Annotated in this window: 46 protein-coding genes and 1 pseudogene (2 of these 47 only partly in view); 15 read left to right on the top strand and 32 right to left on the bottom strand. The window is 66.2% G+C overall.

Going from position 1 to position 57,671, the window contains the following annotated elements:
• Both fadD6 and G6N13_RS13715 read right to left on the bottom strand, forming a co-directional pair.
• On the bottom strand, positions 1-1,557 hold the 5' portion of the coding sequence (gene fadD6 / locus G6N13_RS13720) for a long-chain-acyl-CoA synthetase FadD6 (RefSeq protein ID WP_163697809.1). Its footprint begins 243 nt before the window's first position; only the first 1,557 of its 1,800 coding nucleotides appear in the window; the start codon lies at positions 1,555-1,557; its stop codon lies beyond the left edge, outside the window.
• Between the two features lie 54 nt (positions 1,558-1,611).
• On the bottom strand, positions 1,612-2,181 hold the full coding sequence (locus G6N13_RS13715) for a cytokinin riboside 5'-monophosphate phosphoribohydrolase (RefSeq protein ID WP_163697807.1): 570 nt from the start codon (positions 2,179-2,181) through the stop codon (positions 1,612-1,614).
• A gap of 73 nt (positions 2,182-2,254) precedes the next feature.
• Between G6N13_RS13715 and G6N13_RS13710 the strand changes: the two genes are divergently transcribed.
• On the top strand, positions 2,255-4,318 hold the full coding sequence (locus tag G6N13_RS13710; protein WP_163697805.1) for an ATP-binding protein: 2,064 nt from the start codon (positions 2,255-2,257) through the stop codon (positions 4,316-4,318).
• On the opposite strand, the gene dapE is transcribed toward G6N13_RS13710, so the two are convergent.
• Entirely contained in the window at positions 4,303-5,379 is a 1,077-nt protein-coding gene (dapE, locus tag G6N13_RS13705; protein WP_163697803.1) for a succinyl-diaminopimelate desuccinylase, read from the bottom strand. The genes G6N13_RS13710 and dapE overlap by 16 nt on opposite strands.
• Before the next feature lie 98 nt (positions 5,380-5,477).
• Between dapE and dapD the strand changes: the two genes are divergently transcribed.
• Entirely contained in the window at positions 5,478-6,422 is a 945-nt protein-coding gene (dapD, locus tag G6N13_RS13700; RefSeq protein ID WP_163697801.1) for a 2,3,4,5-tetrahydropyridine-2,6-dicarboxylate N-succinyltransferase, read from the top strand.
• Positions 6,423-6,493: 71 nt separating this feature from the next.
• Here the strand turns inward: dapD and G6N13_RS13695 are convergent, their stop codons facing one another.
• The 13 genes from G6N13_RS13695 to G6N13_RS13635 form a co-directional block, all read right to left on the bottom strand.
• On the bottom strand, positions 6,494-7,954 hold the full coding sequence (locus tag G6N13_RS13695; protein ID WP_163697799.1) for a PE family protein: 1,461 nt from the start codon (positions 7,952-7,954) through the stop codon (positions 6,494-6,496).
• Between the two features lie 783 nt (positions 7,955-8,737).
• Positions 8,738-9,967, bottom strand: coding sequence for a GH39 family glycosyl hydrolase (locus tag G6N13_RS13690; RefSeq protein ID WP_197746795.1), 1,230 nt, complete (start codon positions 9,965-9,967; stop codon positions 8,738-8,740).
• Positions 9,968-10,044: 77 nt separating this feature from the next.
• The gene (locus G6N13_RS13685; protein ID WP_235677755.1) at positions 10,045-11,013 is read right to left on the bottom strand and encodes an ATP-grasp domain-containing protein; all 969 of its coding nucleotides are present in this window, start codon (positions 11,011-11,013) and stop codon (positions 10,045-10,047) included.
• 398 nt (positions 11,014-11,411) lie between these two features.
• Positions 11,412-13,526, bottom strand: a complete 2,115-nt coding sequence (locus tag G6N13_RS13680; RefSeq protein WP_163697795.1) for a hypothetical protein — start codon at positions 13,524-13,526, stop codon at positions 11,412-11,414.
• A gap of 22 nt (positions 13,527-13,548) precedes the next feature.
• Positions 13,549-14,934: a lipopolysaccharide biosynthesis protein gene (locus G6N13_RS13675; RefSeq protein WP_163697794.1), complete on the bottom strand. Its 1,386-nt coding sequence runs from the start codon at positions 14,932-14,934 to the stop codon at positions 13,549-13,551.
• A gap of 4 nt (positions 14,935-14,938) precedes the next feature.
• Positions 14,939-15,724, bottom strand: coding sequence for a polysaccharide deacetylase family protein (locus G6N13_RS13670; protein ID WP_163697792.1), 786 nt, complete (start codon positions 15,722-15,724; stop codon positions 14,939-14,941).
• Positions 15,721-16,689 (bottom strand): glycosyltransferase family 2 protein, encoded by a 969-nt coding sequence (locus G6N13_RS13665; RefSeq protein ID WP_163697790.1) that lies wholly within the window; start codon positions 16,687-16,689, stop codon positions 15,721-15,723. Before G6N13_RS13665 ends, G6N13_RS13670 begins: the two co-directional genes overlap by 4 nt.
• 28 nt (positions 16,690-16,717) lie before the next feature.
• On the bottom strand, positions 16,718-17,953 hold the full coding sequence (locus G6N13_RS13660) for an FAD-dependent oxidoreductase (RefSeq protein WP_163697788.1): 1,236 nt from the start codon (positions 17,951-17,953) through the stop codon (positions 16,718-16,720).
• Positions 17,950-18,402 (bottom strand): hypothetical protein, encoded by a 453-nt coding sequence (locus tag G6N13_RS13655; RefSeq protein ID WP_163697786.1) that lies wholly within the window; start codon positions 18,400-18,402, stop codon positions 17,950-17,952. The genes G6N13_RS13660 and G6N13_RS13655 overlap by 4 nt, the downstream gene beginning before the upstream one ends.
• Entirely contained in the window at positions 18,392-19,384 is a 993-nt protein-coding gene (locus G6N13_RS13650; RefSeq protein ID WP_163697784.1) for an NAD-dependent epimerase/dehydratase family protein, read from the bottom strand. Before G6N13_RS13650 ends, G6N13_RS13655 begins: the two co-directional genes overlap by 11 nt.
• Positions 19,385-19,515: 131 nt before the next feature.
• On the bottom strand, positions 19,516-20,364 hold the full coding sequence (locus tag G6N13_RS13645; RefSeq protein ID WP_163702089.1) for a glycosyltransferase family 2 protein: 849 nt from the start codon (positions 20,362-20,364) through the stop codon (positions 19,516-19,518).
• A 50-nt stretch (positions 20,365-20,414) separates the two neighbouring features.
• The gene (locus tag G6N13_RS13640) at positions 20,415-20,708 is read right to left on the bottom strand and encodes a hypothetical protein (protein ID WP_163697782.1); all 294 of its coding nucleotides are present in this window, start codon (positions 20,706-20,708) and stop codon (positions 20,415-20,417) included.
• Between the two features lie 432 nt (positions 20,709-21,140).
• On the bottom strand, positions 21,141-22,079 hold the full coding sequence (locus tag G6N13_RS13635; protein WP_163697780.1) for a LuxR C-terminal-related transcriptional regulator: 939 nt from the start codon (positions 22,077-22,079) through the stop codon (positions 21,141-21,143).
• A 1,178-nt stretch (positions 22,080-23,257) separates the two neighbouring features.
• On the opposite strand from G6N13_RS13635, the gene G6N13_RS13630 reads away from it, so the two are divergent.
• The gene (locus tag G6N13_RS13630; protein WP_163697778.1) at positions 23,258-23,950 is read left to right on the top strand and encodes a LuxR C-terminal-related transcriptional regulator; all 693 of its coding nucleotides are present in this window, start codon (positions 23,258-23,260) and stop codon (positions 23,948-23,950) included.
• Positions 23,951-23,962: 12 nt separating this feature from the next.
• Here the strand turns inward: G6N13_RS13630 and G6N13_RS13625 are convergent, their stop codons facing one another.
• Positions 23,963-24,304: a VOC family protein gene (locus tag G6N13_RS13625; RefSeq protein ID WP_163697776.1), complete on the bottom strand. Its 342-nt coding sequence runs from the start codon at positions 24,302-24,304 to the stop codon at positions 23,963-23,965.
• The gene (locus G6N13_RS13620; RefSeq protein WP_163697774.1) at positions 24,301-25,701 is read right to left on the bottom strand and encodes an acyl-CoA synthetase; all 1,401 of its coding nucleotides are present in this window, start codon (positions 25,699-25,701) and stop codon (positions 24,301-24,303) included. The genes G6N13_RS13625 and G6N13_RS13620 overlap by 4 nt, the downstream gene beginning before the upstream one ends.
• An 80-nt stretch (positions 25,702-25,781) precedes the next feature.
• Between G6N13_RS13620 and G6N13_RS13615 the strand changes: the two genes are divergently transcribed.
• From G6N13_RS13615 to G6N13_RS13605, 3 genes are all read left to right on the top strand, one after another.
• Complete coding sequence (locus tag G6N13_RS13615; RefSeq protein ID WP_407663928.1) at positions 25,782-26,276, top strand: NUDIX domain-containing protein; 495 nt, start codon at positions 25,782-25,784, stop codon at positions 26,274-26,276.
• Between the two features lie 81 nt (positions 26,277-26,357).
• Positions 26,358-26,861: an Rv2253 family sensor-like surface protein gene (locus G6N13_RS13610; protein ID WP_163697770.1), complete on the top strand. Its 504-nt coding sequence runs from the start codon at positions 26,358-26,360 to the stop codon at positions 26,859-26,861.
• A gap of 415 nt (positions 26,862-27,276) precedes the next feature.
• The gene (locus G6N13_RS13605) at positions 27,277-28,578 is read left to right on the top strand and encodes an acyltransferase family protein (protein WP_163702087.1); all 1,302 of its coding nucleotides are present in this window, start codon (positions 27,277-27,279) and stop codon (positions 28,576-28,578) included.
• Between the two features lie 215 nt (positions 28,579-28,793).
• Here G6N13_RS13605 and G6N13_RS13600 read toward each other — a convergent pair whose 3' ends face one another.
• Together G6N13_RS13600 and pruA are read right to left on the bottom strand one after the other, a co-directional pair.
• Positions 28,794-29,753 (bottom strand): proline dehydrogenase family protein, encoded by a 960-nt coding sequence (locus tag G6N13_RS13600; protein ID WP_163697768.1) that lies wholly within the window; start codon positions 29,751-29,753, stop codon positions 28,794-28,796.
• Positions 29,750-31,384, bottom strand: coding sequence for an L-glutamate gamma-semialdehyde dehydrogenase (pruA, locus tag G6N13_RS13595; RefSeq protein WP_163697766.1), 1,635 nt, complete (start codon positions 31,382-31,384; stop codon positions 29,750-29,752). The genes G6N13_RS13600 and pruA overlap by 4 nt, the downstream gene beginning before the upstream one ends.
• Before the next feature lie 84 nt (positions 31,385-31,468).
• Between pruA and G6N13_RS13590 the strand changes: the two genes are divergently transcribed.
• Together G6N13_RS13590 and G6N13_RS13585 are read left to right on the top strand one after the other, a co-directional pair.
• On the top strand, positions 31,469-33,028 hold the full coding sequence (locus G6N13_RS13590; protein WP_163697764.1) for a PucR family transcriptional regulator: 1,560 nt from the start codon (positions 31,469-31,471) through the stop codon (positions 33,026-33,028).
• A gap of 195 nt (positions 33,029-33,223) precedes the next feature.
• Positions 33,224-33,862, top strand: coding sequence for a porin MspA (locus tag G6N13_RS13585; RefSeq protein ID WP_163697762.1), 639 nt, complete (start codon positions 33,224-33,226; stop codon positions 33,860-33,862).
• 43 nt (positions 33,863-33,905) lie between these two features.
• On the opposite strand, the gene dapC is transcribed toward G6N13_RS13585, so the two are convergent.
• The 4 genes from dapC to G6N13_RS13565 form a co-directional block, all read right to left on the bottom strand.
• On the bottom strand, positions 33,906-35,012 hold the full coding sequence (gene dapC, locus G6N13_RS13580) for a succinyldiaminopimelate transaminase (RefSeq protein WP_322789266.1): 1,107 nt from the start codon (positions 35,010-35,012) through the stop codon (positions 33,906-33,908).
• A gap of 14 nt (positions 35,013-35,026) precedes the next feature.
• Positions 35,027-35,350, bottom strand: a complete 324-nt coding sequence (gene fdxA, locus G6N13_RS13575) for a ferredoxin (RefSeq protein ID WP_163697760.1) — start codon at positions 35,348-35,350, stop codon at positions 35,027-35,029.
• A 246-nt stretch (positions 35,351-35,596) separates the two neighbouring features.
• On the bottom strand, positions 35,597-36,424 hold the full coding sequence (locus G6N13_RS13570) for a Fic/DOC family protein (protein WP_235677753.1): 828 nt from the start codon (positions 36,422-36,424) through the stop codon (positions 35,597-35,599).
• On the bottom strand, positions 36,421-37,473 hold the full coding sequence (locus tag G6N13_RS13565; protein ID WP_163697759.1) for a putative nucleotidyltransferase substrate binding domain-containing protein: 1,053 nt from the start codon (positions 37,471-37,473) through the stop codon (positions 36,421-36,423). Before G6N13_RS13565 ends, G6N13_RS13570 begins: the two co-directional genes overlap by 4 nt.
• A 115-nt stretch (positions 37,474-37,588) precedes the next feature.
• Here G6N13_RS13565 and G6N13_RS13560 point away from each other — a divergent pair, with 115 nt between their 5' ends.
• A complete protein-coding gene (locus G6N13_RS13560) occupies positions 37,589-39,121 on the top strand; it encodes an amino acid permease (protein WP_163697757.1) in 1,533 nt (510 codons plus the stop codon).
• A gap of 111 nt (positions 39,122-39,232) precedes the next feature.
• On the opposite strand, the gene G6N13_RS13555 is transcribed toward G6N13_RS13560, so the two are convergent.
• Positions 39,233-41,731 carry a bifunctional FO biosynthesis protein CofGH gene (locus G6N13_RS13555; RefSeq protein WP_407663728.1) on the bottom strand — a complete coding sequence of 833 codons (2,499 nt, stop codon included), beginning with the start codon at positions 41,729-41,731 and terminating at the stop codon, positions 39,233-39,235.
• Between the two features lie 301 nt (positions 41,732-42,032).
• Here G6N13_RS13555 and G6N13_RS13550 point away from each other — a divergent pair, with 301 nt between their 5' ends.
• A complete protein-coding gene (locus G6N13_RS13550; RefSeq protein WP_163697753.1) occupies positions 42,033-42,992 on the top strand; it encodes a hypothetical protein in 960 nt (319 codons plus the stop codon).
• A 6-nt stretch (positions 42,993-42,998) separates the two neighbouring features.
• Here G6N13_RS13550 and G6N13_RS13545 read toward each other — a convergent pair whose 3' ends face one another.
• Both G6N13_RS13545 and mshB read right to left on the bottom strand, forming a co-directional pair.
• Entirely contained in the window at positions 42,999-43,427 is a 429-nt protein-coding gene (locus G6N13_RS13545; RefSeq protein WP_163697751.1) for a hypothetical protein, read from the bottom strand.
• A gap of 6 nt (positions 43,428-43,433) precedes the next feature.
• Entirely contained in the window at positions 43,434-44,312 is an 879-nt protein-coding gene (gene mshB / locus G6N13_RS13540; protein ID WP_170310449.1) for an N-acetyl-1-D-myo-inositol-2-amino-2-deoxy-alpha-D-glucopyranoside deacetylase, read from the bottom strand.
• A gap of 28 nt (positions 44,313-44,340) precedes the next feature.
• Here mshB and G6N13_RS13535 point away from each other — a divergent pair, with 28 nt between their 5' ends.
• The 4 genes from G6N13_RS13535 to G6N13_RS13520 all read left to right on the top strand — a co-directional run bounded on the left by G6N13_RS13535 (position 44,341) and on the right by G6N13_RS13520 (position 49,068).
• Complete coding sequence (locus tag G6N13_RS13535; protein ID WP_163697747.1) at positions 44,341-45,693, top strand: chloride channel protein; 1,353 nt, start codon at positions 44,341-44,343, stop codon at positions 45,691-45,693.
• A 32-nt stretch (positions 45,694-45,725) separates the two neighbouring features.
• On the top strand, positions 45,726-46,742 hold the full coding sequence (locus tag G6N13_RS13530) for a methyltransferase domain-containing protein (RefSeq protein ID WP_407663727.1): 1,017 nt from the start codon (positions 45,726-45,728) through the stop codon (positions 46,740-46,742).
• A gap of 209 nt (positions 46,743-46,951) precedes the next feature.
• A complete protein-coding gene (locus G6N13_RS13525) occupies positions 46,952-47,992 on the top strand; it encodes a hypothetical protein (protein ID WP_163697746.1) in 1,041 nt (346 codons plus the stop codon).
• A 128-nt stretch (positions 47,993-48,120) separates the two neighbouring features.
• Complete coding sequence (locus G6N13_RS13520) at positions 48,121-49,068, top strand: hypothetical protein (RefSeq protein WP_163697744.1); 948 nt, start codon at positions 48,121-48,123, stop codon at positions 49,066-49,068.
• Positions 49,069-49,085: 17 nt separating this feature from the next.
• On the opposite strand, the gene G6N13_RS13515 is transcribed toward G6N13_RS13520, so the two are convergent.
• From G6N13_RS13515 to G6N13_RS25720, 4 genes and pseudogenes are all read right to left on the bottom strand, one after another.
• Positions 49,086-50,999: an ABC transporter family substrate-binding protein gene (locus G6N13_RS13515; RefSeq protein ID WP_163697741.1), complete on the bottom strand. Its 1,914-nt coding sequence runs from the start codon at positions 50,997-50,999 to the stop codon at positions 49,086-49,088.
• Positions 51,000-51,030: 31 nt separating this feature from the next.
• Positions 51,031-52,935: a translational GTPase TypA gene (gene typA, locus G6N13_RS13510; RefSeq protein WP_163697739.1), complete on the bottom strand. Its 1,905-nt coding sequence runs from the start codon at positions 52,933-52,935 to the stop codon at positions 51,031-51,033.
• Positions 52,932-53,453: pseudogene (locus G6N13_RS13505) on the bottom strand (hypothetical protein). The gene typA and the pseudogene G6N13_RS13505 overlap by 4 nt, the downstream one beginning before the upstream one ends.
• Before the next feature lie 59 nt (positions 53,454-53,512).
• Positions 53,513-56,368: a hypothetical protein gene (locus tag G6N13_RS25720; RefSeq protein WP_163697737.1), complete on the bottom strand. Its 2,856-nt coding sequence runs from the start codon at positions 56,366-56,368 to the stop codon at positions 53,513-53,515.
• Between G6N13_RS25720 and G6N13_RS13495 the strand changes: the two genes are divergently transcribed.
• Positions 56,361-56,864, top strand: coding sequence for a hypothetical protein (locus G6N13_RS13495; protein WP_163697735.1), 504 nt, complete (start codon positions 56,361-56,363; stop codon positions 56,862-56,864). The genes G6N13_RS25720 and G6N13_RS13495 overlap by 8 nt on opposite strands.
• A gap of 121 nt (positions 56,865-56,985) precedes the next feature.
• Here G6N13_RS13495 and G6N13_RS13490 read toward each other — a convergent pair whose 3' ends face one another.
• Positions 56,986-57,671: the 3' portion of a cytochrome P450 gene (locus G6N13_RS13490; RefSeq protein WP_163697733.1), read on the bottom strand. It continues 529 nt past the right edge of the window; only the last 686 of its 1,215 coding nucleotides appear in the window; the start codon falls outside the window, past its right edge; its stop codon occupies positions 56,986-56,988.

The following is a 57,671-nucleotide window of genomic DNA, read 5'->3' as shown; positions in this document are numbered from 1 at the left end:
AGCCAGCGCCTTACCGTCGAACTCCGCGCCGTCGCGCAACTTGATCGCGGCCATCCCGGCCCGCCCGCCCGTGTCGGGTACCTCCACGCCGAACACCGTCGACTCCTCAATGTTCTTGTCCTCGCCAAGTGCGCCTTCGACCTGCGTAGTGGCGACGTTCTCACCCTTCCACCGGAAGGTGTCGCCGAGCCGGTCGGCGAACGCGGCGTGGGCCATGCCCTGCGGGTTCATCACGTCACCGGTGTTGAACCAGACATCGCCCTCTTTGAAGACGTTGCGCACCAGCTTCTTCTCGCTGGCTTCCTTATCGGTGTAGCCGTCGAAGGGCGATAACTTGTTCACCGGGCTGATCAGCAGACCAGGCTGGCCCGGCGGCACCTTGCGAACCCGGCCGTTCTCATCGCGCACCGGCTCGCCGGTCTCGGCGTCGTATTCCACGTAGGCCAGCGGTGTCGGGCTCACACCCGTGCTCTTGGGGATGTTGAAGATATTGATGAACGCGGCGTTGCCCTCACTGGCGGCGTAGAACTCCGCAACCCGGCCGATACCGAACCGGCGGGTGAACTCGTCCCAGATCTCCGGGCGCAGCCCGTTGCCGGCGATGACCCGGATCTTGTGCGCGGTGTCGGTGGCCTTGGCCGGCTGGTTGAGCAGGTAGCGACATACCTCGCCGATGTAGATGAAGGCGGTGGCCTGCATCTGGATGACTTCGTCCCAGAACCGCGACGCCGAGAACGACTTGCCCAGCGCCAGTGTGCCGCCCGCGTTGATCACCGAGGACAACGCGACCGTGAGCGCGTTGTTGTGGTAGAGCGGCAGCGGGCAGTACAGGGTGTCGCTGCTCTTGAGCCGAAGACCCAGCCCGCCGAACGCGGCCAGGGCGCGCAGCCAGCGGTGGTGGGTCATCACGCTGGCCTTGGGATGGCCGGTGGTGCCGGAGGTGAAGATGTAGAACGCGGTGTCCTTGGCCCGGACCTCCGAGGCCGAGGCGGGGTTGCCGATGGGCTTCCCCTCGGCCTGCTCGACGAGCTCTTCGATCGTCATCAGCTGGCCCGGCTCGGCGCCGCTCTCCTTGATCGGGTCGATCAGGTCGGACTCGGCGACCACGACCGTTGCCTTGAGCAGACCGATGCTGTGCGACAACACATCTGAGCGCTGGTGATAGTTCAGCATGCCCGCGACGGCACCGCATTTGACGGCGGCGAGCATCATCAGCACCGCGTTGGGCGAGTTGCGCAACATGATGCCGACGACGTCGCCGCGGCCAACTCCCTTGTCGGCCAACACCGCCGCGAACCGATTCGCGGTCTCGTTGGCCTCCCGGTAGGTGATCTTCTCGTCACCGAAGCGGAGGAACACATGGTCGCCGGAGCGGGCGGCACGGTCCTGGAACACCTTGCCGATCGAGGTCTTCGTCGTCGGCAGCGCCAGGAAGCCGGTCACGGCACCGCGCACGATCACCGGCGCATCCATCAGTACGGCCGGCAACCGCGCCGCAAGATCGAGCAGTCCCACCGACTTCCGCGCACCAGACTCCCCGGAATTGTCACTGTCCATCGGCGCCACCTCCAGCTGTCTCGCCCGTCCCGCGCTCAGCGTAACCCCGGGCCGCTACAGTCCGGCCGCGCAGACCTCGATCGCGGTCGCGACATCATCGACAACAACCAACCGGTCCAACGCCGCCTGAGGGACATAACCGGGCTCGACCAGCGCTGCCAGCCAGGTTCGCAGACCGTCATAGTGGCCGGCGGGATCCAGCAGCACCACCGGCTTGGCATGCATACCCAGGTACCCCGCGGTCCACGTTTCAAAAAGTTCCTCCAGCGTGCCGATCCCGCCGGGCAGTGCCAGGAAGGCGTCGCTGCGGTCTTCCATCACTTGTTTGCGCTGCCGCATGGTGTCGGTGACGATCAGCTCGTCGGCATCGACGTCGGCGAGTTCGCGATGCACGAGCACCTTCGGGATGACCCCGACGGTGCGCCCGCCGTGCGACCGCGCTCCCTCGGCCACCGCCCCCATCGCCGACACGTTGCCCCCGCCGGACACCAGCGTCCAGCCGCGGTCGGCGATCGCCTCGCCGACCTTGCGGGCAAGATCGAGCAGCTCAGGGTGGCGCGGGCCGGACGCGCAGTACACACATACCGCCCACTCGTCGTCACTGTTCTCGGATCCGGGTTGCACGGGGCAAACCTAACCCAGCCGATTTCTCCGCTATTGCCCTCCCGTTGGCGGCCTGCGCAAATAAAGTCCGGCTATGCCGATTCGGTGGCCTCTCGCGCCGCGCCACGCTGTAGACACTGCGATCCACCTCCTCGAGAGCCAGGGGGCAGTGGCGCTGGTGGGCGCTGACGGGACCGGTAAGACGACGCTGGCCGAACAGATCGCCGATCGGCTGGGCGAGAAGAGCCCGGTGCGGGTGATCGCCACCGCGACGCAAGCCAGGGTGCCGTTCGGGGCGTTCGGTCCGCTGGTCGAGGTGAGTGAGGTCGGCAAGCCGGCGGCGCTGATCCGCTCAGCGCTGGATTCGCTTCTGGCCCAAACGGACAGCACGCTGATCATCGTCGACGACGCCCAACTGCTCGATCCGCTCTCGGCCACCCTGGTCTATCAGCTGGCCCGCCAGCCGCAGGTGCGGCTGGTCGTGACGGTACGCGCGGGCGGGGCGCTGCCGTCGGCGGTCGCCGCACTGTGGGAGGACGGTTTACTGGCCCGCCTGGATGTCGGTCCGCTGGACGAGGCCGAAACTCAGTTCGTGCTGGCGGCATTGGACGAACCACGCGAGGACGCCTACCGGCGTAGCGGGGGCAACCCGCTGGAGCTGCGGATGCTGACGCAGACACATTCGGTGGCCACCTCATTGGACGCGCTGATCGACGCCTATCTGGCCGAGCTGCCCGCGCCGGTTCGCACCGTGCTGGCCTACCTGGGCGTGCGCGAACCGCTCTCGCGTTCCGATCTGGTCGCGCTGGCCGGTGACGACGGCGTCAACCAAGCCGAATTAGCCGGAGCAGCAACGCTATTCGGATCGATGGTCTATGCCGGCCACCCGCTGTTCCTCGAGCGGGGCACCAAGGCCGCCGATCCTGCTGATACCCGCCGGCTGCGCACCGAGATCGTGAACCAGCTGGCGACGGTACCCAGCCGCGATCTCGCCGACCGGCTGGGCCGCGCGGTACTGGCCCTGGACAGCGATGCCCCCGAGTCGGTCGATGATGTGGTGGCCGCCGCTCAGCAGGCGTTGCGGCTGGGCGATCTGAACGTCAGCGAGCGGCTGGCCGCGTCGGCGCTTCAGCGCGGTGAGCGCTTCGATGCCCGGCTGGCGCTGAGCTATGCGCTGGCCTGGCAGGGGCGCGGCCGTGAAGCGGATTCGGTACTGGCCGACGTCGATGCCGACGCGCTATCGGAAGCCGAGGTGATGGCGTGGGCCTTACCGCGGGCGGCCAACCAGTTCTGGATGCTCTCGGAACCCGAGCGTGCCACCGCATTCCTGCAGAACATCCGCAAACGGATCAGCACGACAGCCGACCGGCTGACGCTGGATGCCCTGTCGGCCACGTTCGCGATGAACGCCGGAAACCTCGCCAGAGCGGTCGAGATCGCCGCCGAAGTACTGGCCGCCCCGGAGGCGCCGGATATGGCGGTGGCGTGGGGGGCCAGCGCCTCGGCGTTGTGTTCGGCGCGGATGGGCCGGTTCGATCAGGTGGGGGCATTTGTTGAGCGGGCGCTGGGTGCCGAGCATCCCGGACTGTTGCGGTTCACCGTCGGGCTGGCGCAGACGACCACACTGTTGATGGCCGGGAGGCCGGAGGCGGCGCACGACACCGCAGGGGAGTTCACCGATTTTGCCGAGCTGGCCCAGCCCGGCCGCTCGATCGGTGAGGTGCTGATGGCTCAGGTGCTGATCGCCCAGGGCGATCCGGCGGGCGCGGCGCGGCTGCTGGCCCCGGCCGCGGCCACCCTGGATCGGACCGGCTATTCCTGGGGACCGCTGTCGCTGATGTTGTTGGCCACCGCGCAGGCCCAGCAGGGCGATATCGCCGGGTCGGCCAAGACGCTGAGCCGGGCCGAGTCCCGGCACGGCACCAAGTCGGCGTTGTTCGCCCCCGAGCTGGCGGTGGCGCGAGCGTGGCAGCTGACGGCGATGGGTGACGTCGACGGCGCGGTGTTGGCGGCGCGCGAGGCGGCGCGTGGCGCCGAGCGCACCGGACAGCTGGGAACCGCGGTGTGGGCGTGGGAGCAGGCTGAGCGCCTCGGCGACACCCACGCCGCCGCCGCGCTGGCGAAACTGGCCGAGGCCGGGGTTCAGGCCGTCAGGTAGCGCCGCAAGGTGTCGGCGACGGCGCTGATCTGGGCGACCGCCACCCGCTCGTCACGCTTGTGCGCCAGGTTCGGATCACCGGGGCCGTAGTTCACCGCGGGGACGCCGAGCGCGGCGAAGCGGGCGACGTCGGTCCAGCCGTATTTGGCGCGTACCAGTCCGTCGGCCGCCGCCACCAGCGCGGCTGCCGCAGGGTGCTGCAATCCCGGCAGCGCACCGGCAGCCACATCGGTCTGCTCCAGGCGCACGTCGAGGCCGTCGAACACCTGCCGCACATGGGCCAGCGCCGCCTCCGGTGAGCGGTCGGGGGCAAATCGGAAGTTGACGGTCAGCGCCGCGGCATCGGGGATGACGTTGCCGGCCACGCCGCCCTCGATCCGCACCGCCGACAGGCCCTCCCGGTAGGTGCAGCCGTCGATGTCGACGATGCGGGCATCGTAGGCCGAGAGCCGGTCCAGAACCGCCCCGAGTTTGTGAATTGCGTTGTCGCCCAACCATGATCGCGCCGAATGCGCGCGGGTACCGTCGGCCGAGATAACCACCCGCAGGGTGCCCTGGCAGCCGGCTTCGATATAGCCGCCGGAGGGTTCACCGAGGATCGCGACGTCGGCCTGCAGCCAGTCCGGCAGTTCACGCTCGATGCGGTTCAGCCCATTGGCACTGGCTTCGATCTCCTCGCAGTCGTAGAAGATCAGCGTGATGTCGTGGGCCGGTTCGGCGATGGTGGCAGCCAAGTGCAGGAAGACCGCGTCACCGGATTTCATATCCGATGCGCCGCACCCGAACAGGTGATCGCCCTCGACGCGGGACGGCACGTTATCGGCTATCGGCACCGTGTCCAGATGCCCGGCCAGCACCACTCGCGAGGGCAGGCCGAAGTTCGTTCGTGCCAGCACCGCGTTCCCATTGCGGACAATCTGGTAACCAGTCGTTTGCGCGCGCAGCGCGGCTTCCACCGCGTCGGCGATCCTGGCCTCGTCACGCGAGACGCTCGGGATGTCGACGAGCGCGGCGGTCAGCGCGATCGGGTCAGCCCTCAGGTCTAGTACAGGGTCGGACACAACTTCCCAGGCTAGCTTCTCAGGGGCGCTGCGCTCCGCCGTGGTGAGCGAAAACTTTCGTGTCAGCCGGCGGCGCCGATGTATTACGGTGGAGCACCGTGACTTCTGCTGCGGGCGTCGGATTGGCCACCATCACCGAGGACGGCATCGTCCTCGACACCTGGTTCCCGGACCCCGAGCTGGGCGCCTACAGCCCGGCGGGCAGCACCCGGCTCTCGGTCGCCGAGGTGCCCGACGATCTGGCGGCCCTGGCCGGACCCGATGTGGCGCGCGGTGTCGAGACCATCGTCGTGCGCACGGTGATCGCCGACCTGAACGACAAACCCGCCGACACCTATGACGCCTACCTGCGGCTGCACCTGCTCTCGCATCGGCTGGTCGAGCCGCACGGGCTGAACCTGGACGGCATCTTCGGTCTGCTGACCAACGTGGTGTGGACCAACTTCGGGCCGTGCCAGATCGAGGGCTTCGAGGACGTCCGGCTGCGACTGCGCAGCCGCGGGCACGTGACGGTCTATGGGGTGGACAAGTTCCCGCGGATGGTCGACTACGTGCTGCCGTCCGGTGTGCGGATAGCTGACGCCGACCGGGTGCGCCTTGGCGCACATCTGGCGCCGGGCACCACCGTCATGCACGAAGGCTTCGTGAACTACAACGCTGGGACGCTAGGCGCCTCGATGGTGGAGGGCCGCATCTCGGCGGGTGTGGTCGTCGACGACGGCTCCGACGTCGGTGGCGGTGCCTCGATCATGGGCACCCTGTCCGGTGGTGGCACCGAGGTGATCTCGGTGGGCAAGCGCTGTCTGCTGGGCGCCAATGCGGGGCTGGGCATTTCACTCGGCGACGACTGCATCATCGAGGCCGGCCTGTACGTGACCGCGGGCACCAAGGTCACCACCCCGGACGGCACGACCGTCAAGGCCCGGGAATTCTCCGGCGCGAATAACCTTCTGTTCCGGCGCAATTCGGTGTCCGGCGCGGTCGAAGTGGTGGCTAGTGACGGTAAGGGCATCGCACTCAACGAGGCGTTGCACGCCAACTGACTGACGCCGGAGGCCGCGGGGGAAGGGGAACTCCACCCGCGGCCGGCTCGGGGTTCCCCCGTCCCGGAGGGCTAGGAGCCCTTTCCGCTGGTGCCGCTTGGACCGTGTGCTCCCCCGGTGCCGCCGGCCCCTCCCGCGCCCCCGGTCCCGCCGGTGTTGGTCTTGCCGCCCGCCGCATTGCCGCCGTCGCCGCCCTTGCCGCCGGGACGGGCCGCAAATCCGCCCTTTCCACCAGTGCCACCGGCACCTCCGGATGCCGTCCCGCCTTTGGCAGCTTCGGCGTAGCCGCCCGTACCGCCGGCGCCGCCCGACCCATTGATGACTGATCGGCCACCGGTCCCGCCGGTACCGCCGCTCGCGGTGTCATCGGAGCAATAGACATCGCTGGAGCCGCCGGTTCCACCCGTACCGCCATCGCCCATCACCGACTGACCGCCGGAGCCACCGCGACCGCCGGTCGCCGTCGTCCCCGAACCGTAGGAGTCGGCGTAGCCGCCGAGGCCACCGTGGCCGCCGGTGCCCATGTTCGACCCGCCGCCGACTCCGCCGGCGCCACCGGTGGCGTCACCGTTCCGGGAACGCACGTAGCCGCCTTCGCCTCCGGTGCCCCCGTCGCCGCCGAGCAGCCCGCCGTGGCCCCCGGCGCCACCGGTCACGCCAGTGATATCGGCGGAGCCCGACGGGTCGGCCGGCAGGTTGTTATAGCTGTCACCACCCCATCCGCCGTTGCCCCCGTTTCCGAGGATCAGTGCGTTCCCCCCGACTCCGGGCGTCCCGCCGGTCCCCACACCGTCGTTCGCGCTACCGAATTCCGCTTTGCCACCGTTTCCAGCATTACCGATCATGGTCGAGCCGCCGTTGCCGCCGTTACCGCCATGCGCGGTGAACCCGAGACCCTGAGCCTGCGCGGTACCGCCAAGACCACCGTCGCCGGCGTTGCCCATCATCGCTGATCCGCCCTGTCCGGCAGCGCCGCCGGTGGCATTGCCATAAAGTGCCAACGCGTTACCGCCCTGGCCGCCGTTGCCGGCATCGCCTCTCATCAGGCCACCTCTGCCACCCTTGCCCCCGGCTCCGCCAGTGGCATCTAGAGGTTGCGCATCAACGGGAGGCATGGCCTGAATGTCGTTGCCGCCCTTACCGCCATTTCCGCCGTGACCGAAGAGCCCGGCGGCACCGCCGTTGCCGCCGGCCGTGGCAGCGGCGATCAGCTTGCCTGTCGTCGCGTCATAGACGGCGTCAGCTCCATTGGCCCCGTTGCCTCCGTTGCCGAACAACAACCCACCCTTGCCGCCGCTGCCGCCTAGGGCACCGTTGCCGCCATTGCCCCACAGCAGCCCGCCATTGCCGCCGTTGCACGGTGCGGTGCAGGTGGCGGCATTTGCGTTGAGACCGTTGCCGATCAACCAACCGCCGGGACCGAACATCGGCTGCTGTTTGGCCAACTGGGCCGCGGCGCCCGTCGTGATCGCCGAGACCGAGGCTGACGGGGTGTGCGTCCGGAACAGGCTGTCGCAGGATCCATTCGACACCGCACAGATAGTCGGCGGCCCTAAGGGCAGCGGTGAATCGACCGAGGCCAGTTGCACGTCAGCAGTGACAACAGAATCCGGCCAGACAGGGTGGACGGCCAGAAAGACACCGATCCCGACTGTCGCTGCTCCTGCGGCCCCGATCGCCAAACATGCTCCGGACGTGACGTATCGGCGAGCCGACGACTGCGGCGCGCACTCATGATATTTGGACAAGGTAGCCCCCTCAGAGTAATACCTGCGTCGACACCTGGCGCGTTAACTGTCACGGTGCGGTTGCGAGATATCCCGCAATCAATTCGCTTGCCCACCAATGGTCTCGAACGACGTTGTTGAGTTAAACGGACAGTCCCCAATATCGGCCCACCCTGAGTATCAGTACATAGTCCATCAGAGCGAATCTTGAATTAGATCTAGGCCTAGATCTTTTCGTGTGTTCGTATCCGCCGGGTTGTGTCGATGACCACTCTCGAAGACCCGGCTCGTGAGCCACGAACCATGCCACTGCACTCCGTTTCCTGTTACATACCAACGGTATTGACTCGGACGCGGGTCCACGAAACACGCACGCGGCGTGATGGATCCGGCCACCACCGAGGCCTGGTAATGAGCCAAAAGGCCTAGCCCTGTACTACATACCGGAATTGGACACGGGATTCACTGCTAACGGAAACCGCCCAGCAACGGCCGATCAGCACAGCTTTGGGCCAATCCGAGTGGGCGAGCAGCTACGCTGGCAACGAAGAATCACATGATTTCGCGATGAATGACCGTGCCGGACTGTTAACTCCAGGTGCCGGCATGCGCTGCAAGCCAGCGCACTTCGTAAGGCGACACATCAATTCGCCGGCCATCGACAGATGCACTGGCCGTCACGCCGGTCGTGTTCACAATCACCAGAGCACGCTGGGATGCCAGCGCCAGCAGCCCGTCGCCCACCTGGACAGTCGAGCGTGGAATATTCGGCGGAAACGACCGGGCGAACCGCGCCAGCACGTCGGTCAGAAACGGCAGTGGCTGTCCCCCGCCGGGCTTTTGCGTATCAGTCCACAGACAGACCGCGCAGACGGCGCTCTCCGGGCGTGGATTCCAATACAGGACAACGGAGGCTCCGCTACTCGCGAGCTTGATCATCGCGGCCACACGCAGTGCTATCCGGTGCTGCGGCGTCCAGTCCGGTCGAGTCGGCTCGACGTACCACTCGGCCCACCAAATGGGCACGCTCACTTGTTTTCGGAGCCAGTCGTTGACGGCAGTGAACTTTTCCAGCGCCGCGAACTCATCCGCAACGCCTTCGGACACCGTCGCGTGCCCGTCGACGACGACGAAGTCGACACCCCTACGGCGCTGATTCCATTCGACGAACGCGTCGAGCACCCGTTGGTCGACAGCTCCCCATGGACCCCGTAGATCGAGTGAGGTGTACGAAGGATCTGATGGATGGTCGAAGTCGAGATAGGGACCGCCGACCTGGTTGGCAGGGTTGACAGACTTCAGCGCGTCGTAGACAGCGTTGTAGAGATCCGTGTATCCGGCTGCGTCCCATCGGTTCTTGACGTCATCGAAGAAGCCTTTGAACTCGTTCCACACGATGAAGTGACGCACGTAGGGGTACCTCTTCGCAACGACAGCGCTCAGCGCGGCAAAGTCGGCGAAATGCTCGCGAAGCGGTGCAGTCTCCAAGCGGTCCCAGTCGGTGGTCCCAGGCCGGCCACCCTTCATCCAGTCGGGGGCACAGCACAAGATGATCACCGGAATTCCTCCGGTCCGACGAATGAAGTCCATGCGCCGGTCGAGGCTGTCGAAGTTGAACTGGCCAGGCGACGACTCGGGGTTGTCAGCTCCAAAGCCCATGATGTGCTGGGCCTGAATCATCGGCACCTCGCTGATCGCCTTCACAGCGGTGTCGACCGCGTCGGCGTCACCGGCATCTGCGCTGAACTGGGTGTGAGTGAAACCCCAGCCAGGCGGGTCGATATCGCGGTGGCTGTTCCCCGTGCAACTGGTAACCATAACGACCACAAGAATTCCCGATACGAGGACTCTCCAACGTTTCTTTTCCCAGCCTGGCACGGCGCCGGCGCGGCCCGTCATGGTTGCGCCCTTCGCCCCGCCCGCCCACTGCGTGTTCGCCGCCGACCGGTCCACCAGCGTTGCCAAAGCCGCGCAACCGCAGGAGGAATCATCCGGATCACCATGAAGAAGAAGGGCCTCATATCGTCGCGGGCCACCCAGGCGAATTCGGTGGACGACGGGCCGGCGGGAGCCGACGGTGTTGAGTAGTCACTGTTGCGAAAGGCGAATCGGGCAGGAAGATCGAGATTCTCCAGTAAGAAGCGGCGCGCTTCAACCTGTCCCGCAGACGGAATATCGCGTCCGGTGAGGTCGAGATGAAGGGCACGCACGACATCGACCCCCGCCTCGGTTTCGAATAGCCGGAACTGCGCGCCGACCCGAGGATTGAAATCGAGGAGTTTGTACTGGCCGTCCCGCCGGTCGTACCGCCAGTCGAGATCGAGGCAGCCCCGGTAATCGATACTCTTGACGAACTGGGTGGTCATCTCCTGCAGAGCAGGATTGCCTACCGCATACGCGCACGTTGTCATGCCGACATGCGGTGGGAACGAACGAACCTTCACACCCGTGAATTGAACTAGGGGAATTGATGATTCATCGCAATAGGAGTGCACGATCCAATCTTCGGCGCTCTCGCGCGGCAAGTACTCCTGCAGAATCACGCTGAACGTATTGCCCCAGCCGCGAGCCAGCGCGTAGAGGTCGGCAGGGTTGTCGACCCGGGTGGTGCCGCCCACCACCGGTGCGCGGCGCCGCTCGAACGCTTCCAAATTCTTCACCACCAACGGAAATGTCGCGTCGAATGCGAACTTCTCCAATTCATCGAGGCTCGTGGGAAAGGCCGCCGCGGGCGTTGGGACAGCGCTCTCGAGGCACAGCTCGTGCAACCCCCGTTTACTCGCCAGCCGCCGGGGCAGCGCCGGCGCGATCCGCGGGAACAGAAAGGTGTCCCCCAGGTCGTTGGCATGTTCGGCGATCAGCACTGCTGCTTCCTCGTCAGTGGGCACGAGCACCGACGGCCGCCCGATCAACCGCCCGATATCGAGGAGCCCTTCGACGAGCCTCGCCGGGTTCTCGAGGCCTGTTGTCGGCCAGATGAATCGGCCTTGAAGATAACGGGACATGGCCGCCGGGGTCCAGGCGTCTTCGGTGACTGCGTACACCGGAATGCCCAGGCGCCCCAGGCTTCTGATTGCGCCGACACCGCCGTGGTGCCATGGATACCGTCCGATCTTGACTACTACCGCCGGGACCGAGCGGTCAGCGTGAATCCGCGAAGGGGCTGATTCGGCGCGGGCTGAATACCTCGGTTGCAGCACATCGAGTTTCATTGCCGTTCGCCCCTTATCGCTCGACCTCTTCGGTCCCTGTCCGTCGGCGTTCATGTCGTCAGCACCACAAAGCGTTCGGCGATGACGAGAACGAACCCGGCCAGTACCGGCGACGCGGCAAGGGTGAGGAGGCGCAGCCATCTCGGGTCGTTGCGCGTAGGGCAAACCCGCCAGACCTCGCGCAGACCGAGCAGGCTCAGTGCCATGACCAGAAATGCCACGCCGACCGGAGTCCATGGCGTGCGCCGGATCTGAACTCCGGTGGTGGGGGGTATGAACGGCTTTGGCGTTTGCCCAGGCCGCCAATCGAAGGTGTATACCGATGCGTCTGGGTTGTCGACGACCACGCGCACGCCCGGCGCAGCTGCCATTGCGCGGCGAAACTGCGTTCCCCAGTCCGGCGGGTAACCCGACCCGAATGTCAGGTAGTTCTCCTGGCTTCGTGTGGTGATCAGGTAGGTCCCGGGTCCGCCTTCCCGCATGACGTCCACCAGACCCGTCACATCGGCGGGCTCGATGGGAGCATCGAGGCGATCCCAATCAACCCGTTCGACGTCGCGGTAGCCGACTGGTATGAACGGCGTGTCCCCGGGGATATGCGGGCTGACAAACAGAAATCTGCCGCCGTTGGGCGTGAGGGAATAGACCGTCTCTACCGCGGCGACCGCACCGTCGGATATCTGCTCGAATTGCTCGTTACCGTATCGCGTCACGAAGAAGGAGAACGAGAGCGCTAGGACGCATAGACCGACGCCACCCCGGGCAAGCGCCGTCGGCCGGCTCTCCGGGTCCGGGAAGAAGGACAACGCGGCCAGGATGCATGCGGGTCCGAGCATGAAAAGGTATACCCGAAAGGCAATCTCGCCGCCGTAGCTCTGCATGAACACCAGACCGACCGGAACGGCGACGAGGACGAGGAGTACACGGTCCTCAATCCCGTGGCGGCGTCGCCTCAGTAACCCCCACGCGGCCATGGCCACGAGGAGTCCGGCGGTGAGCATCCTCGCCTGACCGACCAGCTGGTGCTCGTCGCTGCCGCGTGAAGCACGCGCGACGACGCTCGAGGAGACGGTGCCGCTCACATCACCGACACTGCCCACCATGTCCTTCAGATGACCCGCCCAATACGGTTCGGTCATATAGCTGATCCAGGCCAGCAGGATCACGATCAATATCGTGGGCAGCCCGGTAAGCGTGCATCGACGCGCCACTATCAACCCCACGACGCTCATCACCATGACGAACGGTGTCAGCTGGTGGCTCACCGTCGCTGCGCAGAACAAACCCACGAGGATCGCCAGCAGCACGACCCGCTCCGCCGGACGCGCAGGGGCAGAGGGCAATTCACCGGAGGACGACCCTTGCCATACCCAGTGCCACACGCGGGCCGGCTTGCAATGCCGATTCACCGTCCGCTCGAGGCTGCTGAACCACTTGACGACAATTCCGATGAACACCAGATAGAGCAGATAGGTGAACCCTTGCGGGCTGAAGTAATCCTGCCCGATCCAGTTCAGGAGGCAAAACAACACCGCCGCAAGCCATCTGGCCTGCAACGACATCTTGATCGCGCTCATGATCAGCGCGAGCGCTCCCAGGTACAGCAGATTGCTGAGCACCGGGGCGAGGGAAAGCACCGGACTCAAGGTCGAAAGCCGGCCCGAGCCGAGCCAGAACGCCGCCAGCGCAAAGAAGCCCGGCCAGCACCATCGAGCATCGAGTTCAGTTGCCACAGTGCCGGTGCGCGAGATGAAGTCGACAAAACCAGCGTGGAACCAGGTGATCGGAAATCGAGGCTCCGATTCGACCAAGACCGTAATCCCATGCAGGAAAAGGACAAGAATCACCAGCTGGATGCCCAACAGCCAGGCGTGGGGCCGGCGAAGGGAGAGCGACCCGACGAAGCCGACGCCGAGCAGCGCGAGCCCGGCCAAAGTAGAAAACGGCAGCACTGAAAGCAGTCCCAACCCCGTCATAGCGTGAAGATCGACGGTGGGCAACCTCGCCACCAAGAGCAAGACGGCAAGGGCAGTAGTGAGACACAGTGCTGCGACGGTGACCTGCTGGCCTTCTTGGCGCCGTTCTGATTTCGGCTCGCAGCCACCAGCTCCGGCTCTCCTCGAGAGCGTGGGCGCCACAACGTCCGCTTCGAGGTCGTCGACCACCTGGCGACTCATCGGTATGCGCTCATCGGCTTGCACACCCGTGCAGCGAGTGGCGGCGGTACCCGAGGACTCGCCCGAGTCCTGGGAGCACGGCAAGCATCACCACACCCTGGCCAACCAGCACCGCCACTCCCACCGCAGTGATCCTCGGGTCGCCGAAGCCCGCGAACAACTGGGAGCAGCGCATCAACACGACGACCAATGCCAACACCAGCATCCCGCGCGCAGATTGGACCCAAATAATTTGCCGTCGTTGAGTTCTCGCTCTGAGGGTGCCGAGGTAGATTTCAATGATCCCGGCCGGCAGACTGGCGAACGCCAGCAGCTGCAGCACGGGAGCGGCGTCGAGGTAGCCAGGCCCGAACAGCCCCAGTGCGTACGGCGCGGCGAGGCTGACTCCCACTACGCCGACCAACAGCAGGCCCACTGCACGGGTGAGCGCCGCGCGGCAGTGCCGGGCCAAACTACCCATGTCATAGACGCTTTCCACCGCCATGGACGTCGACAGATTGCACGCGACCATGTTCAAGATGCCTGCGACGGACCATGCCAGGAAGAAGTATGCGTAGGTGTGGGCTTCGACACGGGCCGCGACGAGGACGGGGACGAGGAACATGGTCGCGAACATGAAGAGCGCACCAAGGTAGTCAGCCGCGAAGAACCGGCCAATCTGACCGCGTTGCAACGCGATGTCGGGAGCTGTCCTGCGTATGTGCCGTGGCAGCAGCCACACGAAGATCTGGAGACTGGCAGGAAACATGATCACGACCATGGGGACGATCCAGGAGAAGAAGACTCCGGAACGGGGCATGGATCCGGCGAGCAACAACAACAGGATGATCTTCGCGACGCCGAAAATGGCGTTCCACAACGGCACCCACACGGCAGCTCGCAGCCCGGTGAGGACACTCTCCTGCACGGTGATCACACTCGCGACCACCGCCCCGCCGACGAACCACAGCTGCATGCTCGGCGTACGTAGGAGATCGAATACCGGCCCTCCCCACCAGCTGAGCGTGGCGAGAAAGCAGAAGGCCAGAGCGGCAACGGCGGCGGAGGTGAGGACGTAGGCGCAGGCAACCACAGCGAACGAGTGCTTACCGGCCTTGGGTATGAAGCGATTGAGCGTTCCTGCCGCGTTCAGCGATACCAGACTCGTCAGCGCCATCAGAGCGGAGATCGCCGCCGAGCCACGTCCCACGTCGGCGTCGCGGTAATGGTGCGCGGCCAGAAACCAGTACACCAGTCCGAGGGCCCCGGTGATCCCGGTGTTGAGCACGAGTGCGTAGGCATTGCGAAGGAACAACCCGCCGTCTGCGCTGTCGACTTCGCCACCTCGACGGACCGGGCTTTCGACGGGCTCGCCGACGCTCGACGCCGATGGCTCCAACTCAATTCGCTCAGACATCGAGTCAGCTCCGTCTGGCCGAGCGTTTGGCGGCGCGTAGCGGCGCCCACCCGGCTGTCAGCAAACGTTCCCAGCGGAGGATCGTGGCGCCCGGCCCCGACACCATCGCCGCGAAGCTAGCCATACTGGTGGCCCGTCGGATCGTTAAGCGCGGCAACATGAAAGGATCGTCAGACCGTGTCGCTCGCATATTTCTGACGGCTGCCGCACTTTCGAAACCGGCAGTTCGAGCTGCGGCCCGGACTCGTGCACTCGCGTACCCGAACGGATATGCGAGGGTGGTGACCCCCCTTCCGATACCGTTCTCGAGCAGTTCGCGGCTGCCCATGAGCTCATGCGACATCTGGGCGACATCGATCTGGTCGAGCTCGGGGTGGCTGTGGCTATGCGCCCCGATTTCGATATTCGACGCAGCCAGCTCCCGGATCTGTGCCCAACTCATCATGCGATCCGGTGAGCGCCCCGCGGCGTGGGCGCCGGCGTCGGCGATCCAGCCGGTCGTGACAAAAACGGTTGCCGAGAAACCGTACCGCGACAAGATGGGCCAGGCATCGGACACGAAATCGGCGTAGCCGTCGTCGAATGTCAGGGCCACCGGCCGCTCAGGCAGCTCCGTACCGGACCGGAATGCCCTGGCGAGTTGGGCGAATGTGAGACCGGTGAACCCGTGGGCGACCAGGTAGGCGAGCTGTTCCTCCAGCGCTCGGGGACTGACCGAGAGCCGCCTGGTTGTCGACGGGGGCCGCTCGGCGACAGCGTGATACATCAGGATGGGGACCGACTGGATCATTCGACGCCCGTCATCGCCCGCCCTCGGCGGACCGGAGCACCCCCGCGGGCATATCCGGCCGCGGCGGTGAGTAGACCCACCGAGATGGCCCAGGTGCGCTCGAGCCCGGCCAAGTCACCGCTCAAGGCGCTGCCGAGGCCTCGTGCAACCCCGCGGGTGAGTATCCGGGTCGTGTATTTCCGTTCAGCGGCGAGTCCGTCAGAGAATCCGACACTGCGCGTTACGGCAGCCTTGGACAGACCTTCGGCGAAGCACCGAGACCGGAAGTAGGCGAACCGTTCCCGTTCGGCCCCGACCCGATGCCAGATCACCGCTCGAGGTTCGAACATGTATATCCAGTCGGGCCGGCGTTGAGCCACTCGGATGCAGAATTCGGTCTCCTCACAACCCAGCGGGCGTCGATCCGCCGATGTGCGGCCCATATGGCTGGGGAATCCACCAGCGATCGAGAAGACCTCCCGACGGAACGAGGCGTTGCCGCCCAGCAAGTTCCGAACCTGCCCGGGTTCCCTTCCGGTGAAGGTGCAGCCCAGTACCCAGTCGAATTCCTCAGGGAACCAGCGCGGCCGTTCTGATGCCCACAACGGCAACGTAGTGCCACCCACACCGGCGACGCGCTCATCGGCGTAGCCTGCACACAGGTGCGCCAGCCAATCGGGATGAGCGACGGCATCGTCGTCGAGGAAGGCCACCACATCACCCGAGGTCATCTCCACGCCAGTGTCTTTGCCGCCGGAAAGGCCCTGTTTGTAACGATTCTCCACTACCGTCACATCAGCCAGGACCTCGCTGAATTGCCGGTAGAGATCCGGGTTGTGGTCGACGACGACCACGATTTCCGCCGGTTTCACGCTCTGGCCTCGAACCGATGCCACCGCGGCAAGAGTGTCGTCGAAGCGATTAAAAGAATAGGCGCAGATCACCACCGACGCGGTGACGGCATGGCCCGAGTTCGCGACTGTCATAGTGCACCTCCCTAACGTCTCCGGCCCGCTACCGAACCGGATCCGCTGTGCGATTCCGGCTTTCTGTTGGCTCGAGCGCCCGCACCCGGCGTGCCACCTCGTGAGCCACCCGCGGGGCAACGTACTGTGCACCGACAACGAACCGCATCAGCGGGCCGAAGCTGTTGACGGCGGGCAGCCCGACGAAATACAGACCCGGCACGGAACTCTCGAATTTTGCTGATAAAACGGGCATTTCGGCATGCGTGCGGATCGACGAGCGAAGCTCCTCGCTGAGGAAGTCGACCGACGAGACCCGCGGGTAGTAACCCGCTGCGGCGATCACGTGGTCGACGGTCATCTCGCGTCGACGACCGTCGCGCATCGCGAGAACAAGCCGGACCTTTCCCCGTTCTGGATGGGCCTGCTCGATCCGATCGACGACCGTGACCCCGACACCGGCCTCGAACCGAGCCTTCATCGTCGACGGCGTCTGCGGCCCCAGGACCCGCCGAATCAACCTGAGCCGGACACCCCCCGGCAGGTGCCGGAACAGGTTCGGGACCTTCTCGTACAGCCATAACGGTATCGATGGGCCAAGACCTGACGACGGGTAGCAAATCCGTTGCCACCACGGTCGTGGTCCCGGCGGTGGTGTGGGCGTGAACTTCACCGGGCGTCGCGCCACCACCGACACGTGCGCGCCTGCTTCGTGCGCGAGGGTGGCGAAGTCCACCGCTGACGAGCCACCACCGACGACGGCGACGCGCCGGTCGGCGAAATCGGATAGGTCGCTATGGGCTGCGGTGTGGCTGACCAGCTGGCTCGGAAGATGCTGCAGCTCCTCAGGAATCTGATCGAAGTAGCTGATGCCGATCGCGCAGACGACGAGGTCCGCGGGGAGAACCTCACCGTCGTCGAGCTCGAGCAGGTAGCCGTCGTTCGTGCGATCCAGCGCCACCACCTGCCGCGGCTCCACAACTTCGACAAAGCCTTCCTGGAAATCCAGCGCGTACTCGGTGAACAACTCCAGACTGACTGGAATATCGATGTCGTGGTAGGGAATTCCCTTCGTCGCGCAATAGGCGGCGAGCGATCCCTGCCCGCCCGGTGCGCTCAGGCTCGAAGCGAAAGGCTGGGACTTCAACATCATTCCCGCCGGCATGTGGTGGCGCCAACTGCTCATTGGTGTGCCGAAGATCCGGAACGGGATGCCGCGCGCACGCAAATGCGCCGCAATCGAAAGTCCGTATGGTCCTGCTCCGATGATCGCAACCCTGGTCATGTGTTCACACCCTTCGATATCAGATGGTCGTTGACAGTGACGTGCGTGCAACGATTGATTTCCTGATCCGGGAACTCCGCTCGTGGCATTAGCAGGATCAGAGCCGACACCAGCCCCACCACGACGATTCCGGCGGCAGGGAACCACGCGTCAGCCGCCAGCATCGTCAGTGCAACAAGGGCATTGATGGCAACGGCGCCCGCCGCGCCGATTGACAGGGCAACCTGCGCGCTGAAGCTGGGAAGGAGCCGCCCTATCGCCAGCGCCGGTGCTGCCAACAAATAGACGAGAACCACCGCGCGCCCGGACGGTACGGATTGACTGACGCCAACGGCGAGCCCGGTTCCGCCCGCTATCGTGAGCGCCGCGGCGCGCAAACGGCCGCCGAGGCTGCCGGCTCGCCCCGGCGGCCGCAGCACGAGCATCATCGACACCACGTCACGACGCACGGCAGGCACCCTCGTAGTTCGATGGGGGCTCGACAACGGTGCGCAGCCACGAGACCGTGCGATGGATGCCCTCATACAGCTTGACAGCTGGTCGCCACCCGAGATCACGTTCAGATCGGCTTGTGTCCAACGCAATTGCCTGAAGTTCACCAGTGCGCACGGTTGCGTGGCGTGGCTCCGACGACTCGCCAAGGGCCCGGGCGATCATGCGATACACGTCGGCCACAGTGGTCTGTATGCCGGTGCCGATGTTGTACGTGCCCACCACCGCAACCGGAGCCTCAGCAGCACGGACAAACGCATCGACCACGTCGCCGACGTACACGTAGTCACGGGTCGAGGTGCCGTCTCCATACACAGTGGCCGGACGCCCCGTAAGCAGGGCACTACCGAATACCGCGATCACCCCGGCCTCCCCCGTCGGACTCTGGCGCGGGCCGTAGACGTTGGCCAGTCCGAGACAGATCGGGGCCATGCCGTACATCTCCGCGTAGGCGCCCAGGTAAAACTCGCCGGCCAGCTTCGCCACCGCGTAGGGAGAGAGCGGCCCGACCGGGCAACTTTCATCGACGGGAAGGCGGGCAGGCACCCCGTATCGCGAGCCTCCGGAGGCGGCGTAGACGACCCTCTTCACGCCGGCCCGCCTACTTGCTTCGCAGACATTGATGGTGCCCAAAATATTTGTACGGGCGTCGAATTCGGGATTGGAGACCGAAGCCCTGAGATCGACATGTGCAGCGAGGTGAAAAACCACATCAGGGTTGGCACCCGCGACGATATCGGTGAGCTCAGGCGCCTGAACATCGACTTTCATCAGGCTGAAGCGCCCTCGGTAAGCGCCGCGGGATTTGGCGGCATCGAGGTTGGCCGGATTGCCCGTGCTGAAGTTATCCACGCCGACTACCTGGTGGCCTTCCGCCAACAGGCGATCGACCAGAGTGGATCCGATGAACCCGGCTGCCCCGGTCACCAATGTTCGCATCTTCTACCTCCCGATCGGAACGATGAGACGACGTGCTGTCGATCGACCGCCGTGGCGCGGTGGCACGCGTCCGATGAGTTCGATTCAGACAGCCAGTCGGCCTGAACCACAGATTGATTTCGAGCTAGCCGCTAGGGAATCTGCCGGTCGGCACTCGTCTGGATTCTCTGGATGTTGGCACCGGAGTCATCGTTCGCGGGCAACACCCTGGCCAGTAGTACCGGCATTCCGGAGTTGTGCCGGTCCAGCACGATTCGCAGTACCCGGATGCCGTCCCGGATGGAATGAAGGTTGGATTGTCCCGATCGGCGCGGCAATTCCAGGCTCGGGACTTCGGCAATCCGGAGGCCATCCTGCATCGCTCGAACGATCATTTCGGCTTCGATCTCGAAACCCGTCGAACACAACGAGAGATGTTCGAGGTAGCGGCGATGGAACGCGCAGAACCCATAGCAGAGGTCGGTCAGCTCGGCATCGTAGAGATAGTTGAACACCCGAAGGAGAAATCGGTTGCCGAGCCGCCGAAATCGGGTGATGTCCAGAGATCCACCACCGCCGATGAATCGCGAGCCTTTGACGAAGTCGTATCCGCTGGCAAGGAAATGCAGGAAGTGATTGATCTCTTGGGGAACCATGCTGCCGTCCGCGTCCATCATGACGATGACGTCGCCGGTTGCCGCGAGAAAGCCGCTTCGCAACGCGCTACCCTTGCCCGGGCCGTCTTGCCGCACCACCCTGATATCCGGCCGGTAGCTCCGCGCTGTGATCACAGTGGCATCAGTCGAGTCGCCGTCAACCAGAATCACTTCGGCGACGGTCTCGGGTATCTGCTCGAGCACCCACGCGATGTTGCGCGCTTCATTTCGAGCCGGTATCACCAGACTCACGGTCGGCGAGGTCCGTGCCGCTCGGTGCCCATCCGACGCGGTCCTTGCTGCGGCAAGACCACCGTGCAGGTGAGACCCTTTTGGCTGCAACATGTCCGACCCGAAATTGGTGGTGTTCGTCGTTCCGGCTAGCTCCATGCTTTTTACCCCCTGTTGTGGTTGGCGAGATTGCAGGCGATCTGGTAGATCACCCATCTGGCTTCGGTGGGGCCCACTGGCCCCAACCCCAGACCCAAGTACTGGACGCATATTTCGTCGTCGACCGTGATTCGGTTGCCGGAGATGTACGCCTGTAAGCCCACGGCCCTGAGGGCACCGCACGCCTCTCCAATGGTGACGGCTTCGGTGATCGCTTCGGCCACCTGCTCGGCTTTGAAGGCGATCTCACCATCGGCGCCACCCACCAGATTGCCGACCGTCCGGTATGAGTCAGTCATCGTGTCCCCGCATTTTCGCCCACCACGTTCGAGCCGGCCGAAGGAGTACCATCCCGACCCGCTATCGGTTGGTTTAGAACCTCGGGGCGTGGACGACGAAAAGCAGTCTTCGCGCGCGGTTTTCATCGAGACAGCAGAGAAGCACTCGACCAAGGTCGAGCCCCGGCCGGATGGCGTCCGCTGCTCCACCAGGTCGTCCCGCGTGCCGAGCCACCGCACCAAGTCGGTGTAGGGCCCAACAAACAAAGTCCGTCCCGAAGCTGCCCACAGTGACAACGTCGCGGGCACGAGCGATGTCAGCAGAACACTGCGCAACAGGTTGCGATGCTTGAGCGTTGGTCCACTGAACACCGCTTCACTATCCGATGCGGCACCCGACTAGTACATGGGTCATCCGGGCCAATTTCAGACAGGACCTCGGTCTAGATCGTTTCACCCATCCAGGTATGGCAGAAGTCCAGGAGGAAGGGCTGCAGCCTCTGCGCGTGTGCGTACACCGAGCTTCGTCAGAACCCGGTGAACATGGTTCTTAACCGTAGGAATTGCGATATCCAACTCAATCGAGATGTCCCGATTCGACAGGCCCATACGTAGCATTCGAAGGACCTGGGCCTCGCGGGTAGTCAGAACTAGTTCCCGTACTAGGAGGTGCTGCTTCGGCCTCCCCGTGGACAGCCGCTGGAGCAACATCTTCGTAACGCGAGGCGGCAGAAACGATTCCCCGGAAGGCACCTCGCGAAGCAGGGTCAACAGCTCGTCCAGCGAGTCCTTCTTGAGGTGAAAACCCACTGCGCCGGCCGCCGCGCAGCTGAGAATTCCCGACTCGTCGTCCTCGGCCAGACCCAGGACGATGACCTTGGTACCGGGACTGATTTCCAGGGTCTCGCGAAGCAGAGTCGCGCTGTCTCTCGTCGTCGTGCTGAGCAGGACCACATCGGGTGCGTGCGACCGGAGTGCCGACAGCAGCGATGGCAGATCCCATGCCGCACTGAGGGTTTTGATCCCGTCGGCGGCGAGGATAAAGGCGAGATTCTCGCGGTACAAGGTGCAGTCATCGACGATCAAAATCCTGTTCTCGCCGAGTCGCCCCTTGCCGCTCGCCGCAACGCGCGTCGACGCTGACGCAGGCGGAATCGCCGAGCCGACCAACGGCTCGGCGTTCTCGCGATCCGCAATCCGGCTCGCCATCTTCTCGTCATTGCCGGAAACAGACTGCGAGTGAATACATTCGATCAGCAGGATCGCGGAGCTAGTCGAAGTCTCGAGCACCGCGCCTGTTTTCATCAGCATGCAACCTCCCGGTCGGTGGGAATTGGCTGCGCCGCTCAGCCACGCGAAGGTCATTGTGATCCCGAAGGTCGGTTTTGTCACGGGTCACGTACTGATCCAACGTCAACGCCGACGAAGTCTGCGAGTCCTCCGACGCGCCAGCTATCGAACACCGCGGCTTCTCGCGCATGATTCGAGGTGACCCGAATCATTCATGTCACCCGCTTCGTGGTGCGCCTCCGCAAATTTCCGATCAACCCGGCCAGCGATCACGCCCTCGGCCACACCGCGCCACCCTCGAGTACATCGAGCGAGGATGGCTGCAAGCGGCTGGCTTTCGATCGCCGGCAACCTACGCCGACTGACCGGAATCCGCGGTCGACGGGCACGATCGCGGGATCGTGCACTGCCGATATCGATCGGTCCGGGCAATCGGCGCCCCGTCGGCAGCCGCCGCCGGCGCATATGTTTCGGCAATGCGGCCGATGTCGGGATTCCGTCCGGTCAGTGGCGTCAACGAAACTCTCTGCAGGACAATCCGGTTACTCTGCGAGATATGAAGTCCATTGCACTGCAACGGAATATACTGTGAGAACGCGGCAACGGGCCCTCGCTACGTCGACTGCTTCCCGCCCTGCCCCAACGCGCCTCTGAGCCGGGCCGATAATGCCCACCTGCGATGGCGCCTTGGACGTCACGGCATCCAGTCAGACCCATTCGCCCGTTGGACAGGGGCGAATTAGCGCCCGCTTCCGCAACTGCCCGACAGCGAAGTCGAGGGAAATGTCCGCGGGGCGAATGCCGCCGCCGAAATCCCCGTCGGATTCAGGGTTGCTCAGATCTATGCCTGCAACTGCCAAATGGCTTCAGCACGGCGCTTCCAGCTAAAGACCTCGATCGAACTGATTGCCCGACGCCGAGGGGCCACACCCGGCACGACGACAAGTGTCGACGCCTGACAAATGTCCGATTGGCACCAAAACCAGGCTGGTAGCAACCTTAGAGCGGGCTGTTAATGCGGCTCCGAACGCGGAAAAGTTCCAAAAACCATAGACAAAGCTAACGTTTGTTTGATAGAGTCGATCCACGTGTCTCTTCGGCAGCTTCAACGTTGTTTACCGCGACTCTGCCCAGGCCCCGATCGTCGTAGCGACTCTTCAAAAATTTGCTAGCGGTGCCTTCGACTTATTACCAACCAGTAACCGCGACTCGTCGCAGGTCAGGTCACCCGGGGTGACAAACCGTGCGGCCCGCGCCTTGAGACAGATGGGAGGCTGACGATGGTCACGCCATTCGCCCGCGCCGTCAGCTTCCTCGTCGTCGACGACTGCACGCTCTACCGCGACGGTCTCGCCGCTCATCTCAGTGCCAATGGCGGGGATGTGCGGTCTGCCTGGGATCTGGAGTCTCTACGCCATGCGATCGAAGATCGCCCGCCGGACATGATCCTGCTGAACATCGGCACTCGGGACAGCGCCGCGCTGCTGCGATTCAGTGTGGGCGTGGCCAACGCGCGAGTGATCGCGGTCGGCGTATCCGAGGACGACGAATCAGAGATCGTGTCCTGCGCCGAGTCTGGCGTGGTCGGCTATCACCTACGGTCCGAATCGCTCGATGACTTGCTGACGTTGATCCAACGAATCATGAACGGCGAGTCCGCCTGTTCGGCTCACGTTGGCGCGATTCTGTTGCGGCGACTGTCCGAAGTCGCTGCACGACAGCACGTGCAGACACAGGACGCTGTTCTCACAGTCCGCGAGGAGGAAATCCTCCGACTACTGGAAACGGGGATGTCGAACGGTGAGATCGCAGCACTCTTGTGCATCGCAGTCCATACCGTCAAGAACCACGTTCACAGCATTCTGAGCAAGCTAGGCGTTCGGTCTCGAGCCGAAGCCGCGGCACGGCTGCGGACCCTGGACCAGTCGCCAAGCGGCCGCAGTCGGATGAAAAGGCCGCCGGGTGCGGCTTAACGCACTAAAGCACTAACCACGAGCAAGGATGCAGAACTCGTTGCCTTCCGGGTCGGCCAGCACCACCCAGCTCTGCTCGCCCTGACCGATGTCGACCCGCCGGGCACCCAGTGCGAGCACCCGCTCGACCTCGGCCTGCTGATCGTCGGGCGTGAAGTCGAAGTGAATGCGGTTCTTGACCACCTTGCCGTCCGGTACTGCCAAGAACAACCAGTCCGCACCGGTCGGCGCCCGAAGCACGATGTCACCGTCGTCGGTGGGCTCGGCCGGCCAGCCCAGCACCGTCGACCACCACGAGGACAGCGCATGGATGTCATGGGCGTCGATGCAGATCTCGCTGAACCGCAGCGTCACTTCATGAGCTCCTTTTTCATCACTTTGCCCATCGCGTTGCGCGGCAGCGAGTCGACCAGCCGCACCTCCCGTGGCCGCTTGTGGATCGAAAGCTGTTCGGCGACATATTCAATCAGCTCGCCGGGTTGGGCATCGCCGACCACGAACGCGACGATGCGCTGGCCGAGGTCCGGGTCGGGCACGCCTACGACGGCGACCTCGTCGACGCCGGGGTGACCCAGCAGCACCGTCTCGACTTCACCGGCACCAACCCGGAAACCACCGGACTTGATCAGGTCCACCGACTCGCGGCCGACGATGCGGTGCATGCCACCGTCGTCAATCACGGCGGCATCCCCGGTGCGATACCACCCGTCAGGATCAAACGACTCGGCAGTGGCATCGGGCCGGTTGAGGTAGCCGTCGAACAGGGTGGGTGCCTTAAGGTGAAGGCTCCCAATGGTTTCCCCGTCATGCTCGGCGATCGCACCATCCTCGCGCACCAGCCGGGTCTGCACCCCCGCCAGCGGCAGGCCCACCCAGCCGGGGCGACGCTCGCCGTCGGCCCGAGTGCTCAGGGTGATCAGCGACTCGGTGCTGCCGTACCGCTCCACGGGCTGGTGTCCGGTCAGTTCGGCAAGCCGGGTGAATACCGGCACCGGCAGCGCCGCGCTGCCCGATACCAGCAGCCGCGCCGAGGCCAGCGCGGTGGCCGCCTCGGTGTCGGCCACCACCCGGGACCACACCGTGGGCACCCCGAAATACAGCGAACCACCGGCGGCGGCATAACCGGCTGGGGTGGGTTTTCCGGTGTGCACGAAGCGATTTCCCACCCGCAGTGAGCCGAGCAAACCGAGGATCAGGCCGTGGACGTGGAACAGCGGCAGCCCGTGCACGAGTGTGTCCTCGGGGGTCCACTGCCAGGCCGCGGCCAGCGCGTCGATATCGGCGGCGACCGCCCCCCGACTGATCAGCACACCTTTGGGTAGACCGGTGGTGCCGGAGGTGTACATCACCATCGCGGTGGCCTGCGGCGGCGGCTCCGGATAGCGATGCCACGACCGCGCGTGCAGCCGGACCGGCACGTGCGGCAGACCACCGAGGTCTGCGGGCTGCTCCCCCAGCCAGGCCTGAGCACCGGAATCGGTCAGGATATGCGCCCGTTCGGCGACGCCGACGTCGGCGGGCACCGGGACGAACGGCACCCCCGCGATCAGGCAGCCCGTGATGGCGAGCACCGTCGTGGCGGTGGGCGTGGCCAGCACGGCCACCCGGCCGGCGCCGCCGACCCGCTCGGCCACCGAGGTGGCCGCGCCGACGAGATCACTACGGGACAACACGGCACCGTCGATACGCACGGCGTCGCCGATATCGGCTCCGGCGGCGACAGCAGCGGGATTCAGGGCGGCCAGCAACACACCCGCGACGCTACCGGGATACTGGCGTGGTGAAGCCCATCATCCAGCTCTCATCGCGCGAGGTGTACCGCAACCGCTGGATGTCGGTGCGTGAGGACACTGTTCAACGACCGGACGGTTCGGCCGGTATCTACGGCGTTGTCGACAGGCCGGACTACGCGGTGGTCATCGCTGTGGACGGCGATCGGTTGGCTTTGGTGGAACAGTTCCGCTATCCGATCGGCGCGCGGCGCTGGGAATTCCCGATGGGCACGGTTCCGGGCGAGCCCGATATCGAGCCGGCCGAGCTGGCGGCGCGCGAGCTCCGCGAGGAGACCGGTTTGACTGCCGGTTCGCTGGCGTCACTCGGTCATCTGGACGTCGCGCCGGGCATCTTCAGCCAGCGTGGCTGGGTGTTCCTGGCCACCGACCTCACCGAGGGCGAACACGAGCGTGAACACGAAGAGCAGGACATGCACTTCACATGGTTCACCCGCAGCCGGTTCGAAGAGATGATCCGGGACGGCGTGATCACCGACTCGCAGTCGATCGCCGCGTATGCACTCTTGCTGCTCCGGGAGCGTGTCGAATACTGACCGGCGCGCCGTGGGACAGATGTGACAGGTGAGTTTTACCGACGGCTAGACTGAACCCTCGCAACGACCATTCGAGGTGTCATGGAATCGGGCCGTCTGGGTGTCGCTCTGCTGGTCACGGCCACCATATGCGCCGCGGGACTGCTGAGCCCCGCCTCGGCGCACGGTCAGCCCCTGGCCTGGAACGGCCGCTATCAGATGGTGACCTATGCCTCGCAGAAGGCGGGCACCAGTCCGGCCACCCGCCAGAAGGAAAACGACTTTGGCGCCGTCTTCACCCTGGCGACCGCGTGCGCCGGCGGCACCTGCGCAGCCACCGTCGTGGACGGTCCCGCACCCGGTAACCCAACCATCCCGCAGCCGACCCGCTACAGCTGGAACGGCACGGAGTGGGCCACCACCTACGACTGGGTCTGGGACTGCTTCCTGGGCGACGGTTACCAGAAGCAATGGAGCCCCGCGACATCGTGGGCGTTCTACACACCGCAGCCCGACGGATCCCTGCGCGGCACCTGGCACACCGACATCAGCTCGGGCCCCTGCCGGGGCAGCGTAGTCATGCCGGTCGCGGCGTTCCCGGCCTGAGACCCTTGAAGGGCGCCCGAACTCGTCACCACAGCTGCAGGCACGCGCCTTGCAGCAATGCTTGCTCACCAACGTCCTCGACGTCACCGGAGGTGGCGCGGCACTCTTGGCCGGCCTGGGCCTGGCATCGCTCAAGAGGGATCGGTGTCCGGGGACCCCGTAGCGCTGATCACCGGTGCCGGCCGCAGAGGAGGCGGCGACGACCCGGTTCGGTGGGATCGACGTGGTGGTGGCCAACGCGGGCATCGAGCAGTTCGCAACCGTGCTCAGAATGAGAGTGGCGCACTACGGTGTCGGGGTTGGCGTGGCGCACATGGCGTTGGTCGACACCCCGATGCTGCGCGCAACGACTCGTCGACGTGCCCCGATGGGTGGACGCTGCGCCGTCGTGGGCACTTCCGCACAATGGAGAACGATGACTGACACGGTGGCCACCACGACGGCACGCAACCACTCGATGGATCTCTATCGGGTGGTTGCCTTGTTGTTCGTCGTGGTCGGGCATTGGATGGCGGCGTCGCTGACCTATTCCGATGGCGGGTTCTGGCGGGACAACCCACTGGTCGATCTACCCTGGACGCAATGGCTCACCTGGATTTTCCAGGTGGTTCCGGTGTTCTTCGTGGTCGCCGGCTACGCCAGCGCGGTCTCGTGGGCGCACCGCAGCGGGGCAGAATCCCGGCAGGAATGGTTGCGGCGTAGGCTCGTTCGGCCGATCGGGCCGACCGCGGTCTACGTCGTGTTCGCACTGGTGGTCGTGGCGGTGCTGCGCGGGGTCCGGGTCGCGGGCTCGGAGCTCGACTTCGGCGCCTGGGCGGTGGCCATGCACCTGTGGTTCCTGGGGATCTACGTCCTGGTGGTCGCGCTGACGCCGATCGCAGTGGCCGCACACCGCCGCTGGGGTCTGTGGGTGCCCGTCGTGATGACCGTGGCGATCGCCGCGATCGACGTCGCCACCATCGGAGCCCATCTGCAGTACATCGGGTGGCTGAACTATCTACTGGTGTGGGGACTGCTCTACCAGCTCGGAATAGCCTGGCATGGCGGCAAGTTGCGCGGCTGGGTGCCGATCGCGCTTGCCATCTGTTCGGCAATCGTGTTGATGCTGCTGGTCACTGTCGGACCCTATCCGGTCTGCATGATCGGGGTTCCCGGCGCCGTCGTGGATAACACCGGACCGCCTAACCTGGCGCTGCTGGCACTTGGCTGCACCGAGGCCGGAATCGCCTTGGCCGCCGTCCCGGTCGTCAACCGCCTGCTGAAATCGGCTCGTGCCCAACGTATCCTGGCTGTCGCCAATGACAACGTGATGGCGCTCTACCTGTGGCACATGGTGCCGGTCGTGATCGTGGCACTGGCCGGATATCCGACCGGACTGTTGCCGCAACCGACGCTCGGCACGGCGGCCTGGTGGTGGTTCCGACTGGGCTGGGTCGCGATCCTGACGGTGGTCGCCGGTGCCGAACTGGCGTTGTTGTGGTGGGGCCGAAGGCTTTTCTCCGCATCGCTGCCGACTGTCGCGGTCAGCATCCCGGCGTGGTTTGGCGAAGCATTTCTGTTGGCCGGCACAGTCGGGATCGCCGTCACGATGACCGTTTTCGCCACGCTCGGCTTCGCGCCTGACGGACGATTCCCCGTCGCGGCCAGCATCGGGTTCGCCGTTGGCGTGACGCTCGTGGCGCTGGCACCTACCGGTAGGCGTCGACACCGAGCTTGACGGCCAGCCAGCACACGGCGACAGGACGGCGAGCAGCACCCCTGCTGGCGGCGGACATCTCGCTGCCCGCTGACCTGCTTGCCGCTGGGTAGGCTCGGCGTTCCTGGCCTGCTTGCTCGTCGGATCGGCGCTCATACCGGTCGCGTACAAGCTTCGAATCCCCTTTGCGGCATAGGTTTCGCCGCGGTGGTCGCCATGGTGCCGAACCGGCTGGGTCAGTGACCGTGCGCCAGTGCCCGAAGGAAGAACATCAGGTTGGCCGGGCGTTCGGCAAGTCGCCGGACGAAGTAGCCGTACCACTGGGTGCCGAATGGCACGTACACCCGCACATGATTGCCCTGCGCCGCGAGCTTGCGCTGCTCGGCATCACGGATGCCGTAGAGCATCTGGTATTCGAATCTTTCTGAGTAACGGCCGAATTCGCGGGCCATCTCGCCAGCGGCGGCGATCACGGCCGGATCGTGTGAGGCGACCATCGGGTAGCCGTCACCGGCCATCAGCGTGCGCAGGCAGCGCAGGTAGGACGCGGTGACCTCGCCCGCGTCCCGGTAGGCCACCGATGCCGGTTCGTCGTAGGCGCCTTTACACAGCCTGATGCGAGCGCCGGCCGCCGCGAACTCGGCACAGTCAGCTTCGGTCCGTGTGAGATAGGCCTGTAGCACCGTTCCCAGCCAAGGGAATTCAGTGCGCAGCTCCCGCACGATCGACAGCGTGGAGTCGGTGGTGGTGTGATCCTCGGCGTCGATCGTGACCCACGCGCCGACCTGCTGGGCCCGCTGGCAGATGGTGTGGGCGTTCTCGAAGGCGACCTTGTCACCGTCTGTGGGCAATGCCTGGCCGAGTGCCGATAGTTTTAGCGACACCTCCAGTGGACGCACGGCCGCCCGATTGTCGCCGCAGGCGCCCAGCGCGTCGAGCAGGCGCAGGTAGGCCGTGACCGTCGACTCAGCAGCATCGATGTCGGTGACATCCTCACCGAGGTAGTCGATGCTGACCAGTCGGCTCGAGCCACGCAGTACCGTGACCGCGGCGAGCGCGTCATCGACGGTCTCGCCGGGCACGAACCGGTTCACCACGTCGCGGGCGATCGGCATCCGTTCGGCGCTGTGGCGCAGGCGATGTGACCGGCCGGCCGCCAAGATCACCGGCCGCATGACGGAGGCGAAGACGCTCATGCTTCGACCTCCATATGCGGGTACCTATGGTCGGTGGGCGCCACGAACGTCTCCTTGATCGACCGCGCCGACGTCCAGCGCAACAGGTTCAGCAGCGAGCCGGCCTTGTCGTTGGTACCCGAGGCCCGCGATCCACCGAACGGCTGCTGCCCGACGACGGCCCCGGTCGGCTTGTCGTTGATGTAAAAGTTGCCCGCGGCGAAACGCAGCCGCTCCTGAGCTGTCCGCACCGCACCCCGATCGTCGGCGATCACCGCCCCCGTCAACGCATACTTGGACCCCTGATCGACGGTGTCGAGCACGGCGTCAAACTCGTCGTCGGGGTAGACGTGCACCGCCAGGATCGGCCCGAAGTACTCGGTGCTGAACGCCTCGTCGGTCGGGTCATCGGATAGCAGCACGGTGGGTCGCACGAAATAGCCTTCGCTGTCATCACATTCACCGCCGACGGCGATCGTCACACCCGGCGCGCTCTTGGCACGCTCGATAGCGCGGACACTCTTGGCGAACGCGCGGGCATCGATGACGGCACCGCCATAGTTCGAAAGGTCGGTGATATCGCCGTAGCTCAGGGCCTCGGTGGCAGCAAGGAAGTCATCGCCCATCGCCTGCCACACCGAGCGCGCGACGAACGCCCTGGATGCGGCCGAACATTTCTGACCCTGATAGTCGAACGCACCGCGAATCAGCGCCGTACGCAACACATCCGGGTTCGCCGAGCTGTGAGCGACCACGAAATCCTTCCCACCGGTCTCGCCGACCAGCCGCGGGTAGCTGTCGTAGTCGGCGATGCGGGAGCCGACTTCCCGCCACAGGTGGGCGAAGGTGGCGGTCGATCCGGTGAAGTGGATACCCGACAGTCGTCGGTCGGCGAGCACCACATCGGAGACCGCGTATCCGTCACCGGTAACAAGATTGATCACCCCGGGCGGCAGACCGGCCGCCTCCAGCAGTTGCATCGTCAGATAGGCGGCGAACGTCTGGGCGATCGACGGCTTCCACACCACGACGTTGCCCATCAGCGCCGGCGCGGTCGGCAGATTGCCCGCGATCGCGGTGAAGTTGAACGGTGTGACGGCGTAGACGAAACCGTCCAGCGGTCGATAGTCGGTGCGATTCCACACGCCGGGCCCGCTGATCGGCTGCTGGGCCAGGATCTGACGGGCGAAGGCGACGTTGAAGCGCCAGAAGTCGACCAGTTCGCAGGGCGCGTCGATCTCGGCCTGGTAGGCGGTCTTGGATTGGCCCAACATAGTGGCCGCGGCGATCGTCTCCCGCCAGGGGCCGGCCAACAGGTCGGCGGCGCGTAGGAACACCGCGGCGCGCTCGTCGAACGGGGTGGCGGCCCAGTCCCGTTTGGCCGCCATCGCGGCGTCGACCGCAGCCACGGCGTCGGCGGTGGTCGCGTTGGACAGCGTCCCCAGCCGGGCACTGTGCCGATGCGGCTGGACGACGTCGATGCGTTCGCCGTCGCCCAGATGGTGGTAGCCACCGACGACGTGCGGCAGATCGATGGGGTGGGCGGATAGATCGTGCAGGGCCGCGGTCAGACGGGCCCGCTCGGCGGTGTGCGGTGCGAAATTGTGGACCGGCTCGTTGGCCGGTACGGGAACTTCGGTGTGGGCGTCCATGCAGTCCAGGATCGCGCTCGGCGCACGCCAAACTGTTGGCTGATCCGACAATGACGACCTACTCTGCTAGTAGCATCAGCCAACATGCGTGAGGCCGGTGTCGGGCTGGGCCAGCTGGTGTTGGCCCTGGATGCAACGCTGGTCCGACTCGTCGAAGCACCCCGGGGGCTGGACCGCCCGGTTCGATCCGCTGCCCTGATCGACGCCGACGATGTGCGGCTGGGCCTGTCGGTCAGCGCCGGCTCGGCAGACGTGTTCTTCCTGCTGGGGATTTCCGATGCCGACGCCGCCGGATGGCTGGACCGGCAGATCGCCGCGCACGGGCCGCCGGCGGCGATCTTCGTCAAGGAACCCTCCGACGCCGTCGTGGCGCGGGCGGTGGCCGCCGGAGCCGCCGTCGTCGCTGTCGATCCCAAGGCTCGGTGGGAACGGCTGTACCGGCTGGTCAACCATGTTTTCGAGCACCGGCGCAGCGATTCGGTCACCGATTCCGGCACCGATCTGTTCGCCCTGGCGCAATCGATCGCCGACCGCACCCACGGCATGGTGAGCATCGAAGACGCCCAGTCGCATGTGCTGGGGTATTCGGCGTCCAACGACGAGGCCGACGAGCTGCGGCGGCTGTCGATCCTGGGCCGGGCCGGCCCGCCGGAGCATCTGCGCTGGATCGCCCAGTGGGGAATCTTCGACCGGCTGCGCGCCGGGGCTGAGGTGGTCGCCGTCGATGAGCGGCCCGAATTGCGGCTGCGGCCGCGGTTGGCCATCGGCATCCACCGCCAGAGCTCCCCCGGATTCGACGGCACCATCTGGGTGCAGCAGGGCTCGCGGCCGCTGGCCGACGATGCCGAGGAGGTGCTGCGCGGCGCGGCAGTGCTGGCCGCCCGGATCATGGCCCGACTGGCGGCGCGACCGTCAGCACATCTGCTGGCAGTCCAGCAGGTGCTCGGGCTTGCGGAGGCCGACGCGACCGACCTCGCCACGCTGGCGCGCGACCTTGACGTCCCCCTCGACGGGCGCGCGGCCGTGATCGGTTTCATCGCCGTGGACCCACACCCTCGGATGGCAGACGTTCTGGCGTTGAGCGCCAGCGCTTTTCGCCCTGACGCGCAGGTAGCCGCCAATGCGCAGCGGGTGTATGTGGTGTTGCCGGACTCCGGCCGCACAGCCGCGGTTGTGTCGTGGATCCGCGGCACGATCAGCGCGCTGCGCACCGAGCTGGGCCTGGACTTACGCGCGGTGATCGCGGCGCCGGTGGGCGGCCTGTCCGAGGTCGCCGGCGCCCGCCGCGATATCGACCGCGTCTTCGACAGCGCCGCGCGGCACCCGGTGTTCGGTCAGGTGACGACTCTGGCCGAGGCCCGCACGACGGTGCTGCTCGACGAGATCGTCACCCTGGTGGCCGCCGAGGCACGACTCGTCGATCCGCGGGTGCGCCGACTGCGGCAGGCCGAGCCGGTGCTGGCCGAAACCCTGCGGATCTACCTGGACAGCTTCGGCGACGTCGCAGCGGCCGCGGCGGCCCTGCACGTCCACCCGAACACCGTCCGCTACCGCGTTCGCCGCCTTGAACAGGTACTCTCCACCTCACTGGGCGATCCCGACGTCCGGCTACTACTGTCACTAAGCCTGCGGGCGATCGCCTGATCGACGCCGTTAGGTTGCCGCGCCGCATGCACCGAGAGATTTTTTGGCCGACCTGGTAACAATGTTGCATCTGTTGCCGATGAGGCTTTTGTCATGATTGGGTGCGAGCCCTCTCACGGCGCAAGACACCCGCAAGAAACCTCGGCGATCGGGGCCGCCGATCACCGTCGAACCACCTAGCACCAAGGGGTCAGCATGAAACATCTGGGTCGAGTGCTGGTGGCGATGATCGCTGCCGTCGCGGCGTTGTTCGTCGGGACCGGCACGTCGCACGCCGGTTTGGACAATGAACTGAGTTTGGTCGACGGCGGTGGCCGCACGATGACGATTCAGCAGTGGGACACCTTCCTCAACGGTGTGTTCCCCCTGGACCGCAACCGGCTGACTCGTGAGTGGTTCCACTCCGGCAAGGCTGTTTACAGCGTGGTCGGCCCCGGTGCCGATGAGTTCGCGGGGACCTTGGAGCTGGGCTACCAGGTCGGCTTCCCCTGGTCGCTGGGTGTGGGCATCAACTTCAGCTACACCACCCCGAACATCCTGCTCGACGACGCGAATCTCTCCCCGGCGGGCTTCAACCCGCTGGGCTCGGCGATCACCCCGAACCTGTTCCCGGGTGTCTCGATCAGCGCTGACCTGGGCAACGGCCCCGGTATCCAGGAAGTCGCCACCTTCTCGGTGGACGTCTCCGGCCCCAACGGCTCGGTCGCGGTGTCTAACGCCCACGGCACCGTCACCGGCGCCGCCGGCGGTGTGTTGCTGCGCCCCTTCGCCCGACTCATCTCCAAGGCCGGTGACAGCGTCACCACCTACGGCGAACCCTGGAACATGAACTGATCGACCGGTTCTGACCCCCGCTTGGGTGGGGCGGTTGGACTCGCTAGCCCAGCCGCTCCACCGCGGCGTTGATTCGTTCATCCGTCGCGGTCAGCGCCACCCGAACGTGCTGCGCACCGCGTGCTCCGTAGAACTCCCCGGGAGCGACGAGAATGCCACGCTCGGCCAGCCAGGACAGTGTCGTCCGGCACGGCTCAGCGCGAGTAGCCCACAAATAAAGTCCCGCCCCGGAATCGTCGACGGTGAAATCCGCGGATCGCATCGCGGCGAGGAGCACATCGCGGCGGCGAGCATAGCGCTGCCGCTGGTCGAGTTCATGGGCGTCGTCATCGAGCGCGGCCACCATCGCCGCCTGCACCGGCGTCGGGACCATCATTCCGGCGTGTTTGCGCACCGCCAGTAGCTCGGCGACCACATCGGGGTCGCCGGCGACGAAGCCGGCGCGATACCCCGCCAGTGACGACGTCTTGGATAGCGAGTGCACCGCCAGTAGCCCGGTGTGGTCACCGCCGCTGACCGAGTCATGCAGCACCGAGGTCGGCTCCGCTTCCCAGGCCAGACCCAGATAGCACTCGTCGGACACCACCAGCGTGCCGCGCTCTCGGGCCCATTCGACAACCTTGCGCAGATGGTCGCGGCCCAGCACCTTGCCCGTCGGGTTGCTCGGGGAGTTGATGAACAGCACCGCGGGCGACTCGGGACCGAGTTGGGTCACCGAGTCGGCGGGAATCACCCGGGCACCGGCCAGGCGCGCCCCGACGTCGTAGGTCGGATACGCCAGTTCGGGCACCACGACCACGTCATCGGCGCCAACGCCCAGCAGGGTCGGCAGCCACGCGATGAGTTCCTTCGTGCCGACGACCGGCAACACCGACTGCTCGGCCAGCCCGGTGACACCGTAGCGCCGGCGCAATGCGGACACCGCCGCCGCGCGCAGGGCCGGCGTGCCCGCGGTAGTCGGATAGCCTGGTGCGCCACTGGCCGCGGCGAGCGCCTCCCGGATCACCGGAGCCACCTCGTCCACGGGGGTGCCCACCGACAGATCGACTATGCCGCCGGGGTGCGCCCGTGCGGTGGCCGTCACCTCGGCCAGGGTGTCCCACGGGAAGACAGGCAGCGCCGCCGAAACCGGACGGCGCCGCGCGCGCAACGGGGTCGGAGTCGTCAGGCCTCTTCCTTGGGCGGCAGATCCTTGACGAACTGCGGATCATTGTCGGTCTGCCCGACCTTCGAGGCACCGCCCGGCGAACCGAGTTCGGCGAAGAAGTCGGCGTTGACTGCGGTGTATCCCGACCACTGATCCGGGACGTCGTCCTCGTAGTAGATCGCCTCCACCGGGCAGACCGGCTCGCATGCGCCACAGTCCACGCACTCGTCAGGGTGGATGTACAGCATGCGTGCGCCCTCGTAGATGCAGTCGACGGGGCATTCCTCAATACATGCCTTGTCCTTGATGTCGACGCAGGGTTCGGCAATCGTGTACGTCACTGAGGTTCTCCTCGGTCTGTCTACTCGTCGGGGTGGCTGTTCTTCGGTGTGGCTGGGTGTCTAGCGCGGGCGCTGAGAACGCCTAGTATCCGATGCCGGTTGCCGGATAGCCGACTCAGTGTGCCCTAACTTCTCAGGTATCCCATACCAGTCTGCTCAGTGTGGCGCGCGGTAACTGATACTAGATGTTTCGTACATTAACCAGCCACACGCGCAGATGCCGCGGCAACAACACTGACGTTGCAGCTACCGCAGGGCCCGCCCGAGTATCGCCAGGAACGGCCGGTGGCCGGCGCGGCCTTCTCGACGTGTTGGCATGCTTTCCCGCGATGCTCGGTACCACTCGTCGCGGGTCACCGTCGCGAGATCCAGCCGTCGGCCGCACAGCGTGGCCACCGTATGCAGAAGCAGTGTCCCGGTGCGCCCGTTTCCTTCACGAAACGGATGGATTCTGTTGTATTCGGCATACAGAACCGACATCTCATAGGCGAGGCCCGGAGTGTCGAGGGCGTGGCTTTGCGCCACCAGTCGCCGCGCGGAGCGCTCGACTGCCGAGACCGCGTGGGCGACGCTGGACTGCCAGGCGAATGCTGAGTCACCACGGCGTAGCTCAACTGTCCGGAAACTCCCCGCCCATGCGTAGACGTCGGCGAATACGTGCTGATGCAGGCGTGCGGCGTCGAGGTCAGCGGTCGTCACATCACCCTCGATCAGCGTGATGTGCCACTGCACCAGTCGAGCTGCCGTGGCGATGAACTCCAGCTCGCGCAACTGCTCGGCCTCGCAAACGCCGAAATTGTTGCGCAGCACTGCCGTTCCGGGAATCAGGTACGGACGCCGGCGCTGGAACATCCGCCGGGGACGTGGAGCACGGCTTCTGTGGATGTCCTTCAGGTAACGGCTGAGGTAGTCACCGAACGACATCTGCGCGCCTGCCAGCGCGACCAGGTCGGCAACATGGCCCGTGGTCGGCTGCCAGCCCTCGAGCCGTTCGGCCGCGACGGCCTGGCCGATCGCATGGCGCAGCGGTTCAGCCACGCCGTCGAACACCTGCAGGCTGTCGATCACCGTCACTGAATTCCCGGTGTGTTGGCCAGGTAGCTGAACTTCCGCCGAATCCCTGCCACCTCGCGGGCGATGGATCGCAACTGCGCCCGCTGATGGGGTGCCAGGTCCGCCAGCGTGACGGTGTCGGTGGGGCGCTGCCCGGAAAGCCAGGCAGCGCAGCGACACTGCCAGCGAAACCGGAGCAGCTGCTGAAAGCAGTCATCGAGGGTCGAGGCATCCACAGGATCCAGAATGTTGCGCTCGGCAGCATCGGCGAGGCGGCCCGGAGTGGACAGCGCCGACGATCCCGCCGACAACGCCGCCCATCGGGCGGTCTTGACGATGGGATCGATCGCCGCGAGCTTGAGGTCAACGGTATCGGCACCCAGAGCGAATGTCCGTAACCGGGACGGAAAGGTGGATCGCACGGCCGTCGCGTCCTGCAGCATCCACCGCAGGGTGCCCGGGGTAGTCGCGACTGCAGCTAGACTCGTTGTGCGCAAAGCACTTTCGGAGATTTGCATCGAGCTGTAGACGGCCCCCGAGTCGGCGACGATCCCGGTCATCACCACACCCCGGTCTTCACGCGGGGCGTCCACCCACCGCACGATGCTCTCCGACCAGCTGCCCAGCCTGCGACAGAATCGCGATCGGCTGGCAAGAACACCATTGGCGTCACCACCGATGTCGCAACGGTCGAGCAACCCGTGCACGTCGGCGGCCAGTTCCTGCGCGGCCGTCTTGGCGTCCGCGTCGACGTCGTCACCCAGCGCGAGGAGGGTTTCCACATCCGAACCGGGGACTGCCTCCCCGCGGGCGGCACTGCCCGAGACGAACCATGTCCACGCCATCGCGCGGTCAGCCGTGGTTAATCGCACCGCGGCGGCAACGCCATGGCGCAGGACCGCCGACCAGTTGGCCGCGTTGCCAATGGCCGGGGTGGACGCCCGCGACTCGGCCACGATCAGCGTTCGCGCCCGGTCCAATCCGGCCCGCAGCGCGGGCTCTCCGTCGGCGCGATCGATAGCGCCGATAGCAGCAGCGATATCAGCGCCCGGAGGCAACTCGACGGCCATGCCGTCGATTGTCTCCCGCGCACTCGGTGGCCACACAGTGGTGACATCGACGAAACCGCACCGCCCCACAGCAAGGCTAATTTACATCGTCTGACCATGAGACGAGGAGCGCTACATGACCGCCAGATTCGACCCTGCGATTTCGTCGCAGGAGGACGCGTCGACCCTCGAAGAGCTCGGCTACACCCAGGAGTTGCATCGCGGCATCGGCGGGTACGCCGCCTTCGCGTCCGGCTTCTCCTTCGTCTCGATCCTGACGACGGTATTCGCCTTCTTCCCGTTGGGTTTTGCCCTCGGCGGCCCGGCATTCTTCTTCACCTGGCCGATCGTCTTCGTCTGTCAGTTCTGCGTCTGCCTGATCTTCGCGGAACTGTCGGGCAAGTTTCCGGTCGCCGGCGCCATCTACCAATGGTCTCGCCGACTCGCCGGTAACGCCGTCGGCTGGTTTGCCGGCTGGTTCATGCTGATCGGCTATATCGTCTCGATCGCTGCCCTGGCCATCGCCATGCAGACTGTGCTGCCGCCGATCTGGAGTGGATTCCAGCTCGTCGGGACCGACATCGATCCGCTCTCCGTCGACGGCGCCACCAACGGGATCATCCTCGGCAGCATCACGATCATCCTGTGCACCATCATCAGCGCCGCCGGTGTGCGATTCATGGCCCGGATCACCGTCACCGGCGTGACGATCGAGATCGTCGGCGTGGTGCTGATCATCATCGCGATGTTCGTCAAGGCCGAACGGTCACCCGTACAGGCGGTGGTGGACACCGGCGGGCACGGCACCGGCATCCACTACCTGCCCGCCTTCTTGGCCTCGATGTTGATGGCCGCCTACGTGATGTACGGATTCGACAGCGCCGCAGAGCTTTCCGAGGAGACCAAGGATCCCCGCCGGACGGCACCCAAAGCCATCGTCAACGCGCTCCTGGTGTCGTTCGTCGGCGGCGGCCTGATGATCCTGGCCGCGCTGATGTCGGCGCCCACCCTCGGTGACGACCTGGCCACCGGCGGTATGGCTTGGATCATCGAGAGTCAGCTCAGCACCTGGCTGGGCAAAACCTTGTTGGCACTGGTCGCCGTCGCGATGTTCTCGGCAACGCTGGCCATCCAAGCCTCAGCCTCACGCGTAATGTTCTCCATGGCCCGCGACAATCGGCTGCCGTTCGGGAAGTTCCTGTCCCAGGTCAACAAGCGCACCGGCACTCCCGTCATCACCGGTGTCACGGTCAGCGTGCTGGCTATCGGTGTGCTGCTGGTCAACCTCGGACAGGCCAGCGTGTTCGCGGCGATCGCATCGGTGTCCGTCGTGATCGTCTACCTCGCCTATCTGATGGTCACCGTGCCCGCGCTCATCCATCGACTGCGCGGTACAAGCCTGTCGTACGGGCCGCCCGTCATGGATCTCGGGAAATGGGGCATCCCCGTCAACCTCATCGCGGTGGTGTTGGGCACAGTGCTGGTGATCAACATCGGCTGGCCGCGCCAAGAGGTCTACAACCCAACGGGCGATTCGCTGTTCTTGCAGTACTTCGCCGTCATCTTCGTCGGGATAACGCTTCTCGCCGGTTATTGGGCATACCGGGTGGTCAAGGACCGCGAAGGCGCACCCGACCCGGTCGACGCGCTGGTGAAACCGAAGAAGTAGCCGACGATGTCCAATGCGCAGGATCAATCCCTGCCCAATGCCGAAGGCACCCGGGCCCAGCAGGCCGAGGCCAGGCTGTCCGACCGCGGCTCACCGCCCCCGGTGGGGTCCCTAGGCCGCGCGGTCCGCGTACGTCGTGGTGCGCTGGCGAGCGGGGCGACCGATACTCTCGGCGATGGCGATCAGTTCCTCGACGGACTTCGCCGACCCGTTCTCCGAACCGGCCATCCGCGAGATGGTCTCCTCCATCAGCGTGCCGCCGAGGTCGTTGGCTCCGCCGGTCAGCATCACCTGGGTGCGTTCGACGCCGAGTTTGACCCAGCTGGTCTGGATGTTGGAGATTCTGCCGTGCAACATGATTCGCGCCAGTGCGTGCACGGCCCGGTTGTCGCGGTGCGTGGGCCCCGGCCGTGCGCCACCGGCCAGGTACAGCGGTGAGCTCTGATGCACGAACGGCAGCGGCACGAACTCGGTGAAACCACCGGTGCGGTCCTGGATATCGCGCAGCACGTTGAGGTGCCCCACCCAGTGCTTCGGGGTGTCGACGTGGCCGTACATCATCGTCGAACTGGACCGCAGACCCACCTCGTGGGCGGTGCTGACCACCTCGATCCACATCGATGTCGGCAGCTTTCCCTTGGTGAGCACCCAGCGCACCTCATCATCGAGGATCTCGGCAGCCGTGCCGGGGATGGAACCCAGACCGGCTTCCCGTAGCGCCGTCAGCCACTCCCGAATGCTCAAGCCGCTCTTGGTGACTCCGTTGGAGATCTCCATCGGCGAGAACGCATGGACATGCATGGACGGTACCCGCGCCTTGACCGCGCGCACCAGGTCGGCGTACCCGGTGACCGGCAGCTCGGGATCGATGCCCCCCTGCATGCAGACCTCGGTGGCGCCGGCGACATGCGCCTCCCACGCGCGGTCGGCGACCTCGTCGGTGGACAGCGAGTAGGCGTCGGCGTCACCCTTGCGCTGGGCGAACGCGCAGAACCGGCAGCCGGTGTAGCAGATGTTGGTGAAGTTGATGTTGCGGTTGACAACGAACGTGACATCGTCGCCGACAGCGTCCTTGCGCAACGCATCGGCCAGTGCGGCAACGGCATCCATTGCCGGCCCCTCGGCGGTGGCCAGCGCCAGATACTCGTCGTCGGTGCACGCGGCGGGATTCCGCTCGGCGGACCGCAACGCCACCAGCACGTCGGTGTCGAGCCGTTCGGGGGCGCGGGCGGCAAGCTCGTGCACCTTCTCGCGGATGGACTCCCAGTCGCCGAACGCGCTACCCAGATCGCTGCGGGTCTCGGTCAGCCGGCCCTCGCTATCGATCGCCGTGTGCAGGTCGGTGCGCCCGAGCGACTCGGTCGCCTCGTCAGGCTCCTGCCATGGCCGGCCCACCGGAGTGACGTCGAGTGCGTAGCCGGTCTCGGGGTCGGCCAGCGCCTCGACGTGCCCATAGACCCGGGGATCGATCCAGGCGGCACCGGCCTGCACGTACTGCGGCTGAGCCGTCAGACGTTGCACCAGGTCGTAGCCCGCCTCGGCGGTGACCGCGGCCAGTTCGTCGAGCGCAGGCCAGGGCCGCTCGGGGTTGACATGATCTGGTGTCAGCGGGGACACCCCACCCCAGTCGTCGACGCCCGCACCGATCAGGGCCAGGCACTCTTGCCGGGAAACCAGGTTCGGCGGTGCCTGGATGCGAACCTTGGGCCCCATCACCAGGCGGGTGACCGCCAGGGTGGCCAGGAAGTCGTCGATGCCGGCATCGGGCGCCGACGCCATCGCGGTGTGGTCCTTGGCCCGGAAGTTCTGCACGATCACTTCCTGGACGTGACCGAACTCCTTATGGGAGCGCCGGATGGCGTGGATCGTCTCGGCACGCTCGATCAGCGTCTCGCCGATCCCGACGAGCAGCCCTGTGGTGAAAGGAACCGAAAGCCTGCCAGCGTCATCCAGGGTCCGCAGCCGCACTGTGGGATCCTTATCGGGGCTGCCGTAATGGGCCTCGCCCTTGGTCTCGAAGAGTCGGCGCGACGTCGTCTCCAGCATCATGCCCATCGACGGCGCCACCGGCTTGAGCCGCGACAGCTCCGACCAGCTCATCACACCGGGATTCAGATGCGGCAACAGGCCGGTCTCCTCGAGCACCCGGATCGCCATCGCCCGCACATAGTCCAGCGTGGAGTCATAGCCCCGTTCGTCGAGCCACTGCTTGGCCTCGTCCCAGCGCGCCTCCGGACGGTCACCGAGAGTGAACAAGGCTTCCTTGCAACCCAATTCGGCGCCGCGGCGCGCTACGTCGAGGATCTCGTCAGGCTCCATGAACATGCCCTTGCCTTGCGCCCGCAGCTTGCCGGGCACCGTGACGAACGTGCAGTAATGGCAGGTGTCGCGACACAGGTGCGTGACAGGGATGAACACCTTGCGCGAGTAGCTGACCGGAAGCCGGCCTGTCGGACCGCGACGGCCAGCCGATTCCAGCCCCGCGTCGCGCACCCGGGCAGCGCTGGCGCACAGGTCGGCGAGGTCGGAGCCGCGCGCGGTTAACGCGATCGCCGCCTCATCGACGTTGAGCGCGACACCGTCGCGGGCTCGACGCAGGACACGTCTCATCGCGGCAGGCGAGGGAGCTTCAGTCCGCGTCGGAACCACCGGCGTGGGTAGCGGACTACTTGGCTGCGAGTTCAGGGCCACTCCCCGGTAACCGTCCAGAACTGGGAAATCATCCGGGTTGTCTCACAATCTGAAACTCGGGTGACGGACATGGTCCACACAGTAGTCCGCGCAGTTAACAGTGCGGCCCGGTGTCTCAGCGGGTCACAAAACTGCAAACACGGCAAAGAAACTTGTCTCACTGCGCCGTCAGCAACGTAAGTTGTCGTTGTTAGCTGTAATCTAAGCAGGGGGTTCCGCCGTGACAGTGTCCAGCCGTTCCTATCTGACTGCAGGGATGGCGGCGCTGGTCGTCGGAGCCATGACGATCGCGCCGGTCCAGCCATCGGCACCCGCGTCGATCACGATGAACACGATACGGCTGTCCGCTGCAGCGCAACCCCTGGTCAATCAGGTCAACACCGCTGCGGCGACGCTGGGGCAAGCCGCTCCCGCGGCAGCGGCACAGCAACCCCAGGCCCAGAAAACAGCGCAGGCAAACAACAACGTCTCGAACGCTATCGAAGCGGCGTACGGGGCGATCATGTACTGGGCCAACTACTTGGCCCTGGACCTGGGCCCGTTTTTACTGGGGTGGATCCCATTCGGCTATCTCATCAGCGACCAGATCTCCATCTGGTACCCGAATTTCACAGTGCCGGTGGCCGACGCCATCGTTTACAACTTCCTCGTCCCGGTGGTCAACGACTTCTGGAACCCCACCGTGTGGCGTGACGGCCTGACCGCCGTCGCGAATGCGACCCGCGTCGGCCTCAGCACCGTCGTCAACCAGCAGATCGCCTACTTCCTGACCCTGCAGTGGTTCCCGTTCCCGCCATTACCGCCGCTGCCATTCGCCGCCACCAAGTCGGCCGCCGCCGCGGCGAGTTCCGAGGCGGCAACGACCAAGGCGGGCGCCGCCGTGGGCACCAGCCGTTCCGCCCGCCCGGGGGCGGCCAAAGAATCGGCGGAGACTCTCACCGCCGCGGCCGACACGGATACCACTGAGACCACGGCCAGCGCCGAACCGACCGATGGCACCGACAGCACCGTCAGCACGTCGGTCGCCTCGAAGACCGCCAAGGCCGACAGCACCGATGCGTCGTCCGGCAAGAGCAGTTCGGCCACGTCGGTCAGCGGCGCACCGAAGAAGCAGTCCTCCGCCGGCTCCACGCGCGGTCAGGGCCCCAAGGCCAGCAAGGCGGACAGGTCCGCAAAGTAGCCGGCCTCAGCTAGCGCTGCTGCGCCGCCAGAGAAACCACGCCGGCGGCGCGGTGCCCAGCGCCAGAAACAGCAGCACCGCGTAACCCATCACGCCGGGGCCGCCGAACACGATGTCCCCGCCCGGCCCGCCGAGCGCCAGCGCTGCGACGGTGATCAGCCACGTCAGCAGTGGCAGCGAGGCAAGGCGGGCGGAATCCGTCCAGTGGACGGCCGCCCACACCAGCGCCAGATTCACCAGCCCGCTGAGCAGAGCACTGATGGGAAACGGCGCCGAGCCGAGATACAGCGGAAGAAACAGCGCACCGGTCACCGCCGAGATGACGCCATCGACGGCCAGCAGGGCAAGAACCACGGTACCGGTGGCGGGGTCGGTCGCGCCGGGGTCCTCGGTGATCGCGGCGGGCCCGGCGGCGCCCCTTCGTCGCTGCGTCAACCCTGTCTACTGCCCGATATCGAGGCCGGCCAGAAGGTCAGTCTCCCAACCACGTTCATCGGTCGGGCCCGGGGAGCCCTCTACGAGCACGTAGTGTTCGGCGGCCAGCACCGGCAGCACCAGCTTGTTGGACAAGGTGAACGCGCGCCGGGTCGGGCCGACCAGCATCTGGGTGGCGTGCGCGGCGTAGGCGTCCACCTTCGCCGAGACATGTTCGGGTGCCTCGATGACGGCGGTGATCTTCTCGTCGGTGAAGCCGAAGACGACATCGGCGGGCGGGCGGATCCAGTCGGCCAAGATGTCTTCATCACCGAGCGCATTCACGCCGTCGCGAAAAGCACTGGCGCCGATGACACCCCAGTAGAACTTGGGCACCTTCCACGTCGCGGCGGCGACCGCTGCGGTCGTGACGTGGTGGGTCTGGATGTGGTCGGGGTGCCCGTAGCCACCGTCGGGGTCGTAGGTGACGATCACGTGGGGGCGCAGCTCGTCGATCACCTCGGCGAGAAGACCGACGGCTTCGTCGAAATCGGCGTCGATGAACTTGGTACGACCCCGCGCCGGGGTACCGGGCATCCCCGAGTCGCGCCACCGGCCCGCGCCGCCGAGGAATCGCGGGCCCGGTAGACCCAGCTTCTGTAGGGCGGTCGTCAATTCGTAGATGCGGTAGCCACCGAGCTGGTCGGCCTCATCGACCGCGAGCCGCAACCACCGGTCGTCGATGATCTCGCCCTCTTCACCGAGGGTGCAGGTGAGGACGGTGACCTCGGCGCCCCGCTGCACGTAGTGCGCGATGGTGACACCGTTGTTCATCGTCTCGTCGTCCGGGTGGGCGTGCACGAACAACAACCGCGGAGTCTCCTGCGAAGCCACGAACGTCACCATACCGCCGCCGGTGACATAGATTCGGCCCGTGAAGCGGCGCGACCTGGAGTTCGCCTGCGCGGTCCTGGCGATCGGCCTGCTGGCCGGTGTCGCCGGCGCCGCGACGACGCTGGTGTTGCACGCCGTCGAGCACCTGACTTACCACTACAGCTTCGGGACACTGCTGGACGGTGTCACCGAGTCGAGCCCGGTGCGACGCGCGGTGGGCCCGATGATCGGTGGCACCCTGGCAGGTCTGGGCTGGTGGCTGCTTCGGCGGCGAACACCGGTGCCGTCGCTGACCGACGTGATCACCGCGCCGGGGCCGATGCAGCGACTGACGTTGACGCTCGACGCCGGACTCCAGGTGCTGCTGGTCGGGGCGGGGGCATCCCTGGGCCGGGAGGGCGCGCCGCGGCAATTCGCCGCCGCCCTGGGCGATTTGGGCACCTCTCGACTGTCGCTGACGGTCGGGGACCGCCACATCCTGCTCGGCTGCGCGGCGGGCGCGGGTCTGGCAGCGGTCTACAGCGTGCCGATGGGCGGCGCGCTATTCGCGATCCAGATCGTGCTGCGCGCTTGGAGTCTGCGGATCGCCGGGACGGCGCTGATCACCTCGAGCGTCGCGGTGGCGGTAGCCGCCCCGGTCACCCACCTCGAAGTGCCGCTGCAGTGGCCGGCTTTGCATCTGTCCTATCTGCTCACCGGTTTCGCCCTCCTGCTCGCCCCGGTGGCGGTGGCGGTGGGTCGGGGATTCAACCGGCTGATGGACTATGCCAAAGCCCATCGCGTCGCCGATTCATGGCGACTGATCCCGGCGATCGGGGCCGCTGGGCTGCTGATCGGTGTGCTCTCCCACTGGTGGCCCGAACTGCCGGGCAACGGCAAGAGCGTGCTGACCGTCAGCGTCACCTATGGCCTGACCTTGGCCTCGGCCGGCAGCATCCTGCTTCTCAAACCGCTGCTCACCGCCATGTTTCTGCGCACTGGCGCGGTCGGCGGCTTGCTCACCCCGGCGCTGGCCACAGGCGCGGCGATGGGCTCGGTGGTGGCCATCGCGGTGAACACGTGGACGCCCTTGACGATCAGCGTGCCTGCGGTGTCATTGGCCTGCGCCGCGGGCGTACTGGCCATCACTCAGGGCGCGCCGGCCTGGGCCGCATTGTTCGTGTGGGAACTGGCGCGTCCACCGGTGTGGATGCTGATCGTGTTCGCCGCCGCGGCGATCGCCGCCCACCTGCTCGACAGTCGGCTCACACAGCGCACATGGTCTGCGACCTGCTTCCGCTCACCCGAATCGGACCACGCCGGCGCGCACCACTGCCACCATCACGAACCGACCGTTGGCAACACGGCCCCGTCCGCGGGTTCGCCGCCAAACGTTTTCCGGGGCGAGCCCTGACAACAGACGCCATATCGGGTAGAAGATCTCTCGTGGAAAACTCGCCGCTGGAAAACGCAATGGCCCGCCGACTGCACAGGCGGGCGATCGCCACCGGTGAGATCACCGTGCCCGCGGTACCCGGCATGCTCGAACACTATGTGACGATGTGCCTCCGTCTCTTCGAGAGCCTGGGCCGCGGGTTCACCGACGAGCAGGTCGACAATCTTCGCTCCATCCTCGACGACCAGTTGAATGAGGCCTTCGCCGCGTCACCGCGTTCGGAGATCGTGATCAGCTATGAAGCGCCGGTGGGACTGGTGGTCAACTACCACGTGAAGTGCCGGTGGTGGTCGGTCGAAGGCGCCTACGAGAACTGGATCGCCACGCGCGAACCACCGCTGTTCGGCTCCGAGCCCGACGCCCGGGTGTGGAACCTGGCCGGCGAGGCGGCCGATCCCCGGACTTATCCGATCCTCGATCTGGGCGCCGGAACCGGGCGCAATGCCCTGGCCCTGGCCAGGCGCGGACATCCCGTCGACGTGGTGGAGATGACCTCGTCGTTCGCCGAGGCCATCCTCGCCGGCGCGCAGGAGGACGCGTTGACCGTGCGCGTGCTGCAACGCGACATCTTCGCGACGCGCGACGATCTGCGCCGCGACTACCAGCTGATCGTGCTGTCGGAGGTGGTCTCGGATTTTCGCTCGACGGATCAGCTGCGCGGCGTGTTCGATCTGGCCGCGCAGTGCCTCGCGCCGGGCGGCCGGCTGGTGTTCAACGCCTTCGTCGCGCACCGGGACTACACACCCGACGACAGCGCGCTCCAGATGGGCCAGCAGTGTTACACCACGATCTTCACCCAGTCGCAGATAGCCGACGCGCTGGTCGGGTTCCCGCTGATTCTGGTGTCCGACGAGTCGGTCTTCGACTACGAAAGAGAGCATCTGCCGGCCGAATCATGGCCTCCTACCAGCTGGTATGCCGATTGGGTCAGCGGCCAGGACGTGTTCGACGTTCCGCGCTCGGACCGCCCGATCGAGATGCGGTGGCTGGTGTATCAGAAATGGTGACACCCCCGCTCTTCATGGGCGCCGAGACTCTGCAGCTGGACGTGAGACGCCCTGCACGGCGGATTAGCCCGCAAGGAATCTCTCCCAGGCCCCGGACGACTCGCGTCGACACGATGGCAAAAATTCTCAGGATGAGTCTTTAGCCTTATCAGCCTCTTCTCAGGTATCGTCTTTTTTTAGCCATGCCGCAAACAGCGAAGGGAGACGGCATGCGACGGGCCTTGGGGCCATTCCTCACCACAGGACTGGCATTGACGGCGGCCGCTGTGGTCGTCGCCAACCCCGTCGCGCCACCATCCAGGGACATGCAGATCTCGACGACGCAGTTGTCGACCAGCCCCGACCTGCTCAGCCCCTCAGATAAATCGCTGCTCAGCGCACTTTCACCGCAGCTTCCGCCAGGAGGCCTTGCCCCGGCGCTCGCGCAAATCCTGGCCGCGCTGGCCGCCGACGCCGACCGGATCAGCCGCGAGGTCGCCTCGGAGTCCGCCCCCGAAGTGCTGGCCGAAGCGGCCCTTCCCGACCGAACGGCCTACCGGCCCGAACCCCTCCCCGCCCCCTTCGTTGAATCGGCCAACGCCACACCCGCTATTTCCACGGCGTTTGCCGCTCCGGTGCAAACGAACGTTCAGCAGGTACTCAGCGGCCTGGTCGCCGACACCTCGTACCTGGGCGGAAAAGTCTCCGAAGCGGCATACGCCGCGGTCGACGTCATCATCAGTGCACCGGAGTTTGTCTTCACCGCGGTGATCGATCTCCTCAACGGCGATATCTCGGGTGCGCTGGACACGGTGCGCTCGGCCATCAAGGCGGTCCTGGGTCCCGTTCAGATCCTCGTCGACGGGATCAGGAACGTGCTCTTCGGCCGCCAGGTGCCGACGGTGCCGCCCGCCACTGCGGCCAGCGTCATCGCACCGCAGAGCAGCGGCACCGATACCCGGCAGGCGACCGCCGAGAGTACGCCGGCGAGCACCAACCAGGACACCAAGGGCAGCTCGAGCCGCAACCGTTCCATCACTCTGTCGGCCGCCGGCGTCCGGCGCGCCGCCGCCACACCGCAGTCGACCGACGAGTCAGGTCAATCCGACCAAACGACCGAATCACCAGCACCCGGCACCGACGGCGCCGCGCAGACTCCGACGTCCACCCGCACCCCGAGCACCGGAAAGCCGGCAGCTCCGACACGGCCCACGGCCCCGTCGAGCCGGGATACGAAGACCACCACGGCTTCCGGCTCATCTACTGAGTGACGCCGGCTCCCACCGGCTAGTGGTTGCAAACTCAAACGACCCGCTTCACTAGGTCGAAATTCACCCCTCCTCAGGTTGTTCTAAAGTAGCTTTCGCTGACCAGCTCACTACGGGGGGAGGGGCCTAATATGCCTGCCGCACTCAGCTCGCTCTACAGAACCAGCATCGCGCTCGCAGGGGCGGGCGTCATCGCCGTTAGTCCCCTGGTCCCCAGCCAGGACGCGCGGATCGCGACCGTACACATGCCCGATATTCAGCTCACCAACCTGACCGTGCCGGCTTTCGGGGCCATCCCCTACCAGATCGGCATCAACGTGCTCGGCGACATCCTCGCCGCGGCGCCCATCCTGTTCGGCAGCACGCAGCAGTGTGCGACCTACTGCCTCGGCCCGAACACTCCGGCACCGGCACCGACGCACGCGCCGTTCACCGGGTGGGGCCTCGTCGGGCTGGGTCAAGGGCTGATCTCCAGCCCGGTCGCGTTCGTCGCCGCGCTGCAGGCCGGACGGAACGTCGCGCAGGCGCTCGGTGTCGCCCTGCTCGCCCTCCAGGTGCCGATCACGAATACGTTCAGCTTGCTCACCGCGCCGCGAACCCCCGATGGCGGGTTCGCGCTGCGCGCGACTCTGGACCGGGCCTTCGCCGCCTACAAACATGCCATCGATTACACGGTCAACATCGCCGCCCAGGCGCTGGTGACCGGGCCGCTGACGATCGTCGGCGGCGTGGTCGAGGGTGCGACGGTGTTCGCGGGGACGTTGGCCCAGACGGGTGATGTCGTCACCGCGTTCAACGCGGGCCGGGCGCCGATCCAGGACTCGGTCCGGACCGCCACCACCGACCTCGTCAACGAGATCAACGAGGGGCGCTCGACCATCTACGCCGACCTCACCGGCGGGCCCGGGGCGACCACCCGACCGATCCCGACGGTCCCAGCCCCGACGGCAGCATCGCGGGTGAACAAGCTGAATTCGGGCTCGGCCAGCGCCGGCTCGACCACCGATACCAGCGCCAAGCCCGCCACCCCGAAGAAGAGCGCAGCCACCAGTTCGAAGCGCGCACACAAGGCCGGCTAGGCCTACCGCGCAGCGCTCTACTGCGCGGTCTTCGCCCACCGGCCGGCATCACCGACGATGCCGACCGGCACCGCCCCGGTCAGGCTCACGTTCTGCACACTCGGGCCGACCGCGACGATCGTGGTGTCCTGCAGGATCGGCAGCACCGCCGATAAGTTCCATAACCGTGGTTCGACCAGATTGACGACGTCGTCGATCTTGGCCGAACCATCAAGGGCAGCATCGATATTGGGCTGAATGCTGCGATCGCAGATGCCGGTCAGGTTCGACGGCGCCTGCACCAGCGCACCGGACTCCGGGGCAGGTGCCGGCGCGGCGGTCGGGGCGGTTGTAGTGGTCGTAGTAGTCACGCTCGGCGATGGACTCGATGACGGGGTCGGCGATGTAGTGGCTGTGGGCACCGGCGTGGCGGGAACGGTGCTGGCCCGCAGGGCCGGGCAGCCGTAGCGGGAAGCCAGCAGGGTGGCCAGGTCACCGCCCGCCGCATGCCAGCTGACGATCGCGTCGACGCGGTTGTTGGCCAGCGCATCCCCATAGAGCACCGGCGGGTCCAGCGCCAGCACGGTCGCGGCGATACCCACACTGCGCAGCTGATCGGCCGCGGTGTTGGCGACCGCTACTGCCGTCGGGTCATTGGCGGCCACCCCGATCACCAGCGACAGCGTCTCGCCGTTCTTGCTGATCCGGCCGCGGGTGATCTCCGGCGGGCCGGGCTGCGGCGGGGCGGCGCGGGAGCCCGCCGACGGCGGCGACGGCACCGGCGATTCGGTCGGGGTGCGGTCGATCTGGAAGCCGGCCTGCTCGAGTAGTTCCAGCGAGCGCTGCCGGCCCAACGCCGGTGGCGCGGTCGGCACGTAGCCGGGATCGCTGGGGGCGCGGACCTGAGCCTGGGCCAGCGTGACGGTGTTATCGCTGCCTGCACCCACCGCGGCGAGCAGGTCTACGTCCAGCAGACCCAGGATCGCTTTGCGCACAGCCGGATCCGCGAGCTTGGGCTCGGCAGCCCGCAGCGTCAGTTGCATGAGCCGCGGGGTGACGATCCGCCCGGTCCGCACATCCGGAATGGCCGACAGCTGCGCGAACGCCGATGAGCCGCCGTGCACCTGGGCCACCTGGGTGTCGCCGTTGCGGATCGAATCGGCCAGCGCGGCGGGCGCACCGGCGCGGCGGAACAGAATCTGATCGGGATGGGCAGGCGGTCCCCAGAACCGGTCGTTGCGTGCCAGCAGGATCTCGTCGCGCTGGGGATCGATGTTGTCCACCCGGAACTGTCCGGCCGTCACCGGGAGCGCGCGGGCCAAGCCGGCCGGGAAACCACCCGGCACGTCCTTGACGATGTGAGCGGGCAGCAGATCGTTGAACAGCTCGCGCCACGCCGGGTACGGCTGAGCGAACGTGACCACCGCGGTCTTGCCACCCTCGACCGACTGCACACCGGTGATCAGATCGTAGCCTGCCGGGTCGACCACGCCGGGTTCGCTGACCATCTGCCGCCACAGGTACCAGAAGTCGTCGGCAGCGATCGGGGCGTTGTCGGTCCAGGACGCCTCGGGGCGGATCTTGTAGGTGACGGTGAACGGGTTCTGGTTGGTGACCTCGGCCGAGACGAGCAGCGTCGGGTCCATCTCCCAGCGTGATCCGGTCGCGGTGGCCGGGTCGGGCACCGGCCGAAACGAACTGGGCAGGACCAGCGCGCTGATGGCCGCGTTGACCGGGGACTGATCCGAGAGCAGGTGCGGGTTGAAGCCGGCGCCGATGGAGTCGATGCCCATGATGATCTGGGTCGCCTTCGGCGGCGGGGGTGCCGGCGCGTTCGTCGTGTCGGTGCTCTGAGGTGCGGGCGGGGGGCTGACCGTGCACGCGGCCGTGACCAGCGTGGACACGAACACAGCCACAGTTCGCAGGCTGCGTCTTCGGGTCGGCACGCCCATCAGAGTAGCGATACGACTGTGTGCGGCCCGGTCAGCTCTTGTTGCTCGCCTTCGCGCGGGACTTGGCCCTGGCTCGACTGGTGGCGTCGAGTTCGGCCTTACGCACCCGGACGATCTCCGGCGTCACCTCGACGCACTCGTCGTCGGCGCAGAACTCCATGGCTTGCTCGAGGCCCAACTCGAGCGGCCGGGCGAGCGTCTCCATCACATCGGCGGTGGAGCTCCGCATATTCGTCAGTTTCTTCTCGCGGGTGATGTTGATGTCGAGGTCCTCGGCCCGCGGGTTGATCCCGACGACCTGGCCCTCGTAGGTGTCCTGCCCCGGTTCGACGAAGAACTGCCCGCGGTCGGCGAGCTGGATCATCGCGAACGGGGTGATCTGACCGGAGCGGTCCGATACCAGCGAGCCGGTGTGACGGGCCCGGATCTCGCCGGCCCACGGCCGATAGCCGTCGAACACGGCGTTGGCGATACCGGTGCCGCGGGTCAGCGTCAGGAAGTCGGTGCGAAACCCGATCAGGCCGCGGCTGGGCACGATAAAGTCCATCCGCACCCACCCTGCGGCGTGGTTGGTCATCTCCTCCATCCGGCCCTTACGCGCGGCCATCAGCTGGGTGATGGCACCGACGAACTCCTCGGGACAGTCGATGGTCATGGCCTCGAAGGGCTCATGCAGCTTGCCGTCGACGGTGCGGGTGACCACCTGCGGTTTGCCCACGGTCAGCTCGAAGCCCTCACGCCGCATCTGCTCGACGAGCACGGCCAGCGCGAGTTCACCACGGCCCTGGACCTCCCAGGCGTCCGGACGACCGATGTCGACGACCTTGATGGAGACGTTGCCGACCAGCTCGGAATCCAAGCGGGACTTGACCATTCGCGCAGTCAGCTTGTGACCGGAGACCTTACCGGCCAGCGGTGAGGTGTTGGTGCCGACGGTCACCGAGATCGCGGGCTCGTCGACAGTGATCCGCGGCAACGCGTGCGCGTGGTCCGGATCGGCCAGCGTGTCACCGATCATGATCTCGGGGATACCGGCGACGGCGACGATGTCACCGGCGATGGCTTCCTCGGTGGGCGTGCGCTCGACGCCCTCGGTCACCAGCAGCTCGGTGATTTTGGCGTTCGTGATGACGGGGTGGCCGTCGACCTCACGCATCCAGGCCACCTGCTGACCCTTCTTGATGCGGCCCTTGTAGATGCGGATCAGCGCGAGCCGGCCGAGGAACGCCGACGCGTCGAGGTTGGTCACCAGGGCCTGCAGCGGGGCCTCGGGGTCGCCCTGCGGCGGCGGGATGTGCTCAAGCAGAACGTTGAACAGCGGGTCGAGGTTCTCGCCGTCGGGGTTCTCGCCATTGGCGGGTTGGGTGGTGCTGGCGATGCCAGCGCGGCCGGATGCGTACAGCGTGGGCAGGTCGAGCGCCTTCTCCGCGGCGGCCTGCGCCTCCTCGTCCAGGTCGGAGGCGACGTCGAGCAGCAGATCGTGGCTCTCTTCGACGACTTCGGCGATCCGGGCGTCAGGCCGGTCGGTCTTGTTGACCACCAGGATCACCGGCAGGTGCGCGGCCAGCGCCTTGCGCAGCACGAAGCGGGTTTGCGGCAGCGGACCTTCCGAGGCGTCGACCAGCAGCAACACCCCGTCGACCATGGATAGGCCGCGTTCCACCTCGCCACCGAAGTCGGCGTGACCGGGGGTGTCGATGACGTTGATCACAGTCATCGACCCATCGGGGTGCTGGCGGTGCACCGCGGTGTTTTTGGCCAGGATCGTGATGCCCTTTTCCTTCTCCAGGTCACCGGAGTCCATCAGGCGTTCGATCGTGTCGTCACCGCGGTGCGTCAGGGCACCGGACTGCCGCAACATGGCGTCCACCAGCGTGGTCTTGCCATGGTCGACGTGCGCCACGATGGCGACATTGCGGAAGTCTTGGTTATTCACGTGCCTGATTCTCGCAGCGCAGGTGCCCTTTTGCGAAAACGGGGAAGTACGAGCAGGGCTGCACCAAGGAAACACAGCGCACCGAAGAAGGTGCCGACGTTCGCCAGCAGTGCATCCTCGGTGATCCCGGTCCGCCTGACGAATGCCCCCACCGCGGAGGCTCCGAAGGCGATCGACCCGATCATGGTGATCCATTCGGCCTGCCAGTCTCGCGAGCCCAGCGCATCCGGGGGCCCAGACGTAGTGCCGCCGCACGCCGGTCGCATGCGCCCACACCGCGGCACCGGTGCTGATGTTGAACAACAGGGTTCCCACGAATTGGATTGCCGCCGAGAGCCATTCCAGTTTCGGCTTGCTGAGCATCAGCTGCATCCAGGCCGCGCTGGTGAAAACCACGAGCCGATGAAACACAGCCAGTTGGCGGCGCCCGCTCCGGCGACCGAGGAGAACCTGGGAGCAGTCGCGATCATCGTCGTCGTGGGCACCGCCGCCACCCGGTGCTCATGCACCCGCTGCATGCCGCCCATCACCCGCGGGAATTCGCCGATGTGCGAGTCACCCGGGACGTGCTCAGGTGCTAGGGCACCTTCGGGTCGACGACGGTCAGCTCGTACTTGCTGGTGTTCCAGCCGGCCAGGAAGGCGCCCAGCGGCACCTTCATACCGGCCCCGATGTGTGATCGGTCGACGACGCTGGTTGCCGAGCTGTCGTTGAGGTACACCACGCCTTCGGTGAGATCCACTGCGATCACCACGACTTCGTGATCCAGCGTCGTGTAGCTCGGGTTCGCCATCGTCACCGCACCAGGCACGGCAGTCCAGATCAGGGCGATGGAGACGGTGGCCATGGTGGTTTTGCCGTTGGCCAAGGCCGCCTGCAGGTCGGCCATGGCAGCCTGCGGATCCAACTCGTAGTGCGACGTCGCGGCGGTGAGCCCGTAGTACTTCTGCATCAGCGCCACCGCGTCTTCCACCGAAACCCCTTCGGCGGTGTTTTCGCTGAGATACATCTTTGCGCCCGGCGTCGAGACGCTGTTGGTCGTCTTGGCCAGCTCGATCATTCTGTCTTCGCTCGGCCGCGCAGCGCCGCCGGTCGCCTGCGCGATCGCCGCCGCGGTCGCCATCAGCGTGCAGTTCAGGTAGGACTGCGTGGTGGCGTACTGCGAGTTGGCCTTGTCGCCGAATTTCCCGTCTCCGTAACCCGTTATGGAGACTGTGATTTCGGATGTGTCCCCGGCCGACAGGCCCGCGCGAATCGCGAAACCGTGCAGCGCGCCTTGGACGAGGCCTAACACTCCCGGCAACTGGGCACCGGCACCGTTGTCGACGATGACGGTGAACTTGTCGGTGTATCCGGGTTTGACCAGTGCCGCGTTCGGCGTATACGTGTACGCACCGGTCACCGGGTCCACCACGAGCTCGCCATATCTCGGGTAGCTCGCGATGGTGTAACTCACGCCAAACCCGTTGTTGGGGAACCCAATCACCGTCCCGGTGATCGTGCCTTCACTATCGGGGTAATTCTGACTGTCCTGGGCGCCCGGCGCACGATTGAAGAAGATGTAGGCGAGCAGTCGCGAGAGATCGGTGAAGAACGACTCGATGCTGACGGGTGTGGCGGCGGCACTGGCGGATTGGCGGGCAACACTGGGTGCCGCCAGCGTCGACAACGTCGCGTCACCCGGGTCACCCGGCTGACCGGGCTGGCCATTCGGGCCATTCTGACCGACCGTGGCACCGAAGAAGGAAGCACCGCCGGGGCCGCCGGCACCGCCTCCAGCGGGTGCACCGCCCTGCCCGCCGCCGGCACCGCCGCTGGCCCCGCCGGGGCCGCCATCGCCACCAGTACCACCCGGACCGCCGGTGGCACCCGTCTGAGCCACCCCTGACCCCGGGCCACCGGCACCACCAACTCCGGCGTCGCCGCCGGCGCCCCCGGCACCGCCGAGTTGCGTGGCAGAGCCCACGCCGCCCGCACCGCCGCTACCACCAGCACCGGCGGCACCACCCTGGCCCGGGGTGCTGCCCCAGCCGCCGGGACCTCCGGCACCACCGGCACCACCCTCGCCGCCGGCACTGGCCGTGTAGGTCGCCGTGGCACCACCGCCCCGACCGCCCTTGCCACCGGCACCGCCCGTGCCGCCGGTACCGCCCGGGGTCAAATAGTCCTGCGTCGAGCCGCCGCTACCGCCCACGCCGCCGGCACCACCTTGGCCGCCGGGACCGCTTGCTCCCCCGACACCGTTGGCGGCGATGACGAAGAGGAAGGCACCCTTGCCTGCGGTGCCGCCGCGCGCACCGCCGGCTCCGCCGTCGCCGCCGATACCACCATCACCTCCGGGCAGCTGGATTCCGCCGATGTCGACGGTGGGGCGGTTGAAGCCCTTACCGCCGCCGCCCCCGACGCCGCCGGCGCCACCGCTGCCACCGTCACCGCCCCGCCCGAAGATCAGGCTGCCCGCGCCGCCGTTGCCTCCGCTGCCACCGGCACCGCCGGGAGCCCCGGCTCCGCCGTTGGGGCTCGCCTGGGCGCCATTGACGCCGGGGTTGCCAACCTGACCCTGACCTCCGGCGCCACCGCTGCCGCCGCTACCCGCCAGCGAAAGCATGCCGACGCCACCGCCGTTACCACCGTCGCCACCGCCATTACCCCCGGCACCGCCGGCGCCGCCATTGCCCGACCACAGTCCACCGGTTCCGCCGTTGCCGCCGTCGCCGCCGTGGTCCGTTCCGAATCCCTTGTAGGGGCTTGCGCCACCCGCGCCGCCGGTACCGCCCTGGGCGTACAGCGAGAACAGTCCTCCACCTCCGCCGTTGCCGCCCTTGCCGCCATTGGTGGCCTTGCCGCCGTTGCCGCCCACGCCGCCGATGCCCGACAGCGAGAACAGCCCGGTGTCGCCGCCACGACCCCCGACGCCACCGGTGGCGTCCATCGGAATCGCATTCCCGCCGGCACCACCCGCACCGCCATTACCGGACAGCAGGCCACCGGCCCCACCGGCACCGCCGGCACCACCGGTGCCACCGGGATCGTCGGAGTCTTGCGCGACACCACCGACGCCACCCGCACCACCATTGCCCGACAGACCCGCCGAGCCACCGCGACCGCCGGCCGCCCCGGCGCTCACCCCGTCTGCGCCGCCACCGCCACCGCCTCCGTTACCCGACAGCATGCCGCCGGCGCCACCGGCGCCGCCCCGGCCGCCGTTGACCTCTGCCACGCCGTTGCCGCCGAATCCACCGTTGCCGAACCAGCCTGCGGCGCCACCGTTTCCGCCGTTGAAGCCGTCGCCGCCATTGCCCACGATTCCGCCGCGGCCGCCCTGGCACGCGCCGGTGGGACATGTCTGCGCTGTCCAGGAATAGCCGTTGCCCAGAATGATCCCGCCATTGGGATGCTCGGCCGTCCCATTGCCGAAGAACACGGTGAACAACGCCGTACTGCTCGCTTGGGCCGTACTGCTCGCTTGGGCCGTACTGCTCGCTTGGGCCGTACTGCTCGCTTGGGCCGTACTGCTCGCCGTGGTCGATATCGCCGGTTGCCGCGGCGCTGTGCTGCCGTCGCGTGAGACACCAGATGTCGACACGCGCGTGGACGCCCGCGAACCCGGTGTGGCCCCCGGTGATCCGGCATGTCGGCTGGGGGCCGACGGCTTGCTGTTGGTCGGCGCGCTCGACGCAGCCGAGCCCTTCGACGCCGTCGAACCTGTCGTATCGGCCGCTGCCACCGGCGTCGAGGCGATGGTCGCGCCCACACCGAAGGCAATCGCGGATGCGCCGACCCAGCCCAAGAGTGTCAGGCGGCCTCGCGGAGCGAACGCCGGGCGAGTCAACCCGCCGAATTCCACCGGCAGTGAGCGCAATTCCGTGGCCACCACACCTGATCGGTTACCGTTGGTCGAACTCATCCTCGCGACTCCCCCCGCATGATCGCGCAGCCGAATGTGCCGCCTCGCGTGAGCACGATATCGCAACGGAACCACGCCTCGGACAGTTTGCTGAAAGCGGTTAGCGCGCTACCCGGCGGAGCACCCCTAGGGGTCGGACAGCCTCAGCTGGAAATAGGCGCGGCCGGGGTGAATTCGACGGGCATGGCCTCCAGCCCGCTAACGAAATTGGCAGGGCGCAGCGGCAGTTCGGCGCCGTCGGCCAGGCGCAGGTCCGGTAGCCGTGCCAGCACACGCCGGGTCATGGCCGTCAATTCCAGGCGGGCCAGTTGGTTACCGAGGCAGAAGTGGGTGCCAAAGCCGAAGCTGACGTGGTTGTTGGGGGCGCGGTCGATGCGGAACACGTCGGGGTCACCGAAGACCGTCTCGTCGAAGTTCGCCGACTCGAACAGCAGCAGCATCTTTTCGCCCGCGTGCAGGGTGATGCCGTGAAAGTTAGTGTCGGCAGTCAGAGTTCGGCACATGTTCTTGATCGGCGAGGTCCAGCGCAACATCTCCTCGACCGCGGCGGGCAGCAGCGTGTCGTTGCCGCGCAGCGCTTCCCATTGATTCCGGTGGCGACTCAGTTCGGCGGTTCCACCGGACAGCGTGTGGCGGGTGGTCTCATCGCCGCCGATCAGGATCAGCAGTGTCTCGGCGAGGATCTGCTCGTCGGTGAGCCGCTGGCCGTCGACCTCGGCATTGATCAGAACACTGACCAGATCATCGGCAGGCTCTCGGCGACGTTGCTCGACGAACCCGGCCATGAACTCGTTGTAAGCCGTCAGCGCATTGGCCGCCAGCAGCAATG

The sequence above is a fragment of the Mycolicibacterium sarraceniae genome (genome assembly GCF_010731875.1).
GTDB lineage: Bacteria > Actinomycetota > Actinomycetes > Mycobacteriales > Mycobacteriaceae > Mycobacterium > Mycobacterium sarraceniae.
This window is presented reverse-complemented; position numbering and strand designations above follow the sequence as displayed.

Coding starts and splice junctions, on each gene's coding strand:
- G6N13_RS13710 (WP_163697805.1), top strand. CDS start 2,255: ATGCCGATTCGGTGGCCTCTCGCGCCGCGCCACGCTGTAGACACTGCG.
- G6N13_RS13690 (WP_197746795.1), bottom strand. CDS start 9,967: ATGGTTACCAGTTGCACGGGGAACAGCCACCGCGATATCGACCCGCCT.
- G6N13_RS13675 (WP_163697794.1), bottom strand. CDS start 14,934: ATGTCTGAGCGAATTGAGTTGGAGCCATCGGCGTCGAGCGTCGGCGAG.
- G6N13_RS13670 (WP_163697792.1), bottom strand. CDS start 15,724: ATGATCCAGTCGGTCCCCATCCTGATGTATCACGCTGTCGCCGAGCGG.
- G6N13_RS13665 (WP_163697790.1), bottom strand. CDS start 16,689: ATGACAGTCGCGAACTCGGGCCATGCCGTCACCGCGTCGGTGGTGATC.
- G6N13_RS13660 (WP_163697788.1), bottom strand. CDS start 17,953: ATGACCAGGGTTGCGATCATCGGAGCAGGACCATACGGACTTTCGATT.
- G6N13_RS13650 (WP_163697784.1), bottom strand. CDS start 19,384: ATGCGAACATTGGTGACCGGGGCAGCCGGGTTCATCGGATCCACTCTG.
- G6N13_RS13645 (WP_163702089.1), bottom strand. CDS start 20,364: ATGTTGCAGCCAAAAGGGTCTCACCTGCACGGTGGTCTTGCCGCAGCA.
- G6N13_RS13640 (WP_163697782.1), bottom strand. CDS start 20,708: ATGACTGACTCATACCGGACGGTCGGCAATCTGGTGGGTGGCGCCGAT.
- G6N13_RS13630 (WP_163697778.1), top strand. CDS start 23,258: ATGGTCACGCCATTCGCCCGCGCCGTCAGCTTCCTCGTCGTCGACGAC.
- G6N13_RS13615 (WP_407663928.1), top strand. CDS start 25,782: ATGTCGGTGCGTGAGGACACTGTTCAACGACCGGACGGTTCGGCCGGT.
- G6N13_RS13610 (WP_163697770.1), top strand. CDS start 26,358: ATGGAATCGGGCCGTCTGGGTGTCGCTCTGCTGGTCACGGCCACCATA.
- G6N13_RS13605 (WP_163702087.1), top strand. CDS start 27,277: ATGACTGACACGGTGGCCACCACGACGGCACGCAACCACTCGATGGAT.
- G6N13_RS13600 (WP_163697768.1), bottom strand. CDS start 29,753: ATGAGCGTCTTCGCCTCCGTCATGCGGCCGGTGATCTTGGCGGCCGGC.
- pruA (WP_163697766.1), bottom strand. CDS start 31,384: ATGGACGCCCACACCGAAGTTCCCGTACCGGCCAACGAGCCGGTCCAC.
- G6N13_RS13590 (WP_163697764.1), top strand. CDS start 31,469: ATGCGTGAGGCCGGTGTCGGGCTGGGCCAGCTGGTGTTGGCCCTGGAT.
- G6N13_RS13585 (WP_163697762.1), top strand. CDS start 33,224: ATGAAACATCTGGGTCGAGTGCTGGTGGCGATGATCGCTGCCGTCGCG.
- G6N13_RS13565 (WP_163697759.1), bottom strand. CDS start 37,473: ATGGCCGTCGAGTTGCCTCCGGGCGCTGATATCGCTGCTGCTATCGGC.
- G6N13_RS13560 (WP_163697757.1), top strand. CDS start 37,589: ATGACCGCCAGATTCGACCCTGCGATTTCGTCGCAGGAGGACGCGTCG.
- G6N13_RS13555 (WP_407663728.1), bottom strand. CDS start 41,731: ATGAGACGTGTCCTGCGTCGAGCCCGCGACGGTGTCGCGCTCAACGTC.
- mshB (WP_170310449.1), bottom strand. CDS start 44,312: ATGGTGACGTTCGTGGCTTCGCAGGAGACTCCGCGGTTGTTGTTCGTG.
- G6N13_RS13525 (WP_163697746.1), top strand. CDS start 46,952: ATGCGACGGGCCTTGGGGCCATTCCTCACCACAGGACTGGCATTGACG.
- G6N13_RS13520 (WP_163697744.1), top strand. CDS start 48,121: ATGCCTGCCGCACTCAGCTCGCTCTACAGAACCAGCATCGCGCTCGCA.
- G6N13_RS13515 (WP_163697741.1), bottom strand. CDS start 50,999: ATGGGCGTGCCGACCCGAAGACGCAGCCTGCGAACTGTGGCTGTGTTC.